54 protein-coding genes (2 of these 54 running past the window's edge) are annotated in these 57,671 nt (G+C 38.8%); 50 read left to right on the forward strand and 4 right to left on the reverse strand.

What is annotated here, in order from left to right:
* The 6 genes from BUA96_RS12665 to BUA96_RS12690 all read left to right on the forward strand — a co-directional run.
* Window positions 1-861: the final stretch of a RecQ family ATP-dependent DNA helicase gene (locus BUA96_RS12665; protein ID WP_072983610.1), read on the forward strand. Its footprint begins 1,341 nt before the window's first position; only the last 861 of its 2,202 coding nucleotides appear in the window; the start codon falls outside the window, past its left edge; it ends in the stop codon at window positions 859-861.
* Window positions 862-1,171: 310 nt separating this feature from the next.
* Complete coding sequence (locus BUA96_RS12670; RefSeq protein WP_084673155.1) at window positions 1,172-2,062, forward strand: polysaccharide biosynthesis/export family protein; 891 nt, start codon at window positions 1,172-1,174, stop codon at window positions 2,060-2,062.
* On the forward strand, window positions 2,063-4,546 hold the full coding sequence (locus BUA96_RS12675; RefSeq protein WP_072983612.1) for an exopolysaccharide transport family protein: 2,484 nt from the start codon (window positions 2,063-2,065) through the stop codon (window positions 4,544-4,546).
* Window positions 4,547-4,549: 3 nt separating this feature from the next.
* The gene (locus tag BUA96_RS12680) at window positions 4,550-5,413 is read left to right on the forward strand and encodes an ABC transporter permease (RefSeq protein WP_072983613.1); all 864 of its coding nucleotides are present in this window, start codon (window positions 4,550-4,552) and stop codon (window positions 5,411-5,413) included.
* A gap of 155 nt (window positions 5,414-5,568) precedes the next feature.
* The gene (locus BUA96_RS12685; protein WP_072983615.1) at window positions 5,569-6,816 is read left to right on the forward strand and encodes an ABC transporter ATP-binding protein; all 1,248 of its coding nucleotides are present in this window, start codon (window positions 5,569-5,571) and stop codon (window positions 6,814-6,816) included.
* Window positions 6,809-7,474: a class I SAM-dependent methyltransferase gene (locus BUA96_RS12690; protein ID WP_164916933.1), complete on the forward strand. Its 666-nt coding sequence runs from the start codon at window positions 6,809-6,811 to the stop codon at window positions 7,472-7,474. The genes BUA96_RS12685 and BUA96_RS12690 overlap by 8 nt, the downstream gene beginning before the upstream one ends.
* Window positions 7,475-7,502: 28 nt before the next feature.
* Here BUA96_RS12690 and BUA96_RS12695 read toward each other — a convergent pair whose 3' ends face one another.
* Complete coding sequence (locus tag BUA96_RS12695; protein WP_072983887.1) at window positions 7,503-8,249, reverse strand: hypothetical protein; 747 nt, start codon at window positions 8,247-8,249, stop codon at window positions 7,503-7,505.
* A 391-nt stretch (window positions 8,250-8,640) separates the two neighbouring features.
* Between BUA96_RS12695 and BUA96_RS12700 the strand changes: the two genes are divergently transcribed.
* From BUA96_RS12700 to BUA96_RS12850, 31 genes are all read left to right on the forward strand, one after another.
* Window positions 8,641-8,856: a hypothetical protein gene (locus BUA96_RS12700; RefSeq protein WP_164916926.1), complete on the forward strand. Its 216-nt coding sequence runs from the start codon at window positions 8,641-8,643 to the stop codon at window positions 8,854-8,856.
* Window positions 8,857-8,889: 33 nt separating this feature from the next.
* Window positions 8,890-9,870, forward strand: coding sequence for a glycosyltransferase family 2 protein (locus BUA96_RS12705; protein WP_072983618.1), 981 nt, complete (start codon window positions 8,890-8,892; stop codon window positions 9,868-9,870).
* A 3-nt stretch (window positions 9,871-9,873) separates the two neighbouring features.
* Window positions 9,874-10,797 carry a glycosyltransferase family 2 protein gene (locus BUA96_RS12710; RefSeq protein WP_072983620.1) on the forward strand — a complete coding sequence of 308 codons (924 nt, stop codon included), beginning with the start codon at window positions 9,874-9,876 and terminating at the stop codon, window positions 10,795-10,797.
* A complete protein-coding gene (locus BUA96_RS12715; protein ID WP_072983621.1) occupies window positions 10,787-11,968 on the forward strand; it encodes a glycosyltransferase family 4 protein in 1,182 nt (393 codons plus the stop codon). The genes BUA96_RS12710 and BUA96_RS12715 overlap by 11 nt, the downstream gene beginning before the upstream one ends.
* Before the next feature lie 4 nt (window positions 11,969-11,972).
* On the forward strand, window positions 11,973-12,989 hold the full coding sequence (locus tag BUA96_RS12720; protein ID WP_072983623.1) for a glycosyltransferase family 2 protein: 1,017 nt from the start codon (window positions 11,973-11,975) through the stop codon (window positions 12,987-12,989).
* 28 nt (window positions 12,990-13,017) lie between these two features.
* Window positions 13,018-13,884 (forward strand): glycosyltransferase family 2 protein, encoded by an 867-nt coding sequence (locus BUA96_RS12725; protein ID WP_072983625.1) that lies wholly within the window; start codon window positions 13,018-13,020, stop codon window positions 13,882-13,884.
* A gap of 105 nt (window positions 13,885-13,989) precedes the next feature.
* Window positions 13,990-14,931: a glycosyltransferase family 10 domain-containing protein gene (locus tag BUA96_RS12730; RefSeq protein WP_072983627.1), complete on the forward strand. Its 942-nt coding sequence runs from the start codon at window positions 13,990-13,992 to the stop codon at window positions 14,929-14,931.
* Window positions 14,932-14,964: 33 nt separating this feature from the next.
* The gene (locus BUA96_RS12735) at window positions 14,965-15,942 is read left to right on the forward strand and encodes a glycosyltransferase family 2 protein (protein WP_084673157.1); all 978 of its coding nucleotides are present in this window, start codon (window positions 14,965-14,967) and stop codon (window positions 15,940-15,942) included.
* Window positions 15,939-16,901 (forward strand): glycosyltransferase family 10 domain-containing protein, encoded by a 963-nt coding sequence (locus tag BUA96_RS12740; RefSeq protein ID WP_072983631.1) that lies wholly within the window; start codon window positions 15,939-15,941, stop codon window positions 16,899-16,901. Before BUA96_RS12735 ends, BUA96_RS12740 begins: the two co-directional genes overlap by 4 nt.
* The gene (locus BUA96_RS12745; RefSeq protein ID WP_072983633.1) at window positions 16,898-17,830 is read left to right on the forward strand and encodes a glycosyltransferase family 2 protein; all 933 of its coding nucleotides are present in this window, start codon (window positions 16,898-16,900) and stop codon (window positions 17,828-17,830) included. Before BUA96_RS12740 ends, BUA96_RS12745 begins: the two co-directional genes overlap by 4 nt.
* A gap of 1 nt (window position 17,831) precedes the next feature.
* Window positions 17,832-18,734 carry a glycosyltransferase family A protein gene (locus tag BUA96_RS12750; protein ID WP_072983635.1) on the forward strand — a complete coding sequence of 301 codons (903 nt, stop codon included), beginning with the start codon at window positions 17,832-17,834 and terminating at the stop codon, window positions 18,732-18,734.
* Complete coding sequence (locus BUA96_RS12755) at window positions 18,731-19,702, forward strand: glycosyltransferase family A protein (RefSeq protein WP_072983637.1); 972 nt, start codon at window positions 18,731-18,733, stop codon at window positions 19,700-19,702. Before BUA96_RS12750 ends, BUA96_RS12755 begins: the two co-directional genes overlap by 4 nt.
* 3 nt (window positions 19,703-19,705) lie before the next feature.
* A complete protein-coding gene (locus tag BUA96_RS12760; RefSeq protein WP_072983889.1) occupies window positions 19,706-20,968 on the forward strand; it encodes a glycosyltransferase family protein in 1,263 nt (420 codons plus the stop codon).
* Window positions 20,955-21,869, forward strand: coding sequence for a glycosyltransferase family 2 protein (locus BUA96_RS12765; RefSeq protein ID WP_072983639.1), 915 nt, complete (start codon window positions 20,955-20,957; stop codon window positions 21,867-21,869). Before BUA96_RS12760 ends, BUA96_RS12765 begins: the two co-directional genes overlap by 14 nt.
* A 13-nt stretch (window positions 21,870-21,882) precedes the next feature.
* Complete coding sequence (locus BUA96_RS12770) at window positions 21,883-22,545, forward strand: acylneuraminate cytidylyltransferase family protein (RefSeq protein WP_072983641.1); 663 nt, start codon at window positions 21,883-21,885, stop codon at window positions 22,543-22,545.
* Window positions 22,546-22,559: 14 nt separating this feature from the next.
* Window positions 22,560-23,279 (forward strand): class I SAM-dependent methyltransferase, encoded by a 720-nt coding sequence (locus BUA96_RS12775; protein ID WP_233430644.1) that lies wholly within the window; start codon window positions 22,560-22,562, stop codon window positions 23,277-23,279.
* Window positions 23,280-23,281: 2 nt separating this feature from the next.
* Window positions 23,282-24,076, forward strand: coding sequence for a glycosyltransferase family 2 protein (locus tag BUA96_RS12780; RefSeq protein WP_072983643.1), 795 nt, complete (start codon window positions 23,282-23,284; stop codon window positions 24,074-24,076).
* 39 nt (window positions 24,077-24,115) lie between these two features.
* Window positions 24,116-25,156, forward strand: coding sequence for an N-acetylneuraminate synthase (neuB, locus tag BUA96_RS12785; protein ID WP_072983645.1), 1,041 nt, complete (start codon window positions 24,116-24,118; stop codon window positions 25,154-25,156).
* On the forward strand, window positions 25,153-26,067 hold the full coding sequence (locus BUA96_RS12790) for an O-fucosyltransferase family protein (RefSeq protein WP_072983647.1): 915 nt from the start codon (window positions 25,153-25,155) through the stop codon (window positions 26,065-26,067). The genes neuB and BUA96_RS12790 overlap by 4 nt, the downstream gene beginning before the upstream one ends.
* Window positions 26,068-26,075: 8 nt before the next feature.
* Complete coding sequence (neuC, locus tag BUA96_RS12795; RefSeq protein WP_072983649.1) at window positions 26,076-27,197, forward strand: UDP-N-acetylglucosamine 2-epimerase; 1,122 nt, start codon at window positions 26,076-26,078, stop codon at window positions 27,195-27,197.
* Window positions 27,198-27,357: 160 nt separating this feature from the next.
* Window positions 27,358-27,648, forward strand: a complete 291-nt coding sequence (locus BUA96_RS12800; RefSeq protein WP_072983651.1) for a GIY-YIG nuclease family protein — start codon at window positions 27,358-27,360, stop codon at window positions 27,646-27,648.
* 337 nt (window positions 27,649-27,985) lie between these two features.
* Complete coding sequence (locus tag BUA96_RS12805; RefSeq protein WP_072983653.1) at window positions 27,986-29,392, forward strand: hypothetical protein; 1,407 nt, start codon at window positions 27,986-27,988, stop codon at window positions 29,390-29,392.
* Window positions 29,389-30,480, forward strand: coding sequence for a glycosyltransferase family 4 protein (locus BUA96_RS12810; RefSeq protein WP_084673159.1), 1,092 nt, complete (start codon window positions 29,389-29,391; stop codon window positions 30,478-30,480). The genes BUA96_RS12805 and BUA96_RS12810 overlap by 4 nt, the downstream gene beginning before the upstream one ends.
* Window positions 30,480-31,613 (forward strand): glycosyltransferase family 4 protein, encoded by a 1,134-nt coding sequence (locus BUA96_RS12815; RefSeq protein ID WP_072983655.1) that lies wholly within the window; start codon window positions 30,480-30,482, stop codon window positions 31,611-31,613. Before BUA96_RS12810 ends, BUA96_RS12815 begins: the two co-directional genes overlap by 1 nt.
* Window positions 31,614-31,615: 2 nt before the next feature.
* The gene (locus BUA96_RS12820) at window positions 31,616-33,157 is read left to right on the forward strand and encodes a glycosyltransferase family 2 protein (protein WP_072983657.1); all 1,542 of its coding nucleotides are present in this window, start codon (window positions 31,616-31,618) and stop codon (window positions 33,155-33,157) included.
* Window positions 33,154-34,146, forward strand: coding sequence for a glycosyltransferase family 2 protein (locus BUA96_RS12825; protein ID WP_072983659.1), 993 nt, complete (start codon window positions 33,154-33,156; stop codon window positions 34,144-34,146). The genes BUA96_RS12820 and BUA96_RS12825 overlap by 4 nt, the downstream gene beginning before the upstream one ends.
* Window positions 34,143-35,255, forward strand: coding sequence for a glycosyltransferase family 4 protein (locus BUA96_RS12830; protein ID WP_072983661.1), 1,113 nt, complete (start codon window positions 34,143-34,145; stop codon window positions 35,253-35,255). Before BUA96_RS12825 ends, BUA96_RS12830 begins: the two co-directional genes overlap by 4 nt.
* Window positions 35,256-35,258: 3 nt before the next feature.
* Complete coding sequence (locus tag BUA96_RS12835; RefSeq protein ID WP_072983663.1) at window positions 35,259-36,329, forward strand: glycosyltransferase; 1,071 nt, start codon at window positions 35,259-35,261, stop codon at window positions 36,327-36,329.
* A complete protein-coding gene (locus BUA96_RS12840) occupies window positions 36,313-37,683 on the forward strand; it encodes an O-antigen ligase family protein (protein WP_072983665.1) in 1,371 nt (456 codons plus the stop codon). The genes BUA96_RS12835 and BUA96_RS12840 overlap by 17 nt, the downstream gene beginning before the upstream one ends.
* Window positions 37,640-38,653 (forward strand): glycosyltransferase family 4 protein, encoded by a 1,014-nt coding sequence (locus BUA96_RS12845; protein WP_072983667.1) that lies wholly within the window; start codon window positions 37,640-37,642, stop codon window positions 38,651-38,653. Before BUA96_RS12840 ends, BUA96_RS12845 begins: the two co-directional genes overlap by 44 nt.
* A gap of 36 nt (window positions 38,654-38,689) precedes the next feature.
* Window positions 38,690-40,078, forward strand: a complete 1,389-nt coding sequence (locus BUA96_RS12850) for an exopolysaccharide biosynthesis polyprenyl glycosylphosphotransferase (RefSeq protein ID WP_072983668.1) — start codon at window positions 38,690-38,692, stop codon at window positions 40,076-40,078.
* Here BUA96_RS12850 and lnt read toward each other — a convergent pair whose 3' ends face one another.
* Window positions 40,079-41,692: an apolipoprotein N-acyltransferase gene (gene lnt, locus BUA96_RS12855; RefSeq protein ID WP_072983670.1), complete on the reverse strand. Its 1,614-nt coding sequence runs from the start codon at window positions 41,690-41,692 to the stop codon at window positions 40,079-40,081.
* A 148-nt stretch (window positions 41,693-41,840) separates the two neighbouring features.
* Here lnt and BUA96_RS12860 point away from each other — a divergent pair, with 148 nt between their 5' ends.
* Complete coding sequence (locus BUA96_RS12860; protein WP_072983892.1) at window positions 41,841-42,749, forward strand: TIGR01777 family oxidoreductase; 909 nt, start codon at window positions 41,841-41,843, stop codon at window positions 42,747-42,749.
* 80 nt (window positions 42,750-42,829) lie between these two features.
* Here BUA96_RS12860 and BUA96_RS12865 read toward each other — a convergent pair whose 3' ends face one another.
* On the reverse strand, window positions 42,830-43,504 hold the full coding sequence (locus BUA96_RS12865; RefSeq protein ID WP_072983672.1) for a YceI family protein: 675 nt from the start codon (window positions 43,502-43,504) through the stop codon (window positions 42,830-42,832).
* Between the two features lie 153 nt (window positions 43,505-43,657).
* Between BUA96_RS12865 and BUA96_RS12870 the strand changes: the two genes are divergently transcribed.
* The 10 genes from BUA96_RS12870 to BUA96_RS12915 all read left to right on the forward strand — a co-directional run bounded on the left by BUA96_RS12870 (window position 43,658) and on the right by BUA96_RS12915 (window position 55,019).
* Complete coding sequence (locus tag BUA96_RS12870) at window positions 43,658-44,233, forward strand: nucleotide exchange factor GrpE (protein ID WP_072983674.1); 576 nt, start codon at window positions 43,658-43,660, stop codon at window positions 44,231-44,233.
* Window positions 44,234-44,270: 37 nt separating this feature from the next.
* Complete coding sequence (gene dnaJ / locus BUA96_RS12875; RefSeq protein WP_072983676.1) at window positions 44,271-45,395, forward strand: molecular chaperone DnaJ; 1,125 nt, start codon at window positions 44,271-44,273, stop codon at window positions 45,393-45,395.
* Window positions 45,396-45,726: 331 nt separating this feature from the next.
* On the forward strand, window positions 45,727-46,683 hold the full coding sequence (locus BUA96_RS12880) for an ABC transporter ATP-binding protein (RefSeq protein WP_072983894.1): 957 nt from the start codon (window positions 45,727-45,729) through the stop codon (window positions 46,681-46,683).
* Window positions 46,683-47,972, forward strand: coding sequence for an ABC transporter permease (locus BUA96_RS12885; protein ID WP_072983677.1), 1,290 nt, complete (start codon window positions 46,683-46,685; stop codon window positions 47,970-47,972). Before BUA96_RS12880 ends, BUA96_RS12885 begins: the two co-directional genes overlap by 1 nt.
* 1 nt (window position 47,973) lies before the next feature.
* Window positions 47,974-48,891 carry a mechanosensitive ion channel family protein gene (locus tag BUA96_RS12890; protein WP_072983680.1) on the forward strand — a complete coding sequence of 306 codons (918 nt, stop codon included), beginning with the start codon at window positions 47,974-47,976 and terminating at the stop codon, window positions 48,889-48,891.
* Window positions 48,892-48,902: 11 nt separating this feature from the next.
* Window positions 48,903-49,790, forward strand: coding sequence for a hypothetical protein (locus BUA96_RS12895; RefSeq protein WP_072983682.1), 888 nt, complete (start codon window positions 48,903-48,905; stop codon window positions 49,788-49,790).
* Between the two features lie 2 nt (window positions 49,791-49,792).
* On the forward strand, window positions 49,793-50,956 hold the full coding sequence (locus BUA96_RS12900) for a sigma-54-dependent transcriptional regulator (RefSeq protein ID WP_072983685.1): 1,164 nt from the start codon (window positions 49,793-49,795) through the stop codon (window positions 50,954-50,956).
* Between the two features lie 24 nt (window positions 50,957-50,980).
* Window positions 50,981-51,847, forward strand: a complete 867-nt coding sequence (locus tag BUA96_RS12905) for a PPK2 family polyphosphate kinase (RefSeq protein WP_072983687.1) — start codon at window positions 50,981-50,983, stop codon at window positions 51,845-51,847.
* A 165-nt stretch (window positions 51,848-52,012) separates the two neighbouring features.
* Window positions 52,013-53,404 carry a M20/M25/M40 family metallo-hydrolase gene (locus tag BUA96_RS12910; protein ID WP_072983689.1) on the forward strand — a complete coding sequence of 464 codons (1,392 nt, stop codon included), beginning with the start codon at window positions 52,013-52,015 and terminating at the stop codon, window positions 53,402-53,404.
* A gap of 85 nt (window positions 53,405-53,489) precedes the next feature.
* Complete coding sequence (locus tag BUA96_RS12915) at window positions 53,490-55,019, forward strand: GH3 family acyl-acid amido synthetase (protein WP_072983691.1); 1,530 nt, start codon at window positions 53,490-53,492, stop codon at window positions 55,017-55,019.
* On the opposite strand, the gene BUA96_RS12920 is transcribed toward BUA96_RS12915, so the two are convergent.
* Window positions 55,016-55,600, reverse strand: coding sequence for a hypothetical protein (locus BUA96_RS12920; RefSeq protein ID WP_072983693.1), 585 nt, complete (start codon window positions 55,598-55,600; stop codon window positions 55,016-55,018). The genes BUA96_RS12915 and BUA96_RS12920 overlap by 4 nt on opposite strands.
* Window positions 55,601-55,806: 206 nt before the next feature.
* Between BUA96_RS12920 and BUA96_RS12925 the strand changes: the two genes are divergently transcribed.
* Together BUA96_RS12925 and BUA96_RS12930 are read left to right on the forward strand one after the other, a co-directional pair.
* On the forward strand, window positions 55,807-57,117 hold the full coding sequence (locus BUA96_RS12925; protein ID WP_072983695.1) for an MATE family efflux transporter: 1,311 nt from the start codon (window positions 55,807-55,809) through the stop codon (window positions 57,115-57,117).
* 2 nt (window positions 57,118-57,119) lie between these two features.
* Window positions 57,120-57,671 carry the 5' portion of a pentapeptide repeat-containing protein gene (locus tag BUA96_RS12930; RefSeq protein WP_072983697.1) on the forward strand. Its footprint extends 15 nt past the window's final position, so the window shows 552 of its 567 coding nt (coding positions 1-552); it begins with the start codon at window positions 57,120-57,122; its stop codon lies beyond the right edge, outside the window.

Raw genomic sequence — 57,671 nt, forward strand, 5'->3', positions numbered from 1 at the left:
GCGATCATTTCTTCGCATAAAACCGATACTGATGCTTATTTTGGCTGCGGAAAAGATAAGGAGTCATCTTATTGGAAAGCTTTGCTGCGACAGGTTTTAGTTGCCGGGTATTTACGCAAAGATATAGAGACCTACGGGGTTATTAAATTGACGCCGAAAGGAACGGATTTTATTAAAAATCCGGAATCGTTTATGATGACTGAGGATCACGCTTATGATGAAAGCGCTGATGCAGTAGCCGTCGCTAGTGGTGCCAAGGCCGGTGGAGGAACAGATCCTAAACTGGTTGCGATGCTCAAAGACCTGCGTAAAAAAGTAGGAAAACGCAAAGGAGTGCCGCCGTATATCGTTTTTCAAGATCCTTCCTTAGAAGATATGGCGATTAAATATCCAACTTCAATTGAAGAGTTGGCTAATGTTTTTGGCGTTGGAGAAGGAAAAGCTAAAAAGTATGGTCGGGAGTTTATTGAACTCATCGCAGCTTATGTGGAAGAGAACGATATTTTAAAACCTGACGATCTTGTAGTGAAATCTACTGGCTCTAACAGCGGATTGAAATTGTATATCATTCAGAATGTAGATCGAAAACTTCCACTTGATGATATCGCATCAGCCAAAGGACTTGAAATGCCTGAGTTTGTAAAAGAAATGGAAGCTATTGTCTACAGCGGAACCAAACTCAACATCAATTATTGGATCGAAGATATTCTTGATGAAGATCAGCAAGAAGAACTACACGAATACTTTCTAGAGGCTGAGACTGATAAAATCGAAGCTGCGCTTGATGAATTTGACGGTGATTATGATGAAGATGAGTTGCGTTTATACCGAATTAAATTCATTAGCGAGGTGGCTAATTAAGACTCCAAATTGTTTCCTTTTTTTCCTGAAATTCTATTTAAGTATTGTTTTATGGTTTGTGCTTTGGTAACGCATTTTTTTTGACGCTGCCAAAGGGTTTAGAACTCCGTCCCGAGAGCTATCGGGATGCCTTAAAATTGAAAATTTGTATTCAACGAATGCCTCACGGACTTTCCCTAAAGTAGTTTACGTGTGGCGCTTGTATTTCTGGAGCGCTGAAGCCCCGTAACTTTAACAAAGAAGACCGGTTTTATAGTTTCACAATTAATTGTTAAAAAGTATATTTGTCGTAGTTGCAATCCCGACTTGTATGAAGATACCTACAAATTCGTTGCTTTGCCCTAAAAAATGGGACTTAAGTCAGCGGAGCTTTGCCCGAAAATCAGTTTTTTACAGGCAAAACACCTTTCCTTTAATCGTCAAAATGCTTCTTTTGGCGTTCTTCACTACACTGGGATCTTGTATTCCTACCAAGAAACTAACCTATCTTCAAGAAACCCAAACGGCTCAAGATAGTATCATTCAAGTAAATCTTCAGCAGCAACCTTACCGTGTTCAAATCAATGATGTTTTAAGCATTCGGGTGAAAGCATTGGATCAGGAACTTGTGGCTTTGTTCAATCCACAAACGAATGGTGAAGAAGGTAATAATTTGGGGGAAGGCTATTACTATGACGGTTTTGCAGTAGATAGGCACGGGGCAATTCGGTTACCTACTTTAGGCGAAGTGCAGGTGCTAGGCTATACTACTGAAGAGATTCGGGAGATCATTGAGAAAAAATTATTAGACGATTATTTTACAGCGGAAGCTAATATTTTTGTGACCGTAAAACTCGCGGGAATCAAATATACTATTGGTGGAGAAGTTGGTAGTCCCGGGGTTAAAGTAGAATTGGTAGAACAACTTTCTTTACTAGACGCTATCGTAAATAGTGGTGATATTTCAGAATATGGTGATCGTACCGATGTATTGATCATTCGACAATATCCGGGAGGAAAAAAGATTCATCATATTGATATGACCAAGATCGATGCGCTCAATTCGCCATACTATTTTATTCAGCCTAACGATGTGATTTTAGTAAATCCGCTTCCGCAGAAATCTTTAGGTGTAGGAACTACTGGTTTGCAATCACTAACCACAGTTGTTTCTATTCTAACCCTCGCAACCACAACAATTCTTTTATTTGCTCGCCTTTAGATGGAAGATGAATTTGAAATAAAAGACCTACAAAATTTCTTTGATTTTAGAGGTTTTCTGCTCAAGATTCTTGCCTGGTGGCCGCTTTTTGTAGTGTGTATAGGGATTGCCTATTACATTGCACATTATAAAAATGTACGTCGTCAAACGGTGTATCGTATGAGTAATATGATAACGGTTAAAGACGATCAGAATCCATTTTTTACATCCAATACCAGTCTCACTTTTAATTGGGGTGGAACTACCGATAAAGTGCAAACGGCAATCATTTTATTGCGTTCCAGAAGTCACAACGAGACTGTGGTAGAAGCGCTTCAGTATTATGTAGATTATTTGCAGCAAGGAGAATATCATCTGGAGGATATTTACGGAGCGACCCCCTTTCTGGTAGATGTCAATACGGCAAGGCCACAACTCTTAGGGAAGCAAATCAAGATTGTTTTTACTAGTGATTCAACATATACATTATCCATAGATTTTAATGGAGGTTCAGCACCTGCACAGAACTATGATACTAAAGAAATGCTGAATTTACCTTTGCCTGCTGCAAAGATCTCAAAACAGTATACGCTTGGAGATCCTATTGACTTGCCCTATTTCAATTTTAAGTTAAATCCATCGGGACTTCCGCCTGTTTTAGGTAAGGAATATCTGATTCGTTTTAATGCTTTTGACGGTACGGTAGGACGCTACCGCGGAATAGGGATTGATCAAACCCCATCGGGATCCAGTATTCTAACGCTAAGTCTTACAGGGAATAATAAAGCACGTTTAGTAGATTACTTAAACGCGTCCGTTAGGATTTTAGCCGAAACCCAACTAGAGCGTAAAAACTTGTTTGCGACCAAAACCATTCAGTTTATTGATAGCAGTCTGGCGGTGAAATCGGTTGAGATGAAAAACGTACAGGAAGAGCTTGATAAATTTAGAGATGAGAACAGCAGTATTGGAATTGGCAGTAGTGAAGAAAGTCTGATCGCTAAGATCACCGAGCTTGATGCACAGAAACAGAACTTAGAACAACGGTTACAATATTATCAGGATTTAGAGAATTACCTGCGCACCCGAGAAGACTATGGTACAGATATTCCGGCGCCGAGTATTACCGGTATTGGAGAAGGAAGTGTGACTCAAAGTGTAAGCAGTATTATCGAACTCGCAGAAGAACGGCGTCGTTTGGCGTATACGGCTAAACCTAACAACCCGGCGTTTAAAGATCTAGACCGTCGTATTGATGCAATCAAAGCCGTACTTTTTGAAAATATGGCTTCGAGCCAGCAAATCATCAGAGGTCAATTGCGCGAAGTGCGTAATGAGATTGCTGCAACTGAAGGGCAGATGCGTAAACTTCCACAAGAGCAGCAGCAGTTATTTGGAATTCAACGCCGTTATAACCTTACAGAAGGTGCATACGGCGTATTTTTAGACAAACGCAGTCAGGCGGGAATCGTCAAAGCGGCCAATGTTTCAGATATTGTGATTATCGATGAAGCTAAAGATACCGGAGGTGGGGCAATTGGCCCCAATACCGAGGTGAGTTATGTGATGGCAGTAGTAGGAGGAACCGTTGTGCCGTTAGCCATCGTGTTTTTATTATTTTTCTTTGATACTAAAATTGGTAACCCCAATGAGATCAAACGACTTTCGAGTATTCCTGTTTTAGGAGCTATAGGGAAGAGTTCTTCAAAAAGCAATCTCGTTGTTATTGAAGATCCCCGCTCGGCAATTGCTGAAGCCTTTAGAGGACTGCGCTCCAGTTTGCAATTTATCTACAGAAAGCAACAGATCGAAGGGGCTAAAACTGTTCGCATCACTTCATCAGTCAGTGGAGAAGGAAAGACTTTTTGTAGTATCAACTTGGCTAGTGTTTTTGCGTTAAGTCAGCGTAAAACAGTGCTCGTAGGTTTAGATCTAAGAAAACCGAAAATTTTTGGAGATTTCAATTTACCGAACGATACCGGTGTGGTGAATTATTTAATCGGAGAAAATACATTAGACGAGATTGTTCAGCCGACCAAGATTCCGCATCTTGATGTGATTTTAGCCGGAGCAGTACCTCCCAATCCTTCAGAATTATTGATGAGCGAACAGATGGATACGCTCATGGAAGAATTGAAAAAAGAATACGATTATATTATTCTTGACACACCACCTGTAGGCTTGGTTTCAGACGCTTTAGAATTGGATGAATATGTAGATGCCACCTTGTATGTTATCCGTCAGCATTACACTAAGAAAGGAATGTTGCGCCTAATCAATGATAAGTACAAGAAGAAAGAAATAAGTAATATCAGTTTTGTGTTGAACTATTTCAGTGCCAAAAGCAAGTTAGGTTATGGCTATGGTTACGGCTATGAATATGGTTACGGCTATGGAAAATATGGAGAAGCCTACAGACATCAGCAAAGGGCTGGTGTCTTAACCATTTTAAAACGTAAAGCTAAAAAAGTAGCTCGTTGGATCAATGAGCAATTGGAGCATTAATTAATGAAAGAGCAGGACGATTGGTTATATGAGATCAATGCGAAGCAATCATTGCTTGCTATTGATTTTAAAGAGATCTGGAGGTATAAAGATCTGTTATTGCTGTTTGTGCGAAGGGATATTGTTTCAGCCTATAAGCAAACTATTTTAGGTCCGTTATGGTATGTAATTCAACCCTTGTTTACCGGAGTGATCTTTACTTTGGTGTTTAATAATATCGCCAGTATTCAAACCGGAGGCGCACCACCTTTTCTTTTTAATTTGGCAGGGATTACCATGTGGAGTTATTTCGCACAGTGTCTCAATAATACATCCAACACCTTTGCTAGTAATGCAGGTTTGTTCTCTAAAGTATATTTTCCACGGATCATTACTCCGCTGTCCCAGGCGATTTCCGCCTTGTTTAAGCTGAGTATTCAATTGCTCATCTTTGCGTGTTTCTATTTATATTTTGTATTGAAAGGCTATGCGTTACAGCCTGATGTTACGTTATGGCTGTTTCCGGTGGTGTTAGGAATTCTAGCAGTTTTAGGCTTAGGTTTAGGAATGTTGATCAGTTCGTTGACCACGAAGTACCGAGATTTTAGAATCCTGATCGGTTTTGCTACAACCTTGTTGATGTATGTTTCGGCAGTAATGTATCCTATTGCTGAAGTGCAGAACAGTGAAACCCTTTCAGAATATACTTGGGTTGTTGAATTAAATCCTATTGCAATTCTTATTGAAGCCTTTCGCTATATGACCCTGCAGGAAGGGATTTTTAATTGGGGACTGTTGGGATACTGTGCACTACTAAGCCTGATGGTGTTTTTTGTGGGTCTGGTGGTTTTTAACCGTACGGGCAGGAATTTTATTGATACGATTTGATGAATTGTAACATCTATGGTTCTCGATACACTTGTTTTCGGCTTTGGCCTCAATCAAGCACTCGAACTGACAGCGTAGTCACTTCGAGTGAATTAAGCGGAACGATAGTGGAGCTTAATTTGTATCGAGAAGTCGTCTATTCATAATATTATTCTATGTCGATAATCCTTAAAGCCGAAAATATTTCTAAGCAATACCGCCTGGGAACGGTTGGGACGGGCACGCTACGTGACGATTTTAAGCGGAACTGGGCTAAGTTGCGGGGCAAGGAAGATCCTTTTTTAAAAGTAGGTGCTGTAAATGATAGAAGTCAAAAGTCAACAGAGGATTATGTTTGGGCGCTACGCGATATCAATTTTGAGGTAAAGCAAGGCGAAGTACTAGGAATTATAGGAAAGAATGGCGCGGGTAAGTCTACTTTATTAAAAATCTTATCCCGGGTAACAGCCCCTACAACCGGGGTAATTAAAAGCCGGGGACGTATAGCTTCGCTGCTCGAAGTAGGTACAGGTTTTCATCATGAACTTACCGGCAGAGAAAACATTTATCTCAACGGAGCCATTTTGGGTATGACCAGAGCGGAGATCAACACTAAACTGGATGAAATCATTCATTTTTCAGGTTGTGAGCGCTACATAGACACACCAACCAAACGCTACAGTAGTGGGATGACGGTACGCCTGGCATTTGCAGTTGCTGCCCATTTAGAACCCGAGATTCTTGTTGTGGATGAAGTGCTTGCGGTGGGTGATGCTGAATTTCAAAAAAAGGCAATAGGTAAAATGCAGGATATATCGCAGGGGGAAGGCAGGACGGTGTTGTTTGTAAGTCATAATATGGCGAGTGTACGGAGTCTGTGTATACGTGGACTTTTACTAGAAAACGGGACATCTATTTACGAAGGAGATATAGATAGTACTGTAGGGCATTATTTAGATAAAAATAAAACTAAAACTAGTAAATCCTTTGTTTCGCCATTAGTTTTTTCCGAAGATCAAATTGTGCGAATTAAAAGTTTTAAAATTCTCTCAAAAATTCAGACCGGTTCAGAATTTGACTATGAGTTCGTTTTGGAGAGTAGATATTCAAATACTGTAGAATTAGCAATAGGCTTCGTAACCTCTCAAAATGAAAGAGTGTATCAAATTTTTTCAGGTAACTCTTGTGAGCCTTTTAATTTGATCGATGGTGAGCAAATTATACGAGGGAGTATAAAACAGTTACCCCTAACTGCAGGGAGTTATACGCTTAACTTATGGGCGGGATCAGGCAAAATTCAGTATGTATTTCATAAGGATGCCCTTCAAGTCGAAGTAAGTTTAGGAAGTTTTAAAGAAACTAAAATAGTAGCACATCGTAATTATGCTTTAGTTGGGGATGCAAAATGGGAATATCATGATTGAACACAAATATAGAACGCATAATCGAGAACCTTTCTTTGAAATTGCGCGAAGCATTATTCCTGCAAACGGTCTGGTATTGGATGTAGGAGGAGGAGATGGAAGTTTTGCTAGGTTTTGCGGATTGTCAAACCTGTTTATCTTAGAGGGAAACCCTGAAAGCGCAGAAAAGTTAAAAGCAGCGTTTAGTAATGCGGTTTATGGAAGATTACCCAAACTCCCGTTTGAGGATCGCTTTTTTGACGTAATTCATATGAGCCATGTCATTGAGCATTTACAGCCTCAAGAAGTTTATGATACTCTGGTTGAATTTGACCGCTGTTGCAAGCCCGGAGGTGCGTTAGTGATATCAGCTCCGTTGTTATGGGAAGGGTTTTATAATGATTTGTCTCATGTAAAACCCTACACACCTCATATTTTTAAAAAGTACCTGTGTGACTATCAAGAGAATAATTTCACGAGACCTAAGATTTCCAATACATATAAGGTAGAACGTTTGGTTTATAGATATAAGGTTAAAAATGAAAATGCAATTTTTCAACCTTCAAAAAATAAGTTTTACAATAAATTAAAATCGTTATTTCAAAGGTTCTATTTTTCTACGTTCCAATTTTACGAGAAAAGTGGGTATACGATCGTTTTAAGAAAGAAAGCCGATTAAGTGTTTAACCGGCTTTTTAGGGTCTAGTTTACACCACATGCACGATGTTTAGGGTATTGAACGCCCCATTGTTGAGGTGGTATTGTACTCCGTTCATTTCTTGAAAAAAGGAGAGTTGTAAGAGCATCATCGTGATGCCGGTTCCTGTAACGACAGCCGGAGCAAGTGTCACATTATCCGGTGTCAGGTTGATAGGAAGGTTCACCGGATCGCTAAGCTGCAAATCTCTGACTTCGGTTGTAAAATCTAAATTTAAGAAGGCCGACTGCAAGGTGACGTGGGTAGCTCCCGGGGGAGCGACCAGTTGCGTGCCCGGAATAAAATCGGGAATGCTGATCTCACCGGTGGTCGTGTTCACGGTATAGTCAGCACGAAGGACTTGCGCCAGAATCGCATTTTCGTTGAAGTCAAAATTCTGTAAAAGTACTTTACCTTCGGGAGTAGTCAGCCCCACTGCAGGATTGCGTAAGCCTCTTGGTGAGGTGGTATCCTGATTTTTAATCAAACTCATTTGCCGCATGAGTCTTGAAGTGAGGGTTCCATCTTTAGCATTACGGATCAATTCGAGAAGTGCGCGTCGCAGTACTTTACCTGCGGTCGCCGCCAGTCCAAATTCGTTACCGTTTTCACGGGTGCGCACAAAGGCCGGATCATTTTTAATACGGTTTTTGCTGATACCCCCTTTGGTACGAATCAGATATCCGTTTTTTCCTTTGTAGAAGGTTAAATCGTCGAGCGTACCTTCAATTTTGATCAAACTTTTTAAAACTGCCATAGTCTTAAGTATTAAATTAAACATTCTATTTGGTTCTTGCGGTTCTGTTTAGATGACCTGATCTGCCGGAATACAACTTTTGGAACAGCGTAGGTATGCAATTGCAGAACTGCTTGAACATAAGGTGAAGCTAGCCCGAGCTTTTTACTTTGCCAAGGTGCGGTTGTCATTGCTGCCGTAAAGATTCCTTTATGCCTTTTTTTCCGAATTGTGTTATTTGCTCCATTTTAAGAATGCCATGCTTTATATACGGCTTTGATACGGGGTGACTACGGGATTGCCTTGGGGATTAATCCCCTTTTTTAAGCCTTCATTTTGAAAATTCTTTAAAGCATGTAAAATTTATATCGTGTTGATTATGAATTGGTTGAAAAACATGTTGCTTATGCTTATGGCTCGGATCTGTATTTACCCTCAAGATGTTGCAATGATCACCGGAAAAGGAATACGGTACGGTAGGCAGGTGATACAGGATATTAAAGTACAACAGGGTAAATCCAGACATCAACTGGTGACTATTGAAGAATTGTGTTTATATCTCGATCTGCCATACCATCAAGTATATGCAATGATCAATCCAAGAAAGCCCGTACCCCATCAACCCTAATCCATTTATATTAGCTTTTAGATTTTTTAAGTTATGCACGATCAACCTTTAGTCTCTATCATTATCCCTACCTATAATCGGGCTCATTTGATCGGGGAGACTTTAGACTCGGTCTTGGCACAGACGTATACGAATTGGGAGGGTATTGTAGTGGATGATGGAAGCACGGATGCTACTGATAAAGTATTGGCCGAATATGTAGCGAAAGATTCCAGATTTCAATATCATCACCGACCGAAAGAACGACCTAAAGGTGCTAATGCATGCCGAAATTATGGGTTTGAGTTAAGCAGGGGAGAGTTTGTAAACTGGTTCGACGATGACGATATTATGTTAAAGCATTTTCTTCAAACTAAAATAAGCCATATAGATCAAAAGGAAGTTTTACATATTTGCGGCGGCTATCAAGGTACTAAGGATTTAAAAGATTTATCAGTATTTCAGTGTAAAAGCGAATCTCTTTATAAAGATTATGTTTTATGGAACATTCAAATTTTTACTCCATCTGTATTATTTAGAAGGAGCTTTTTAGAAAACAAGAATTTATTTAATACAGAGTTACATAAAGCCCAAGAGGCAGAATTTCTATCCCGGATTTTTTTCACCTTACCCAGACGTTATTATTCTATTACTCAAGAACCTTTGTTTATTTATAGACAGCACGAACACAGTAAATCTCAAATCAATAGATTGGAATACAACAAAAAATTCAAATATAGCGAAGCCTTTTTTGCAGTAGCAAATATCTCAAGAGCCAAGAGAATTCGCGATGTTGATCTCATTGAATACTTTGGAAATTTTCTGATTAATGCTTGCTTTCGGGCCCTGGAAAAATCTGATAAAAAAACCTACTATTATATAAAGTGGAATATTTTTTTTCTTTTACAGCCATATTCAACAAAAAAAGCTATCGAATTCTTCGGGACTGTTGAGCTACTAGATATTTATTTTAAAAGCAGTTACAGGCTTGAGAAAAGGTGGAGACAATTCAATTGGAAGTCGCTAGTATCCTAGGTCATGGATGTAAGCATTATTATACCATTATTCAACAAAGAAGACTTTGTAGTAGAAACATTAAAATCTATAGAAGATCAAACCTTTATGGATTGGGAATGTATTATTGTAGATGATGGATCAACTGACAATTCTTTGGGAAAAGTCAAAGATTACATCCAAGACAAGGAAAGGTTTAGATTATATAATCGCCCTCACATAAGAATGAAAGGGGCTAGTACTTGTAGAAATGTTGGGTTAGAAATGGCAAAGGGTAAGTACATTCAATTTTTAGATGCAGATGATTTAATTTCCTCGGAAAAATTAAAAAGACAAGTTGATCTATTGAATTATAAAGATGGGTTTACAATTTCGACGTGTAGATGGGGAAGGTTAAGCTCTGGAGAAACAATAATTTATGAAAATTTATCAAGTTATATAAACTGTAATAGTGTTCCTGACTTCTTGAGTTCTTTAATCAAGGACCACGGATATTTTCCATTACATGCTTATCTAATACCTAAAATACTCATTGATCGTGCAGGGCAGTGGAATGAACATCTTGGTTTAAATGATGATGGAGAATTTATGGCTCGAGTACTTTGTTATACACAACGAATCATTTTTTCGTCTCATTCTTTAGCATTATACCGTACACATTCTGGAAATAATCTAAGTAGTTCAAGCGATTTAAATTCATTAAAAAAAGCAATGTACAGTTGGCAACTCATAGACAATCAACTGGCAATAGCTTTTGGACAACGTCAACATTTTTATATAGAGTGGAATTTAAAAAGTTTCTATAGGGAAGTAAAACAGAATAATCCAGAATATTTAAAAGATCTCGAACCTTTTTTTGAAAATGTAATTGTAAAAAGTTCTAAGTTCAGCACCGTTAAGCGAAGACTTAGGAAACGCTTAAAATCTTTCTTATCATTTGCTAGATAAACAAATATTTTCAGGCAAAAAGGTGCTACTTATAATGCACTATGGCAGTCTTGGAGGCGCAGAACGCCAGGGCCTGGGATTAGCTAAATTTTTGACAGAAGAATACCAATGTGAAGTGTCTCTTTTGCTTACGTTTAGCGATGAACTGCAGCCCGATTTTAAGCAATTTGCAACAGCTTGTCATATCAGACATATTTTCCATACACACGCTCCTTATTTGGTGTGTTGGAAAGAACTAAGCTATCGTAATCTGAAACGGCTGGTATGGAGCTTCAAGTACATTTGGGGTTACAGGAAAATACTTGAACCCTATGGATTTGATTATATATTTCCATTTCTAAACTTTCCATCTAAAGTTGCCTTTTATCTGTATAAAGTTTTACCAACTGTTAAGTTTACGTTTTGGCATCAATTGGGGCTCGATGTTTTTAAACCTGATGAATTGTTTGAAAAATATGCATCAAGAGCTGTGCCGGCAGTCATAGCCAACTCACAAACCGGATTGGAGTTATACAAAAAGCACTATGAGCTTGATGTGGAAAAATCATATATCCTTCCTCAATATCTAACAATGGAATATCTTCATTTTGATAAAAAGGAAATCCGCAAAAAATTTAATATACCTCAAGACGCCCTGGTTTTCGGAATGATTGCACATTATCGTGAAGATAAAAAGCACGAACTCATTTTAGAAGCTTTTAAAAAAGTAAGTGAAAATTTCGAAGACGTATTTTTAGTATTTACCGGGAACAGGGAATCATCAGGATATACCCGAATTAAGTATGATGCACTTGAAAAATCTATTCGTGAAGAAGGTTTAGATAGTAAAGTACGTTTGTTATCCCAGGAATCAATAGAGGAAGTTTTGAGTAGTTTGGATGTTGGTCTATTAATTTCAGAAATAGAAGGAATGCCTAATGCTGTGATGGAATACATGCTTTATGGATTGCCTGTTATAGCAAGTGATCATCCCGGCTGTAAATACTTACTTAAAGAAAGTCCGTATCTCATATCCAATAGCAGAGAACTCTTGATTGGCAAAATGTTAGAGCTATTAAATAGTCCGTCGGAACGCGAACTACAAGGGCTTAAAAATCGGGAACATATCAATAGCTTTACTAGGGAATCGTACGTAAGGGATTTAAGCATAATCATTAAGCGTCATTTATAAGCCGATGCCTAAAGTTTCAATCATATTGCCCACTTATAATGGACAGGCTTATATCGATGAGGCAATAGCAAGTATATTGAATCAAACTTTTGAAGATTTCGAATTGATTGTTGTAGATGACTGTTCAACAGACCATACACCAAGTTTGCTGGAATCTTTTAGGCTTCAAGATTCCAGGATCAAAATAATTACAAATAAGCAAAACTTAAAATTACCCGCTTCGCTTAATGTTGGGCACCGGCTGGCGCAAGGGGAGTATTTAACTTGGACTTCAGATGATAATATACTATATAGTAATTTCTTAGAGCGTTTAGTGACGGTTTTAGAAACTAGTAGCGAAGATGTAGTATATTCTGATTTTAATGTAATTAATGATCAAAGTAAACATATTAGAGTTTATAAAGTCAGTCCGGTAAGTCTTTTACCTTTTGAAAATGGAATTGGTGCCAGCTTCTTGTATAGAAAGGAAGTTTTTCAAAAATTTAATTATAATGAGGATTTGCACGGAATTGAGGATTATGATTTTTGGGTAAGAGCTGCTCAGGTATTTAGTTTTAGATATATAGATGAAATATTATATAATTATAGAATTCATCGAGCTAGTCTGACGTCTAAAATATTTAGAGATACCAAGGCGCAAAGAAATTTTGATAGAGGATTGAAGATAGTTCTTGATAATTTTCATTCAATGAGCCCTAATACCAGAAAAATGTTATTTCAATTTCAAAGGCCTGATAACTGGAATTGGAGTTTTTATTTTAAAGTTCGAAAAAAGGCTGAAGAGGAATTAAAGACTTGGGCAATTCATCAAGGTGAAGCTTATAATACTTTAGTTGAAAATTATTTGTCTAGACTAAGGTTTCTTTTTGTCAATTGCTCAAAACCGAATTATCAATCGAAGTTAATTCTAGTCAAACCCGAAATTTTGAGTAAAAGGTTCAGCCGTTACACTTCGCTTAAAATCTTAAAGAGAATGTTTATGAACATATTAAAAAGTCGGATTAATTTTAATTGTAATTAATGATTTTTAAAAAAATAGTTTTTAAGTATTGATTAGTATAGTTATTACATATTTTAATTCCTCAGAATTCATTAATCGAGCATTGTATTATGCGCATTTACAAAAGGTTGTTGAAAAGGAAATTATTGTTGTTGATGATGGTTCAGATAATAATAATAAGAAAATTCTAAGTCAATATGCTGATCTAATAGATTTATTGATTACCCAAAAAAATAAAGGGCAGGCAGCTGCTCGTAATGCAGGTATATCTAAAGCTACCGGCGACTTTATTCTTAATTGGGATGTTGATGATTATTTTGAAGCTGAATTTTCAAGTGAAGCGTTGAAAATTCTTGAGGAAAAGAGTAATATAAAATTGGTCTCAAGTTATGCGCTAAGAACTTCAAATGAAATATCAGGAGAACTTATTAAACCATTGGGAGGGAATTACCAAAATTTTCTCTTCGAAAATGCAGCGCTTGGAAGTGCGATGTTTCGAAAGTTGGATTGGGAAAATGCTGGAGGCTATGATGAGAAAATTAAGGTGGGTTATGAAGACTGGGATTTTTATTTGAGATTATTATACCCTAAAGGGGAAGCGTTTATCATCCCGGAACAGCTGTTTACCTATCACAGACACCCTGAAAGCACCACTTCACTAATTTTAAGGGAACGTTCGGCTTTAATTAAACGTAAATACATTTATAAAAAAAACGAAACAATCTATCAGCAGCATTATCCAGAGCTAATTGATGATGTATTTTACCGTTTGGAGCGAGAGGAACAAGAGCGTTATAAAAACTTGGAGCGTATTGAATATAAAATTGGATATTACATTTTGAATCCCTTACGAAAGTTAAAAAAACATTTCACTTATTTTAGAAAAGGTCTAACGAGTAAAGTTGTTGTGAAATAAGAAAGTTACTATCGGAGCAAAAGTTCTTGGTCTAAGATTATTGAGCGCTCATTTTTTCCTACAAGGCAGTTTATTTTTTAAGTAAAAATTAATAATCTATTGGTAATGAAGCCGATCCTAAAAATACAGTTTTCAGATTTTTGGCCTGGATTCATTTTAGAAGAGAATTATATCTACCGACTACTAAACAAAAATTACAAACTTGAAATATCGGATAATCCAGATGTTTTAATTTATTCCTGTTTTGGCAATGAGTTTTTAAAATTCAAATGTTTGCGCATTTTTTTTACATCCGAAAATCGAAGTACTAATTTTTTAGAGACAGATTATAGTATCTCGTTTGAATTCAAGAAAACAAAACGCCATTATAGGCTACCTTACTTTGCAGTTCGGATTTTAGAGTCAAATTTACTAACCCAACTTAAAATTCCTGAATTAGAAGAATCTTTAAGGTTGTATAATGCGAGAGAATTTTGCGCAATGGTTGTATCTAATCCAAGGTCTCAGGAAAGAATTGATTTTTATAAGAAATTAGATGCTTTTAGGTCCGTTGCTTCTGGAGGTAAGTATTTAAATACCACAGGAGCTCCAGTACCTAATAAGATTGATTTTATTCAGAATTATCGCTTTGTTTTATCCTATGAAAATGAGCGCCATCCCGGTTATTTAACTGAAAAGATTTTCGATGCATTTTTAGCTAAAACTATTCCTATTTATTGGGGAGACCCTTTGGTAAATACTGTATTTAATGCCAAACGCTTTATTGATAGATCAAATTTTAAATCTGATGAGGAATGTATAAATGAAATACTCAGAATAAATGCAGACCCTGAGCAATATGCTAAAATTCTGTCAGAACCTGTATTTGTGAAACCCTTACCCAATTACTTAGATGAAAATAAATTTTTAGGATTTTTGAATGAAGCGATTGAAAATAGGGGAAATTCATATTTGGTAGCCAAGTCCTATAAAGGTAGATTGGCATTTTTAAGAAGAAGGTTGACCAGAATAAAGGCTCAACTTATCAAAAGAATCAGACTATATTGACACTAACCAGAAATATCCAATTGACCGAAAACAGTGCCTAAAATCAGTGTTTTGTTACCAGTATATAATGCCAAAGCATTTATTGCGGAAAGTATACAAAGCATTCTTGATCAAACGGAACCTGATTTTGAACTGTTAATTGTTGATGATTGTTCTACTGACGGCAGTATAGAGATTATTGACAGTTTTAAAGATCCCAGAATTATCTTTCACAAGAAAAAAAGGAATTCCGGGTATACCGAGAGTTTAAACTGGGCAATTGATCAGGCTAAGGGGGAGTATATAGCCCGAATGGATGCTGATGATGTTAGCTTGCCTAATCGCTTTGAAAAGCAATTAAAATTCTTGATGTTTAATCCAGATATTTCTATCTGCGGAACAGATGCCTTTGTGAGAGGAGGTAATCTTATTTTTAACTACCCTCAAACTCCAAAAGCAATTTTCACAAATCTCTTAATGGGGAATTCCCTCATTCATCCCAGTATTTTCGGGCGATCTGAAATTTTTAAAAAGTTTAAATACGACAGGTCTAAAGAACCAGCAGAGGATTACGATCTTTTTACGCGGCTTGTGATCGAAAATAAGAGATTAGCAAATATTCCGGAAAAACTGCTGATTTATCGCTTGCATTCAGAACAAACCTCTGAAGTTCGGAAGATAAAACAGATACAAAGCGCAAAAAGGAGCATGCTGCAATTATTTAAATATTTCAATTATGATCAGGATTTGTATCCAGATTCACTGGTTAGTAATGCAATTTGGCCAGAACGTGTTTTTTTAAGACCTGAGCTTATACAAGCTATTAAATGGTATGCTTCATTGAATTCATTAAAAAAGAATTTAGATATAGACCATTCCTATCTAAATTTTGTACTGAAAAGGAAAAGATACAATCTTTTAAAGTTTTGTTTAAAGCATGGTAATTCGCGGGACTATGGCTATAATTTTTATGTCTGGGCCCAACTTTTTAGATTGAGTCCAAAAATGTTTGTAAAAGGGTTATTGAATTGAAAAGTCCAATAAGCATCTATTTTGTTGATTTTTGGCCGGGATTTCAGCCTGATGATAATTTTTTGTACAAGGCATTAAAACAGAAACACAGCATTATACTAAATGAGGAAAAACCTGATATTTTGTTTTTTTCTGTATTTGGTAAGAAACATCTAAAGTATTTAAGGTCCTGTAGAGTTTTTTTTTCAGGGGAAAACAGGCCCTTAAATGAAGAGAGTTTTGATTATTCTATTTCCTGGCACCTTAAGACCAAGAATAATCATTATCATTTACCAATGTTTAAAGTACATATTGCCGAACGTGACTATCTCAGAAAACGCATTTACACCTCATTAGACAAATCAAGTTTGAGAGATATCTGGCGTTCAAAAACGAAATTTTGCTGCATGGTCGTGAGTAATCCAAAGTGTATTGTGCGCAATAACTTTTATAAAGAACTAAGTCAATTCGAAAATATTGATTCAGGCGGACGGCTTTATAATAATATAGGAGGAGAAGTAAGAGATAAAGAGACTTTTATAAAAGATTATAAATTTGTTATTTCTTTTGAAAATTCTGATGCTTCTGGTTATACCACCGAAAAAATAATTGAACCACTAATGGATTATTCATTTCCAGTTTATTGGGGTAATCGACTAATTACTTCAGAAATTAATGAAAACAAAATATTACATTATGATGAAAAACGTAATTCAATTAGTGACATTTACGCTATGATGAAAAAAATTGAAGGTGATGAAGATTTCGCTTTAGAGCTTTTAGCTGAAAAGCCTTTTTTAAAAAACCCAGATATATTTGCAATCGAGAGTGATTTTATTCTGTTTCTAGATAAGATTGTTGAAAATCATCATAAGAAGAAGAATTTGCTTAAAGTTATAGAGCCTCATTTTAAATTTCTCGCACATCATATTCAAAAACACGCGGGCAAGGGTTTTAAAAAGTTTTCACGTTTGAGATGAGATACCCAAAGGTTACTATTCTGTTAGCCACCTTTAATCGGTCCCATTTAATACTGGAAACTTTGGAGTCTATAGCAAATCAAACCTATACCCATTTTGAATGTTTGATAACCGATGATAATTCCACTGACGATACAGAAGTTGTAGTAAATAATTTTATAAAAACTGACTCCAGATTTTATTATTTCAAAAAGCCCAAAAAAAATCCCCAGGGACTTTCTGCCACCCGTAATTTCGGATTGGATTTAGCACAAGAAAGAAATGCGGAGTACATTCAATTTTTTGACGATGATGACATCATGCATCCTCAAAAACTGGAATTACAAATTCAACCTTTTTACGAGAATCCAGATCTCGATCTTACCGTTTGTATGTACAGAAAGTTTCATGAATTAGAAACTATAGAATTTGATCTAAATAAAGCGGATAATCAAGACTGTGAAATTGTTTCGAAAAATATTCTTAAGTCTTTTTACCTGAATCAATTCAACCTTAATTCTCTTGGACCTCTTTGGAAAAGTCGGTCATTAGCAAATTATAGGTTTGACGAAAGTTTGTTTTATGCAGAAGAGCGCGAATTTTATCTAAGAATTTTTCTATTGGAGACTATTTCATATGTCCCGGTAAAAAAAATCTTGTTTTGGTACAGAAAACACCCAAAGGCAATAACTTCAAATCTCTATTCAAACCCCAAGATTAAAGCTGATTCTGAAAAATTGTTTCAAGATGGTTATTTAAAATTAATATTAAAGCAAAGAAAACCTCCATTTTATATTCTGAAATCTTACGTGCAAATTGCAATTAAGAATGGGAGAAATGATTATATTAAGCAGATTCAGAATCATTTAGCAGAGCCTCGGAACTTTTTAATTCCAAATAGATTAGCCTTATTGATATATAGTAAATTGTTTCAATTGGTAAAGGTATAAGATGAATAGTTTAGCCATTGTGATTCCCTATTTTAAACTTAAATTTTTCCAACATACTCTTGAATCTCTTTCGCGTCAAACTAATATGTCTTTTGTTGTCTACATCGGTAATGACGGTTCTCCAGAGAGTCCTGATAGGATAATTTCAGAGTATAAGAAAAGAATGCTAATAAATTACTCAAGTTTCAAAGACAATTTGGGAAGTACCTCTCTTGTAAAACATTGGCACCGTTGCATTGAAATGATTAATGATGAAAAATATCTAATGATTCTAGGTGATGATGATGTTTTAGACCCTGAGTGTATAGAGGAATTTTATAAGGTTATTAATTTGATAGAAAAACAAAATATTAAAGTTCTGCGTTATGCTACAAGAATAATTGATGTCTCAGGCAAGCCAATTAGTAACGAACATTACTGCGTTCAATATGAAAGTTCTTTAAAGTTTTTTATAAAAAAATTGTCGGGTAAAGCAAGAAGCTCTTTAAGTGAGTATATTTTTCTTTCAAAACAAGTCAAATCATCGCTAATAGACTTTCCATTAGCCTGGTATGCTGATGACCTCTTATATCTCAAGGCCTCAGACTTTGGAACTATATATACAATTAATGAGTCTAAAGTAGGTGTGCGCGCGAGTCCATTCAATATTTCGGGAGATAATTTACTTAATAAAAAAAAGAATGTAGCCTCAAATTTATTCTTTCATCATTTGCTAACTAAATATAAGGACCGGTTCTCTGATAAAGAGATAAACTTGCTAATTAACAGACTTGAGAAGTCTGTTATCAATAATAAGACAAATTTGAAATTATTTTCAAATTTGTATCAGGTATATTTTAAGTATGGAGAGTTTAGACGATTGGTGCCTTTTTTTAAAAATGCTTTTAAATCTATTCGCTTTTGAGAAACGGCGTAAATCCTGAAAAACTTAAAAACGAGAAATTACCTGTTTTTTTACATCGGGTGATTGTGCCGGTTTTCATTCCTAATCTGGAAGACGAATATTACCTAAATCATCTGGAGGTTTTTGAGAAATTTTTAGGTCAGTTAATTAGAACCCTCAATCTTCAAACCACCGCAATTACCCTCATCAATAATAATTCCTGCGATGAAATAGCAGGTGTAATAGAGAAATATCGCCCAGCAATCGATAAGCTGGTTTGGTATGCAGAGAATAAGGGCAAGGTCTTTCCGGTATTGCAGGAGGCGCGTTCTGCTGCAGAAGCTTTTATTACCATAACAGATGCCGATGTGCTTTTCTATGAGGGTTGGGAACAGGCTGTATTTAAGGTTTTCGCTTCGTGCCCTAAAGCCGGTGTAGTTGCACCCTTACCTTCCCCGGCTTTAGCTTTCTATGAAAATACAGCAGTTTTTTCAGATCAGTATTTGACCTGTGGTATCGCTTATAAAAAGTTGATGTCAGACGTAGAAGCAGAACTCTACTTGGCAGGAATGGGAAATGACTCCCTCTTAAACCGGGAAAACCGTAAGTATTCCTGGAAAGAACGGCAATATGTACTTAAAAATGCCAATGCATTAATAGGCTGTGGTCATTTTGTGGCTACCTATCGCAGTGAACTCTTTGAAGCTAAGAAGAATCAGCCACTTATTAAGTTCAAAAATGGATTAGAGCGTGAATTTATTGATTCTTTAAGTGACGAAAAGGGCTATTACCGCCTTTCAACGGTTGAAACCTATGCCTACCATATGGCAAACAACTTGGATGAGCATTCCAGGTCGTTTATCCTTGAAAAAGAAAACAAGGTAAGCGAAGACCTGATCCAAAGAGCCGGCTATTCAACCAGATCTCTTTTGCCCTGGAAATTACGCAAATTGGTGTTCCGGATAATTAAGCGACTGTTTAAACTTTAATTGGTGCAAAATAGCTCTAAAAATTTACTTGTTGTTACAGATTCTATTAATCCCGAAGACAGTAGCGGTTCTAAAGCAAATGTGGCCTTTATTAAAAGCCTGATTGGTAATGGATATAAGGTTTGTGTTATACATTACACACAGGTTGAATTACAAATCAAAGGTGCTGAATGTGTTTTAGCTAAAGAGCGAAGAGCTAATTTAACCTATGTGCTAGGAGGAATTCAACGTACTGTGCAGCGTAATCTAGGTGTCAACTGGTCAGTCTTTTTAGAGAATAGATTTGGATTTAGTTTTACATTTTTTAATGATTCAAAATCAATTGTCAAAACCTTAGAGAGGTTTAGGATAACCGATTTTGACTTAATAATATCTCTGAGTAAAGGCGAGAGTTTTCGCCCTCATCATGCTATTTTACAACTGCCCCTGTGGCATCTAAAATGGTTGGCTTATATACATGATCCCTATCCCTTTCAAAATTATCCCAAGCCATATACTTTTGTTCCTAAAGGGGCAATACAGAAAGATCATTTTTTTAATAAAGTAGCTACCCATTGCAAATTTGCAGGCTTTCCATCGCGTCTTTTGGCAGACCACATGGCAGGATTTTATCCAGAGTTTAAAGAAAAATCTGTTGTCATTCCACATCAATACGACAACGTAATTTCCGGGGTTTCCTTACCTTCATTTTTTAAGGACGCTGCGTTTAACATCGTTCATACAGGAAATTTAATAGGAGGCAGATCACCTGAGGGACTATTAAAAGGATTTCAGCTTTTCTTAGAAAGTCAGGAAGAAGCGAGACAGGAGAGCTATTTGTATTTAGTGGGGCCTTCCAGTAATTATAGAGAATTGATGAGCTTATATAAACATGCTCCACAGTTTATTTTTCATCCGGGTGTTTCTTATGCGGAATCTCTAGCACTACAGCAAGCTGCTTCAGTAAATCTTATCGTTGAGGCAAGTGATACCGATTTTAGCCCGTTTTTACCGGCCAAGATGGCTCATTGTGTGATGGTAGATAAGCCTATTTTAGCTTTAAGTCCGAAAAAAAGTGAAGTGCGCAGGCTGCTCGGAGAAGATTACGTCTGTCAAAGTGAGGCAGACGATTCCGAGCAGATCGCCGGTATTCTCTCTGGACTCTACCTCAAATGGAAAAATACAAAGGCAGAATCCTGGCGTTTAAACCGGACCGATTTACAGGACTATTTTTCATCAGCGTATCTTAATAAACAGATTCAAAACATTCTGAATGCCTCTGCTTGATTCCCAAGACGTAAGCATTATAATTACCACTTACAACCGTAAAAGGGAGTTGGTCTTTACCCTGAATACCTTGCGAGAAGTTATTGCTGATGACGGGATTTACATTTGGGATGATGCATCTACAGACCATACTTTTGAATACATCTCGAGTGAATATCCGGAGATAAACATATTTCAGAATACGGTAAATAAGGGCTTGATAGCCAACCGAAACCAATTGATGCAAGCCGCTCCCACAGAATACGTTCTTTCCCTTGATGATGATGCGCACTTTTTAAATCCTGAAGCATTAGAAAAAGCAATGTCGTTTATGCAGGAGAATTTCAACTGTGCTGTGTTATCGTTTAGACTTTTTTGGGGCCTGCAAAAGCCAGCTAATCAAAAAACAACTGAGAAAACCTATCAGGTAGGTAACTTTCTGGGAGGTGCTCACCTGATGCGTAAAAGTGCCTGGGATAACTTTATAAAGTCTTATCCGGAATGGTATCATTTCTATGGAGAGGAAGACTATGCCGCAATGAAATTATTTAGGGCGAAACAGGTAATATTTTATTTTCCAAAAGTGCTCGTTCATCATCGGGTATCTTTAAAGAATCGAAAAAAGAGCGCTGAAGAAACCAGCTTAAGAACCCAATGGGCTTTGCAGGCTGCCTGGAGCAACTATTTGATCTTTTACCCCAAACAAAAAGCCTGGTTGAAGATTATGTATTCTATAAAAGAACAATTAAGGCTGAAATTTTTAAAAGGAGATTTCAATATTTTAATTTCAATTTTTTTCGCTGGGAGTGAACTTTTGAAAAACCGAAAGTATAGAAAAATAGTTGATTCACGATTTACAAAAGAAGAATTGGAATGCTACTCAAATTTACCAGCATCTCCAATTTATTGGAATTACTCTTAAGTTTGAATATTCAATGAATTCATATCTTATACTTATCCCCGCACGTGCCGGTTCACAACGATTTCCCGGAAAAAATATGCGGCAATTAGGAGATAAGCCGCTGGTGGGGCACAGCATTGCCTACGCTTTGAAAAATGATTTGAGCGATATAGTAGTCACTTCAAACGACGCTGCTGTTTTGAATTTTGCCGCTCAGAATAAAATTCAGGTTATTGAAAGACCCGATTCATTAGCAGGTAATGAAGAGCCGGTAATTACAGCCTTGCAGCACGCAGTTAATCAATTACAAAAAAAATACGAAGCGGTTATTTTGCTGCAGCCCACAAATCCATTGAGACCAGAAGGGCTTCTTAAAGAGGCTATCGCAGTCTTTGAGCGAGAGGATTGTGACAGCCTGATGACCGTTTCCCGAAATGAACATAAATTGGGAACTATTTTTAATAATCAATTTATACCTTACAATTATGAAATGGGGCAGCGCAGTCAGGATTTAGAGCCTTTGTATTATGAGAATGGATTGCTTTATATTTTTAAAACAGCCTTACTTAATCAGGGGAAACTTCTGGGAGAACAAAACTATTCCCTGATTGTTGACCATCCTTTTGCCGAAATCGATATTGATACGGAAGCCGATTTTAAAAAGGCTGAATTTTTTTTAAATGTCTATAAAAGTTAGTTGAATACAAGTCTGTGGTGATTAATAGAATTAAAAAAAGAATACCTAAAACGTTGCGTAAGCGTTTTAAAAGAATTCTAATAAAACCCTTAGCACTTTGGTATCGAAAAGACCTTGTCGCTCTTGCCACCTTATTTGAGACAGATAAACACGGTTTCCATAATTATATGCCAGTATATCATAATCACTTTTCGCATTATAGAAAGCAAAAGATAAATCTTTTGGAGATTGGGGTGGGGGGATTTGAAGATCCGGAAAAAGGAGGACATTCCTTACGCATGTGGAAAGTTTACTTTAGAAAAGCGAACATCTACGCAATTGATATTGTTGATAAAAGTAGTATTCAGGAAAAGAGGATAAAAATTTTTAAAGGCAGTCAGGCTGATCCTGATTTTTTAAAGCAAACTATAAATTCAATTGGAAGCATAGACTTAGTTATTGATGATGGTAGTCATTTAAATGAACATGTAATTAAAAGTTTTAAGATTTTATTTCCACTGCTCAATAGTGGTGGTATTTATGTTATAGAAGATACCCAAACTGCTTATTGGTCTAGTCTCGGAGGCGGACATCCCTCTGACCATGCTTTGCAGACGAGTATGAATTATTTTAAGTATTTAATAGACGGTCTCAACTATAAAGAATTTAAGTGGGACTATGAACCTACATACATGGATAAGAATATAGATTCCATTCATTTTTATCATAATTTGATTTTCATTTACAAAAAATAACAATGCCTCAAACTCTAGGTATTTCCGTAGTTATCCGTAACAAAAATCAGAGTCAGGCTCTCGAGTTTCTTTTGAAAAACCTTACTTCGAGATACTTCGATCAAATCAATGAGATAATTGTTTTGGATAATTGTTCCACAGATACCAGCAGAGCCATTTCGGAAAAGCATCGGGTTCGTTTTGAAGTTATCAAAGAATTCAGTTACGGAGGAAGTGCCAATAGAGCAGCAGAAGTTGCAAACTTTCCAATAGTAGTTATGTTTAGTGCACATGCCTACCCGGTTAGTCACGATTTTTTTACTTCGATAAGACTTGAATTTCAGAAAAATCAAAATCTGGCTGGGGTACGCTGTATTCATAATCCCAATGACTATGTTAATTATATTGAAAACATAAGTTCTAAACAGGATCCTAATAAATCAGGACTAATATTCTGTGGTTCGGCTTTTAGTAAAAGGGTTTGGGAGAAGCACCAATTTAAATCAGATATTACAACATTTGAAGATAAGGAATGGTCAGTACGTGTTTTAAAAGCCGGATATGACATTGTTTTAGCCCCTGCTATCTTTTGTTATGATATTAAACGCACCAAAAAACAGGAGTTCTTTCGTTATAAAAATGAACTCATCGGAGCCTATCAACTTTGGCATAAAGATATTAGTCTAAAATATGCGGTAAAGTCGTTTTTGGGATCTTGTCTTAAAATTTTTAGTAATCTATTCTCAGATTTGTATTATGCATTAAAGAAATTGTTTATTCATCTAAAATTCTTGACCAAAAGACCTGATAAATTTTAAATTGAATATGATATCAGTTTCACATAAAAAAACAAAACCTTGAACCCATACATCCAAATCGAAAACCGCAAAATAGGACCAGATTACCCGCCACTTGTCATCGCCGAAATAGGCATCAATCATGAAGGTTCGTTACAGGTTGCCAAAGAACTGGTTGATGCTGCGCACCGGGCAGGAGCGGAAGTGGTCAAACATCAAACGCATATTGTAGAAGATGAAATGAGCGGTGCGGCGAAGAAAGTGATTCCGGGGAATGCAACTGTTTCTATTTACGAGATTATGAAGCGTTGCGCGCTTGATGAAGCTGATGAGATTGCGCTTAAAAAGTACGTAGAAGAAAAGGGAATGTTCTTTATCTCTACACCCTTTTCCCGCGCTGCCGCAAACCGGCTTCAGGCTATGCATGTTTCGGCCTATAAAATCGGTTCTGGGGAATGCAATAATTATCCCTTGCTTAAGCACATCGCAGGTTTTGGTAAGCCGGTTATTCTCAGCACCGGGATGAATACCCTTGAAAGTGTTTCTAAGGCTGTACAGATTTTTAAGGATGCCGGGACACCTTTAGCTTTGCTGCACACCACCAATTTATACCCAACACCCACCCATTTAGTGCGTTTGGGCGCGATGACACAACTGCATCAGGCCTTTCCCGATGTGCCTTTTGGCTTATCAGATCATACCTTGAACAATAATGCCTGTTTGGGAGCAGTAGCTTTAGGTGCTTCTATTTTAGAGCGGCATTTTACCGATCATATGCAACGTACCGGACCAGATATTGTTTGCAGTATGGATGAAGAAGCCTGCGCCGAACTCATCAGGTCAAGTAAGGAAATCTGGCTCATGCGCGGGGGCGAAAAAGCTCCAACAAAGGAGGAACAGGTCACCATCGATTTTGCATTCGCAACCGTTTGTACTATAGCACCCATCAAGGAAGGCGAAGTTTTTACCGAAGCAAATATTTGGGTAAAGCGCCCGGGAACGGGCGAGATTTTAGCTGAACAGTTTGAAGATATTCTGGGTAAAAAAGCAGCAAGAGCTATTGCTGAAGATGCTCAACTCAAGTTTAGCGACATTCAATGAGTTCGATAAAACAATTCCTGAATACCGCATATCAAAGGGTGATAGATTACTATTTTAATCTTCGCCTACAGTGCAATCAACAGCTTATCCTTAAAAACAAATCTAATGGCATATTTGCCGTTGAGGTGTTCTCTAAAATGGGTTTTGGAGCAAACTTTATTTGGTTGCTTGAAATTCTTGAATATTGTGACTCCGCGGGTTTAAAACCTTTTGTGATTTTTAGAAATCCGTCCAAAAGAATTGGCTCAAAAAGCTTTTCAGAATTCGTAAAATTTAAAAATGATTCTCAAAAGCCATTCTTCCTCCATTATGCGGTTATGCGGTCTTTTAAAGAATTGGGTTTGAACACGGCATGGAATTACAATTCGGCTTTAACTTTAGAACGAGCAAATTACTTACTCAATAAATATCTGAAAATTGATGCCGAAGTTACCGAATTTGTACACAAATATAGTGCAATTGAATTCAAAGCAAATCGTATCATAGGCGTACACTTCAGGGGGACAGACAAAATTGCCGAGGCTCCTGCTGTTTCATATGAACAGGTAAAAAAGGTCTTACTTTCCGAGTTTGAAAAAGAATCGCAAAACATTCAATTTTTTCTGGCTAGTGATGATCATACTTTCATCGATTATATGACCCTGGAATTTGAAGAAAACCAGATATTATGTAGAACGATCAATCGTTCTAAAAATGGGAAACCCATTCATATTACAGCAAAGAATCATCGCGAGGTTAACCGCGAAGCTTTAATTGATTGCCTCATTCTTGCGAAGTGCGACAAACTGATCAAAACAGCCTCGATTTTAAGCGGTTGCTCTGTGGTTTTCAATCCAAATTTGGAAGTCGAAATGCTTAATGAGCCATACCCCAACTACCGATTTTTTCCAGAAAAGTTATTTTTAAAATAAAATTCACTTTGAAAAAAATAGCTTTTCTTACCGGGACTCGGGCAGATTTTGGGAAACTGAAATCACTTATTCGGGCAGTTCATGATTCAACTGACTTTGCATATGGAATTTTTGCAACCGGAATGCATCTGCTCGAGCAATATGGCCTCACTGTTATTGAAATTGAAAAAGCAGGTTTTCAAAATATTGAGCGCTTTCCCAATCATACCTCAGAAGCCACGATGGACCTCACTTTGGCTAAAACTATCGAAGGTTTTTCAGCCTTCGTTAAAACAGTTGAGCCTGATTTAATAATTGTTCACGGTGATCGGGTCGAAGCGCTGGCCGGTGCAATTGTGGGTTCGTTGAATAATATTTTGGTAGGTCATATTGAAGGCGGCGAACTTTCTGGAACTGTTGATGAACTTATTAGGCATTCGGTAAGTAAATTGAGCCATATTCATTTTGTATCTCACGAGACTGCGGCGACACGCTTGGTACAAATGGGCGAACTCGAGAGCAGTATATTCAATATTGGTTCGGCTGATTTAGATGTGTTATTCAGTGAGACCTTACCCAATCTCGAAACTGTAAAAACTTATTACAACATTCCGTTTGAAAGCTACGCGGTAGTCTTATTTCATTCGGTAACCACCGCGCATCAAGAAACTGCAACGCACGCATTTGATTTTGTAGCGGCGCTTCTGGAAGATGATCAAAATTATGTGGTGATATACCCCAATAATGACCGTGGTTCTTCCGCTATTTTAAAAGCGTATCGCCAATTTCAAGAGCATCCTCAATTCCGGCTTTTTCCGTCCTTGCGGTTTGAGTATTTCATTACCTTGCTCAAAAACGCGACGTTCTTAGTAGGAAACAGCAGTGCCGGTATTCACGAGGCTCCCTATCTGGGTATTCCTACGGTAAATGTGGGCAGGCGCCAAGAAAACCGGGACTTACAAACCGACAGCATCATTCACGTGGATAATGCTAAAGCAGCTATTTTAAAAGGTATCGCTTCCGCGAAAGCATTAAAGGTTAAACCAAAAGGAACAAAAAGTACTATTACAGCTGCATCTGGATTTTTGGAAGCGCTAAGAACCGAATCTTTTTGGCAAATAGACCATCAGAAGCAGTTTCGGGATCTTTAAAGTGTCACTTCGAGTGAATTAAGTGTAGCGATAGCGAAACTTAATTTGTATCGAGAAGTCATAGTTGTTAGTAAGTTTATAATTTATAAGGGTTCTCGATACAATTTTATCGAGCCCAGGCTCTCAAAAATCACTCGAAGTGACAAACAAATCCTAATTCTTGAAAGTCTATAATGTTTATATTCTAAGATGTCGGGATAAAACCTATTATACCGGTATAACTTCTGATCTTTGGGAGCGGGTTGAACAATATCAATCCGGGAAGTACAACAATTCTTATACATCTAGCAGAAGACCAATTGAATTGGTTTATTATTGTGAATTTACAGAACCAGAGTTGGCAATTGAATTTGAGAAGCGGATTAAAAAATGGTCTCAGGCTAAGAAAGAAGCTTTGATTAATGGGGAATTTGAAAAACTACCTAACTTGGCTAAAAAACGTTTTAAATAATGTCACTTCGAGTGGTTGAAGCATAGCGTTAGCGGAGCTTCAGATGTATCGAGAAGTTTTAGGAGTTATGATGTCTTGAGTTCACTTGGCTTCTCGATACATTTGCTTTCGGCTTGTGGCCTCAATCAAACACTCGAAGTGACAGTGTTCTAGCTTAATTACGTTTTGCATTGGGCCTCAATCAAACATTTAAACTGACAGGCTTCTCGATACACCGGTCTCGACTTGAGGTCTCGACCGACACTCGAAGTGACAGATTTTGATATCTTTAATTTAGAAAAACGAAAAACGAAAAACGAAATATGCATTTTAAACTTATAACTTTGAATCTAAAACCTTGACTTTAGCATCTCAAAAGACCTTAGGAATTGTAATAACAGATGGGGTTGGCTTTCGGAATTTTGTGCTGAGTACGTTCTTGACTAAAGCTGCCCGATCTTTTGAAAAAGTAGTTATATTTTCCGGACTCCCATCTACGGCATATCCTGACCTTGATGCGGCGTTTTTTACCATTGTAGAACTTCCTGTTTTTACTGAAACTAAAAAGAATTGGTTTTGGCGTAAACTGAAAGAAGTAGCACACCTGCAGAAACATAAATCCAATCCGGGTATTGCAGATAATTACGAGATGAACAAAGCCAAGAGCTGGAGTGCGCACGGACTTTTGGTTCGATTTGTTTATGCCGTCAGTTCAATTTTTCATAGCGAAAAGAACATCCTTCGGTATGAAAAGTTCCATGAGCGAAGCTTTGCAGGAGACGCTATTGTAACTAAATACGGTGAAATTTTAAAAGAGCATGAACCAGATATTTTATTCTTTACACATCAGCGACCACCCTTTATTGCTACTCTGGTCTTTTGGGCGAAAAAGCTAAAGATTCCTACCGCATCGTTTATTTTTAGTTGGGATAACCTGGCTTCAAAAGGGAGGATGGCCTCAACTTTTGACTACTTTTTGGTCTGGAGCGATTTGATGAAAAGGGAATTACTTCGGTTTTATCCCTATACTAATCCGCAGGCGGTTTCTATCGTAGGGACTCCGCAATTTGAGCCGTATGTATTGCCAGAATTCGATATGCCAAAGACTAATTTTCTGGAAGCTTTCGACCTAAATGCTGATGAAAAAATTATGTGCTACAGCTGCGCTGATGCCACGATTGGCCCTAACGATCCGTTGGTGATCGCGACTTTGGCTGAAGGTATCCGTTCGGGAGCAATCGATTCGTGTCAGCTTTTGGTACGGACTTCACCGGCAGAAGATGAGCAGCGTTTCGCAGAAACCAAAACCAAATACCCTGAAATAAAATGGAATCATCCCAAATGGGAACTCACCCGGGAAGGGCATCCCGAGCCCTGGTCTCAACGGGTACCTACACGCGAAGACCTGAGCATGCTTAAAGCTATTCTTAAGTTTTGCGATCTGAACGTCAATATGCTTTCAACTATGAGCCTCGACTTTATGTTGTTTGAAAAGCCGGTTGTGAATACGGCCTTTGGCAATGGCGCTAACGGACTTTACAACGATCAGCGGTTCTTACAGTATGAGCATTATGATAATGTGGTTAAAAGTGGTGCGGTTAAAATCGCCAAAAATGCAGAAGAATTGTATACTGCTGTAAACGCATACCTGCGTAATCCCAATCTGGATCTGGAAAATCGCAGGAAGCTTATCGATATGCAGGTGGGTAAACCTCTTAACGAAACCACTCAAGCTTGTGTACAAGCTTTAAAAAATACTTTATGAGCACCAAAAGATTAGCGGTAGTTTGTAATTATGTCCTTCGAGCCGATCGCATCGGCGGTATGGATCGTTTTTTTGTGGCTTATGATAAAGCAGCGAAAGCTAAGGGTTATGAAGTAGATTGGTTTTTTCCGGATGTTTTGGATAAAACATTTTACGAGGGTGTTACCCTTTTTTCTGCGGAAGGAAATTCAAGTGTCGAAGCCTTTTTTCTCAATTACCTTCAGGAAAATGAAAAAACCTATACCGCTCTAGTTACCCATTTTACCGAGTTGTGTACCCCTTTTTATAAAAAAGCCAAACAAGCCGGAAGGATCAAAAACTTAATCGCCATAGATCACAATCCACGTCCTTTAAATGGTTTTCCGCTTAAAAAGCAGTTGAAAAACCGTCTTAAAGGCTATTTACATCATAAAGCTATAGACCGGTTTATAGGAGTAAGCAGCTATACGGCCCGGCATATTGTGAAAGATCTGGGCAAAGTGGTAGCCCGCAAAACCGGAGTGATTTACAACGGTATTGATACTTCGGTCTTTAAAAAAAGAGAAAACCACGATCTTAATCAGGAAGGCAAAGTTCAATTTGTTGTGGTTTCTCACCTGCGGGAATCTAAAGGCTTGCAGGATTTGATAGATGCCCTGGCGCTGTTGAAACCCGATTTGCAAAACAAACTCCACATCACCATTTATGGCGAAGGTCCGCTGGAAGAAGGCCTAAAGCAACAGGCCAAAGACAAAGGGGTTGATCAATTGCTGACATTCAAAGGCAGTTCTTCAGAGATTCCACAACTTTTGGCCGATTACCAGTATCTCATTCAACCTACGTATATGGAATGCTTCAGTCTCTCTATCCTCGAGAGTTTATCGGCAAATGTACCGGTGATTACCACCACGGTTGGTGGTAATCCCGAGATTATCAAAGAAGATAAAAACGGATTTTTAGTTCAACCAAAGGATAAACGGGCCCTTGCAGCCATTATTGAAGAAGTAGTACTTGGGGATCGAAAAATAACTGAAGACACTTCGGTTTTAATTGAAAAGGAATACACGCTAGACCGTATGGTCGCTGAACATATAAATTTACTGGACTGATGCACATTGCTTTTTTAACTCCTGAGTATCCTCATCCTTATTTAAACCGAAGTGGCGGTCTGGGAACCAGTATCAAAAACCTGGCATCAAGTCTGGTTGAGGCCGGGGAACGCGTTACGGTTTTTGTGTACAGTCAGGCCGAAGACCGGGAATTTGAAGATCAGGGAGTCCAAATTCACAGCATCGCAAAACGGAAGTATACATTCGCAGGCTGGTATTTGCATAGTAAATTTTTACAGCGCTATATCAATAAAATTATTCTTCTAGATGGGATAAATGTTCTTGAGGCACCTGATTGGACCGGAATTACGGCTTTGATGCATTTTAAATGTCCTTTAGTAATTCGCTGTAACGGAAGTGACGGGTATTTTTGCCATTTAGATAGCCGAAAGCAAAAACCCAAAAACCGTTGGTTTGAAATGCAGGCACTTAAAAATGCCGATCATATTCTTGCGGCAAGTGCTTTTACAGCAAAATTGACTAAAGCAATTTTTGGACTGAAGAATGAAATACAAGTGATACCTAATTCAATCGACACAGAGCTTTTTAAGCCGGTTCAAATTCCGGAGGTTTCCAATCGCATACTGTATTATGGAAGTGTCATCCGTAAAAAAGGAGTTTTAGAACTGGCTGAAATTTGCAACTTGGTTTTTAAGGAAAACGCAAGTGCGCGGCTTATTCTTGCAGGAAATGATGTGAAAGATGTTTTTACAGGCAGATCAACTCAGGAACTTTTTATGGAAGTAGTAAAGTCTAAATTTCATAATCAAATTGAGTTTAAAGGGCTACTTCCTTATAAGGCTGTTCAGGAAGAGATCGCGAAAGCTTCCGTTGTTGTTCTGCCCAGCTTCGCAGAAGCTTTACCGATGACCTGGATTGAAGCCATGGCGATGGAAAAAGCGCTGGTCACTTCTAATATTGGTTGGGCAAATGAGGTGATGATCGATGGAGAGACTGGTTATGCCGTGGACCCTAAAGATCATCAGGCATATTCAGATGCAATTTTGCAATTACTCGATTCCGAAACTTTAAGAAAAAGAATGGGGATTAACGCCCGAAAACGGGTTTCTGAAAAATTTGCGACTCAGGTAGTTGTTAAACAAAATCTGGAATTCTATAAAAGTTTAGTCTAAGCTTGATTTTATTAATTCATAATAACAAACATCCCGTCGAAATTCTGAAAGACGGGCAGCCTCTTGATATGTATATTCAAAAACAAGCGGTAAGTGCCGCTTGTTTTCTTTTAGCCGAAAAGTTCCCCAAGGAATTTTTTGTTTGGGTGCATCAGGATTTAAAAGGTAACCTCAACATTGATTTTTTCAAAGCACATTCGAATACTATAGAAATGCTTAGTTACGCAGCCAATAAATCTTTGGTTATTTCGGAAGAAATGGGTTATGTAGATCAGAGTGTGTTTTTCCGAATTCAACCCAACGTAAAATATCCCACTTGGTTAATGAGTGGATCTGCTGGTTACATTAGCTGTAAAGCCTTAAATCATTTTAGAAGCTTTCTTCCGATGTATGCTAACTTTGATCTGTTTCTTTGTGTGTTGGCTAAAGTAGGAATGCCTAAGGGCTTGAGAGCTTACAGCGAGCCCCGGCTTATTAAAAAACCAGATTATAGTGGCATTTCATTCTCAAAGAACACAAATGCTACTTATTCTGCAATTGGAGCTTTACTCGGTAAAAAGTGGCTGCTAATATTTGAATTGCAACGTTTAATGTATAGCAGAAAAATGAATCCAATTCAGCTCGCAAAAACATATCTGACCAAATCTCTTTCCTATTCTGAAATTCCTAATTTAGAAATTGATGATGCCAATCAAAACGAAGCGGAATCTAGGTTAAGCTTTGATATTGTAATTCCTACATTAGGACGAAAAGAGGTTTTAAAGCAAACTTTAGAAGACTTGGCTGTTCAATCACTTTTACCCAAGTGCGTAATTATCATTGAGCAAAATTCCAATAGTGATTCGGTATCAGAGCTTGATTATTTGTACACCGTGAGTTGGCCTTTTGAAATCAAACATACTTTTACCCATCAAACTGGGGCTTGTAACGCTCGTAACTTGGCTCTAGACCAGGTTGAGGCAGACTGGGTTTTCTTGGCTGATGATGATTTGCGTATTCCCAATGATTTTTTGCAAAGCGCGAATTCATTTATACAGAATGAAAAGCCTCAGGCTTTTACAGTAAGTTGCTTACAGCAAGGAGAGGTGGAGCAGGAGGACACCGTAATTCAATGGCCTTCTTTTGGTTCGGGTTGTAGTTTTGTAAAAGCTTCGGCATTAAAATCTATTCGTTTTGATATGGCCTTGGAACATGGTTTTGGAGAAGATGCCGATTTTGGTATGCAGTTGCGTAAATCTGGTGTTGATATACTTTATAATCCTTTTTTAAAGCTTTTACATTTAAAAGCTCCTGTGGGAGGTTTTCGAAAATCAGTTGATAAACCTTGGCAAAGCGAAAACCTTTCGCCTAAACCTGCGCCAACAGTTTTAGCATCGATTCTGAAGCACGCAACCCCGTCTCAGATAAAAGGATATAAAACTTTATTATTTTTAAAATTTTACCGCTTGCAAAAGAATAAAAATCCATTTTCCTATTTTCTACACATGCAGAAACGTTGGAAGGTTAGTTTATTTTGGGCAGAGAAACTTTCGAATACAAAATGATGTTCTCACTAATTGTTTGCACGTATCAGCGTGCTGAGGCATTAAATAGACTCTTGGCCTCAGTTGCCATTCAAACTACCTATCCGGATGAGATTTTAATAATCGATGGTTCAAAAGATTTGGAGACTCAGCAAAGTATTTCGTCTCAAACTATTAGGAATCTTAAGTATTTTAAGGTTGAAGAAAAAGATCGCGGACTCACTCTTCAGCGTAATTTTGGGATTGAAAAGTTAAATCCAAAGTCTGGAATCGTATGTTTCTTGGATGATGATGTGATTCTTGAGCCAGATTATTTCGAAGCAGTTTTAGAAGCTTTTGATTCAGACATTGACATAGTTGGAGTAGGGGGAGTTGCTACAAACGAAAATCTTTGGAAACCCTCAAGCCGGAAGCATTCAACAGATAAGGTTTATGTATTTGAAGGCTTTGAACGCAGTGAGTCGCAGCGTTTTTATCTGCGAAATAAGCTGGGCTTACAATCACCCGATCTTCCAGGAGTTATGCCCGACTTTTCGCATGGCAGAACCTATGGCTATCCCTTAACCGGCAAAAATTATGAGGTTGATTTATTAATCGGGATGTCTATGAATTTTCGGCGCAAGGTAATTGAAGATGAAAAATTCAGTCTGTATTTTGATGGATACGGACTCTACGAAGATGCAGAATATTGTCTTCGAGCTTTAAAATATGGGAAAAATGTGATGTGTACTGCTGCTCGGTTGGAACACCTTCATGACCCTTCAGGAAGACCGGATCTTTATAAATACGGTAAAATGGTGATTCGAAACGGGTGGTATGTTTGGCGGGTTAAGTATCCAAACCCTAATATTAAAGCACGAATTAAATGGAATGCAACAGCATTACTTTTGACACTGATTCGGTTGAGTAATGTGCTCACTACTTCAAACAAAATGGGTGCTTTACGTGAAACCATTGGTAGAACTGTAGGATGGTGGAGTTTATTTTTTAATAAGCCAAAGCTTCAGTGAAATTTGCTGTAATCACCCATATTGAGCATTTTGAAAAAGAAGGAGATTTCTACTCTTATGGCCCATATGTTCGTGAAATGAATTTGTGGTTTAAGGGTGTGGATGAGGTTCGTGTTGTAGGCACCTTTAGTTCAAAAAATCCGGGAAGTATTGATCTGCCTTATAAGGCTACACGTCTGCAATTGATCAAAGTCCCATCGTTTGACATTACCAGTATTGCGCAGGCGGGACGAGCACTTTTGGTGTTGCCGGTAATTATTAAGAAAATTTATCAGGAAATGTCGGGTGTAGATCATATTCATCTGCGTTGCCCCGGAAATATAGGGTTACTTGGTGCTATTGTTCAGCTATTTTTTCCAAAGAAGAAAAAAACAGCAAAGTATGCAGGTAACTGGGATCCTAAGTCGAAACAGCCCTGGAGTTATAACCTGCAAAAATGGATTTTAAGCAATAGCTTTTTAACTAAAAATATGCAGGTTTTGGTTTATGGCGCTTGGCCTAATCAAAGCAAAAATATCAAGCCCTTCTTTACCGCGACTTATACCGAAGCCGATAATAACGCGCTTCCACTGCGTAAATACGATTTGCCTTTACGTTTTTTATTTGTTGGTGGTTTGGTTCCGGGTAAGCGTCCTTTATATACTTTAGCGCTTGTAAACGAACTCATCTCCAAAGGTTTTCCGGCAGAACTTCATTTTTACGGCGATGGACCTCAAAAGGAATTGCTTCTCGATTTTATCACGGAGCATCATCTAGAGAAAAGTGTTTTTCTTCACGGAAATCAATCGGCTGCAACAGTTGCTGAAGCCTATAAAAAAAGTCATTTTTTGATACTGCCTTCTAAAAGCGAAGGCTGGCCAAAAGCGGTAGCAGAGGCGATGTGGTGGGGTGTGATTCCTATCGCTACTCCAATTTCTTGCGTACCGTGGATGCTTGATCACGGTAATCGTGGTATTTTAATCAAGGCCAAGCTTGAATCTGATGCAGCTCAATTAGAAGCATTTTTAAAAGATAAAACGGGTCTGAAAGATATGGCGCAAAAAGCATCTGCCTGGTCACGCAACTATACCTTAGATTTGTTTGAAGCTGAACTTAAAAAACTCTTGTAAACCGTGCGCATTCTACAATTGATAGATAGTTTGGCTATTGGTGGCGCAGAACGTATGGCGGTTAATTATGCCAATGCATTATACGATAGGGTTGAAGTCTCTGCTCTTTGTTCTACCAGACAAGAAGGGCTTTTAAGGGAGTTGATTAAACCCGAAGTGCCTTATTTGTATTTAGCGCGGAAACGCCGCTTAGATGTAGCTGCTGTATTTAGATTAAAGCGTTTTATTAAACAACATCAGATTAAAATCATTCATGCGCACGGAAGCAGCTATTTTATAGCTGCTCTGGTTAAGCTAATGACTCCGGGACTTAAATTGATTTGGCACGATCATTATGGGAACAGTGAATATTTGGAGGATCGTAATACGGGGTATCTTAAGCTTTTTAGTACATTATTTGATGCTGTTTTTTCGGTAAATAAGAAACTAGCAATTTGGGCAAAACGAACTTTGAAGGTTGAAAAAACCTTTTACATTAAAAATTTTATTGCTGAAGCTCTACCTTATGACACCACTGAAAATTTTCGAGGGGTGCGCGGAAAACGATTGGTTTGCGTAGCGAATTTGAGGCCTCAGAAAAACCATCATCTGCTCATAGATGCTTTTGAAAAGTTACTTGAAACAGATCCCGAGTATACGTTACATTTATTCGGAGAAGCACCTGACACGCTGTATGCAAAATCCATTTTGCAGCGGTTAAAAGAGCATCCATTTAAAAGTTCTGTCTTTTACCATGGGCTTTATTTAAAAATGTCGGCTGTTTTACCGCATTTTGATGCTGGAGTATTATCTTCAAATTCGGAAGGTTTGCCTTTGGCCTTATTGGAGTATGGACAAGCTGGACTTGCTGTAATCACTACAGACGTCGGGCAATGCAAGCAGGTGCTGGATGATGCTGGGATTTGCGTACCGCCAGAAGATAATGAAGCATTTGCTTCGGCTTTACTTCATTTGGAAGAGAATCCTTTAAAAACGCAGCAAAAACCCAAAATATTTCAAAATAAAGTGCAAGAACATTATGGAGCTCCGTCAATCTTGACTGAAGTACTTTCTATTTATGCTCAAATTATTTAAAAACTATAACAAGCGGTATTTGCAACTTATAGGGCTCCACGTCGCTATTGGTTTTGCTATATACTTGTTTCGGTTTTTGGGTTTATTTTACTTTTTAGGGTCTATGGTCTTTTTCATTTTATGGATTTTTCAATCTGGAAATAAGCAAAATCAGGCACTTTTAGCAGCAGCCTATATGACTGCGGGGGAGGTGTTTTTCAGGATGACTGGTGGAAGTTTGATTCCTTGGGAAGCGGGGAAGTATTCGGTAATCTGCTTTATTTTGATCGGTTTGTTTTTTAGTGGTACTTCAAGGAAATCCGCTCCATATTGGTTGTATTTATTGTTGTTGATTCCGGGAGTATTGTATGCTGCTGAAACCCTAAATTTTGATACTAATGTGCGTAAAGCGGTCATTTTCAATTTGAGCGGACCGTTCTGCTTAGGAATTTCGGCGTTGTATTGTTATGATCGCAAAATATCTAAACAACAGTTTCATCATCTTATTTGGGCTCTATTGATGCCGGTTATTGCCCTTGGAGTTTACCTTTTGTTTTACACCCCTGATACTCGGGAAGTACTAAATGGTACCAATTCTAATTTTGCGCTTTCCGGTGGATACGGTCCTAATCAAGTGGCTACGGCGCTAGGAATAGGAATGTTTGCTTTGGTGGTTCAGCTTTTTGTGAACAGTAAAAACAAGCTTATCTTTTTTATTAATTTGGGTTTGCTGATGTTCTTGACTTATCGAGGTATCATCACGTTTTCTCGTGGTGGAATTTTTACTGCAGCTTTGATCAGTCTGGCATTTATTGTTATGTATTTCCAGGGAGTTTCGAGTAAGAAGCGCAATGCCATCTCTTTTTATTTGGTGATCTTAGGAAGTGCTATCGCAATCACGTGGCTGATTTCCTCGGTGCGCACCATGGGACTTATTGATTTGCGCTATGCCAACAAAGACGCAGCAGGACGAATTAAAGAAGATCTAACTACAGGCCGACAGGAGTTGGTTACCTCTGAACTTACTTTTTTTATGAATAATCCGGTGATGGGTATTGGTGTAGGGAAAACCAAAGAATACCGTGAAGAAAAACTAGATATTTTGGCGGCTTCCCACAATGAGATCAGCAGATTGCTTTCTGAACACGGCGTTTTCGGACTTATAGCACTACTGATTTTACTTGCAGCACCGTTATTCTACCGCATCGGAAACCGGAAAAATTATCTATTTTATTCCTTTTATGGGTTTTGGTTTTTAACAATCAATCACTCCTCTATGCGGGTTGCGGCACCGGCTTTTCTATACGCCTTAGCCCTTTTAAATGTAATGCATGAGCCAAAGAATACTGTACCTCGGCAACAAATTAGCCAATAAAGGTTTTACGCCCACCGGAATTGACACACTTGGTCCAAGACTTGAGGCTGAAGGTTTTCTGTTGCGGTATGCGAGTGATAAGAGAAATAAAGTTTTGCGGTTACTTGCCATGCTTTGGGCGGTTTTCAAAAGTCGAAACTGGGCCGATTATGTATTGATCGACACCTATAGCACACAAAGTTTTTGGTTTGCGTATTGTAGTGGGAGATTATGCTCTTTGTTAGGCTTAAACTACATTCCTATTTTACACGGTGGAAATCTTCCGGAGCGGCTTAAAACGAGTCCGAAGGCTTCTGAAATTTTATTTAGAAACGCCTATATCAATGTAGCGCCATCAGCTTATTTAATGGACTGTTTCAGCAAAAACGGATTCCTTAAGGTTACTAATATTCCCAATACGATCGATCTAAGCCTGTATCACTTTAAGCAACGAAAAACTATTCAGCCTAAACTATTATGGGTGCGCTCTTTTGCTGAAATCTACAATCCGTTGCTTGCTGTACGCTTATTTCATTTCCTACACTTGAAATACCCTGCTGCCGAATTGTGTATGGTAGGACCTGATAAAGACGGCTCACTTGAGCTTTGTAAAGCCGAAGCCGAACGTTTAGGGATCACCGTGCGCTTTACCGGTAAACTATCTCGGGAGGCTTGGTGTACTTTGGCAGCCTATTATGATCTTTTTATCAATACAACCCATTTCGACAATACTCCGGTGAGTTTGTTAGAAGCGATGGCGCTAGGACTTCCTGTGATTTCTACTAATGTGGGAGGGATTTCGAAACTTATAACTGATGATCAAAATGGTTTGCTGGTTGCCGCTAATGATGAAACTGCTTTTGTAAGCGCAATAGAGCGGTTGTTACATCATCCAGAATTGGTAGAACGTCTTACTACCCGCGCATATCAGACTGTGCAAACTTTTAATTGGGAGGAGGTAAAGCAGCAATGGCATAAGCTGTTGTCTTAAAATGCGTTATCTTTGAAAGACCAAACAGCCCCCTTGATGTCTTGGATACCTAATATTCATTTTGAAATTTCAGAGCGCAAGATCCTTTTGCGCATTTTAGATCTGGTTGCTATAACCCTAACTTTAGTTTTGGTGTATAGCCTTTTTCAATTTGACTACCTTAAGATCAGGTACAGTAGGTGGGGTTGGGTGTTTGTATTATGGCTCTATTATACTGTTTTTGCTGCGATTTTTGAGCTTTACGATTTACAAAAAGCAGCTTCCTTTCAGACTACTTTAAAGAATATTCTTTTGACCGTTTCTACAACGGTTTTGTTTTTTATTCTTACTCCGTTTGTAACCCCTGTTTTACCGGAAAACAGATTGCAAATCCTACTCTTTTTTGCTTCGATGGTGGTAGGTTTACTGGTGTGGCGGTTTGCGTACATCAGTTTAATTTCGGCTCCGCGATTCAATAAGCGTATTTTAGTAGTAGGGAACAGTTTTGATATCAATCTCATTGCCGAAAATCTTCATAAGGCAGATCCCAATTATCGGGTAATCGGTTTTGTAAATACTGATGAAATGCAAGCAAAAGATTTTGACCGAAGGTTGAAAGCCATTGAAGTTGCTAACCTGATCAAATCCATTAAAAGATATTCGGTTTCCGAAATTGTTGTGGCAAGCGCTGCGCAAGGTGTAGGGGTTGAGTTGTACAATAAGTTGCTGGTGCTACTTGAGCGTGGTTTTCCTATCCGGGAATACACGCAAGTCTATGAAGAGATCACGCATCGCGTACCCGTACAGCACGTAGAGCGGGATTTTTATAAATATTTCCCGTTTAGCAGAAGTAATAAAAACCGATTTTATCTTTTTATCAGCAGGCTTTTTAATGTGATTTTTGCACTCTGCGTGATGTTCGTTAGTCTGTTTATTATTCCTTTAGTTTTTATAGGGAATCTTATGGGTAATCGTGGTCCACTTTTCTATACTCAAGAACGTGTAGGCCTTAACGGCAAGCCTTTTCACATTCTTAAATTGCGCACAATGATCATAAATGCTGAGGCGGAAGGAGCTCAATGGGCCAGTAGAGCTGACCGCCGCATAACGCCTTTTGGCAAGATCTTACGCAATCTACGAATTGATGAAATTCCGCAATGCGTGAATATTCTTAAGGGTGAAATGAGTCTTATTGGTCCGCGGCCGGAGCGTCCTGTTTTTGTGCAGGAACTTTCAGAGAAAATTCCTTTTTATCAAATTAGGCATACGGTAAAACCGGGTTTGACCGGTTGGGCTCAGGTGCGCGGCAGATATGCAGAATCAATAGATGACACGTTAGAGAAATTGCAGTATGACTTGTTTTATATCAAGCACCGCAACCTCTTTCTTGATTTGAATATTTTGCTGAAAACCATCAGTACAGTTTTATACTATCGCGGTCAATAGCTACACTTGGGTTACTCGACGTTTTATGAAGAATGAAAGTATTAATAGAAGTAGAACAGGAATAAAAGCGAGTCTGGCAAGATAATCTCCAAAGCGTACATAAAAAGTCAACGTCTTGTTGGCATTGAGCGTACCTTTTAAACTTCCACGGAGGCCGTACCCCAATTCTTTGATCAGTTCGCCTTTTTGATTGATGAACGCTGAAATGCCTGTATTTGCACTCCGGGCAATGCTTCTTCGGGTTTCAATGGCACGAAGGCGTGCATAGTTCAAGTGTTGTTTGTGACCTTGGGTATCGCCCCACCAGGCATCGTTAGTGATGATGGCTAAAAATTCTGCTCCCTCCTTAACATAATCGGTAACAAAAGCTCCGTAAACCGATTCATAACAAATCACCGGTCCCACTTTAGTGTCATTACTTCCCGTAAAAGCAACGCGATTATCTTGTGTTGTTTTCATAGAAACCGTTCCGCCCAGATCGAGCATAATATCTCCTAAAAGCGGCTTTAAAACGTTTTGATATGGAAAGTTTTCAACACCAACCACTAATTTACTTTTATGATAAATCTGAATGCTGTCTTGTTGATTTAGCAAAAAAGCCGAATTGAAAAAATCTGCCCAAATGGGATTTCCTATGCGGTCTTTGCCAACATAATTTGAAGTTGGTAAGGTAGCGGCTTTGTCATTGTACACCCGGTAAAATTGAATTCCGGCTAAGTAATTAAGGTTGGGATAGTCTTCTAAAAATTGCTGTGCTTTTTGCCTTTCTGCACTAAAGGCAAAACTGCGAAGATCAACTCCGGCGCCTTCCGCCAGAACCGTTTCAGGTGCGATCAAATAATCGGTTGAGGAGGTAAGCGTCTTGGAAGCTTCCTCAAAAAGCAAGTCGGCTATTCGCTCGTTTGTAGTGTTGTATTTTTCGGTATAGGGGTCAATATTGGGTTGCAATAACACCACCTCAACAGGATTTTCGGTTTCGGTATAATTCAATAAAATTAACTGACTTATCCCTATAGGAATAAGGATCACAGCCGCCACAATGGCTAGTTTGACGCTCAATATTCTTCGATTTTTTCTTTCGGCGTAAGCTAAAATTCCTTTAAAGATCAACGCATTAACAAGCCATACCCAAAGTGTTCCGCCAAAAGTCCCGGTATATTCATACCACTGAATCAATCCTGTATAGGTCGCGAATGCATTGCCCAAATTCAGCCAGGGCCAGGCAAACTCCCAGTTGAGATGCATAAACTCAAAAAGCATCCATAAAGCACCAAGAAAGGTTAAGCTGAGGCTGATTGAAAATCGCTTGCTGATTCGGGAATAGAGCATCCAGACTAAGGTCATAAGTAGGGAATTGGCTAAAACCGCAAACCACATCCCGAATCCCGTAGAGTTGTAAAGCCACCAAGTCGTGATGATGTTAAAAATGAAAAAAGCTAAATAGGAAAGTCCGAAAAGTTTTAGTCTTGGGCGCTTAACGTCAGAAGTGTTCAGATTGCGTGTGGCAAATAATAAGGGTACAAACCCAAAAAATAATAAGAGCGGAAATCCGTAAGTAGGCCAGGCTAGTGCGAGGAGTAAACCGGTAGCGCATGCCAATAAAAGGTTTTTCATAACAGCGTTCTAATGCATAGGCAAGTTAAAGCAACCGCAATTTATAACGTAAATACCAACTCAAAAATATAGATTCACGTGTGTTAAACCTATTTAAAAGCAAGGGCGCACTCTTCTATTTGTGATTAACTTAGAGCAAAAACCAACTATGCGAATTCTTATCACCGGAGCGACGGGATTAATTGGCCAGGCGCTTACTAAACAGTTGCTTCGTGCAAACCACGAAGTCCATTATTTAACTACAAGTCCGGATAAAATTGAAACAAAACCCAATTACAAAGGCTTTTTATGGAATACCGCCAAGGGCCAATTAGATGTAGCCTGTTTAAAAGGGGTAAGGACCATTGTGCATTTAGCCGGGGCGAGTATTGCAGAACGCTGGACCGAAGATTATAAAAAGACTATTTTAGAAAGCCGAACCCAAACAGCTCAATTACTTTTTGATACTTTAAAAAGCAATGAACACGAGGTAAAACATTTTGTTTCGGCTAGTGCCATTGGCGCATATCCTTCTTCAAGAACGCAATTGTACACCGAAGCATTTGAGACGTATAATCCGGGCTTTTTGGGAACGGTGGTAGAAGCCTGGGAAGCTTCAGCAGATCAATTTAAATCTTTAGGGCTTAAGGTTTCTAAAGTTAGGGTTGGAGTCGTATTGGCTGAAAACGGCGGTGCGCTTGAAAAGTTGATTCAGCCTATAAACTATTATGTGGGCAGTCCTTTAGGTGACGGAAAACAGTGGCAATCTTGGATTCATTTAGATGATTTAGCCGGAATATTTAAAACAGTTATTATAAATGCCTATGAAGGAATTTACAATGCGGTAGTACCTGCGCCGGTCACTAATGAAACCTTGATTAAGGAAGCTGCTACGGTTTTAAACAAACCGCTTTTTATGCCTAAGGTTCCTGCATTTATGCTCAAGTTGATCTTAGGAGAAATGGCAGCCATCGTACTAGAAAGTCAGAAAGTAAGTTCGCAAAAAATAGAGCATAAAGGCTACATCTTTAAGTTTACTCAATTGAATAAAGCACTTAAAGACCTTCTTGAAGATTAGAATATTTGGTAGTTTAAGAAAATAGAAGACATAAAAAAACCGGCATTTAGCCGGTTTTTAGATTTTAAGAGCGTTACAAATTACATTTGCTGGTTAGCAACAATTGTAAATTCTAACTCAATATCATCGTTGATGAATTTGTCACCTAAGTTATCAAAAACTGATTTAGAACCGTAGTTTACATTCCAATCAGTACGATCAATGGTAAATGGCTCAGACTTCAACGTCATTGTATTTCCTGATACTTCGTAAGTTACAGGGAACTCAATGTTTTTCTTAGTTTCTTTAAGAGTTAAGTTTCCAGACATCATTTTCTTTCCGTCTTCACCTTCAGTTACACCGGTGATTTCAAAAGCAGCAGTAGGGAATTTCTGAACGTTAAAAAAGTCACCTTCTTTACCTTCAACGGTTCCTTTTAAGTGATCTTCAAGACTTGCTTTCTGGTCTCCTTCTAAATCCTGAACAGTGATAGAAGTCATATCAATTAAAAAGCTTCCGCTGATTTGCTCGCCTTCAACACGAACTACACCAGATTCTAAGCCAACTACACCGTCGTGAGTTCCGGTAGGTTTTTCACCTAACCATTTAATTTCTGAAGCTTCTTTGTCTACCATGTATTTGGTAGCCTCTGCAGTTGCTTCAACAGCAGCTTCTGCTTCTGCAGCTTCGGTTTCGTTTTTATTTTCGTTCTTACAAGATACTACAGCTGTAAATAGCGCAGCCATAGCAAATAGCGATAAAAATTTGGTTTTCATTATAAATACTTTTTTAGTGTTAATTGAGAGGTCAAAAATAGCAGAAACATTGAAAATTGCTCTTAAATAAACTATAAAATATATCGGTGACATTTTGACATTTTTATAGAATTGGCAGTACTTTTGCCTTTTGCAAAGCAAATTTGATATACCATGAGTTCAGAAAATAAAGAAGAAATTCTTCACGAGAACGAAGAGAATAACGCACAGGATGTGCAAGATGCAACGCAGGAAGCTCAAAATGAGCCTGCAGCTGCAGAAGATATAGCAACAGATGAGGACGAATTGGCAAAATATAAAGCCGATTTAGAAAAGGAAAAAGACAAGTTTTTACGTCTTTTTGCAGAATTTGAGAACTACAAACGTCGCACCAGTAAGGAGCGTGTTGAGCTTTTTAAAACTGCAGGTCAAGAAGTGATGCAGGCTATGTTGCCGGTGCTTGATGATTTTGATCGCGCAATGGTGGAAATCGAAAAAGCTAAAGACAAAAACCTTCAGAAAGGAGTTGAGCTGATCAGCAATAAGCTGCGCGAAACGCTAAAGACAAAAGGTCTTAAGCAAATGGAGGTGCAAGCTGGTGATGCATTTGATGCAGATGTACACGAGGCGATCACTCAAATTCCTGCACCGCAGGAAGATCTTAAAGGAAAGATCGTTGATGTGGTAGAGAAAGGCTACGAGCTTGGGGAGCGTATCATACGTTATCCTAAAGTGGTTGTAGGCCAGTAATTGTAGATGAATTTTAAAGATTGAAGAAGAGATAGGGATGAAAGAAGATTATTACGACATACTAGGCATAAGCAAGAATGCGACTGCTGCAGAGATTAAAAAAGCGTATCGTAAGAAAGCGATCAAGTATCACCCAGATAAAAATCCGGGAGATTCTGAGGCTGAAGATATGTTTAAAAAAGCAGCAGAGGCCTACGAAGTCTTAGGAGATGAGAACAAGCGTGCGCGCTACGACCAGTATGGTCATCAAGCCTTTGAAGGCGGTGGCTTCGGCGGTGGCGGAGGTATGAATATGGACGATATCTTCAGTCAGTTTGGTGATATTTTCGGAAGTGCTTTTGGCGGCGGGGGCGGCTTTGGTGGTTTTGGCGGTGGCTTTGGTGGTCAGCGTAGAACTAAGGGAAGCAACCTGCGCATTCGCGTAAAGCTAACGCTTGAGGAAATTGCCAACGGTGCCGAAAAGAAAATCAAAGTTAAGCGTAAAAAGCAAGCTAGCGGAACTACTTACAAAACCTGTTCTACGTGTAACGGAACCGGGCAGGTAACACGGGTTACCAATACGATTTTAGGTAGAATGCAAACCGCTTCGCCGTGTACGGCCTGTGGTGGTAGCGGTCAGATGATAGATTCTAAACCAAGCGATGCGGATGCGCAAGGAATGAGGACCGAAGAAGAAACGGTTTCTATTAAAATTCCTGCCGGAGTAGTAGATGGGATGCAATTAAAAGTTACCGGAAAAGGTAATGAAGCTCCAGGAAACAACGGAATCGCGGGAGATCTTCTTGTGGTTATTGAAGAAGCAGAACACGAGACCTTGAGCCGTGAGGGTGATAACCTGCATTATGACTTGTACATCAGTATTCCAGAAGCTGTATTGGGAACAAGTAAAGAGATTGATACCGTTACCGGAAAAGTGCGTATTAAGATCGAAGAAGGTGCGCAAAGCGGAAAAATATTACGCTTACGCGGAAAAGGTATTCCTTCAATAAACGGTTATGGTAAAGGAGATTTACTGGTACACGTAAACGTGTGGACACCAAAAAACCTTAAGAAAGAACAACGTGAATTTTTTGAAAATATGCTAGACGATGAGCACTTCTCACCGCAGCCACAACAGGAGGACAAATCCTTCTTTGAAAAGGTAAAAGACATGTTTTCTTAAATTTTAAGATGTTATTAAGAAAAAAGTGTATATTTGAATATCACTAATCACTAGTTAGTGATATTTTTCTTTTTCATAGCAATTTTTTTCCCATCCTTGATTCACATTAAGGGTGGGTTTTTGTTTTAGGGCCTTGGTATACCGGTTTTTGATACTAAAAAATTCTTAACTGACCTTTGAGGTCTATGGTTTTCAATATCTTTAGCCTTTATTGGCACAGCCAAAGGGTGTAATGCCCCATCCCGATAGTTATCAGGATGATACGAAATTAAAATTTGTTCGCAACGAATGCCTTATGGGCTTGCCCCGAGGTAGTTTACTACAAACTTCTATGACAGACCTTTTAGTCGCTGACCATATTCATAAAAAATACGGGAAATATACCGCTCTGAACGATCTTTCTATCCAAGTTCCAAAAGGAAGTGTTTTTGGTCTTTTAGGGCCTAATGGAGCCGGTAAGACGACACTTATACGCATCATTAATCAAATCACCATGCCAGATACCGGTAAAGTATATCTGGATGGGGAAGCCCTTGATCAAAAGCATATTATCAATATTGGGTATATGCCAGAAGAGCGTGGGTTATATAAATCGATGAAGGTTGGGGAGCAGGTAATTTACTTGGCGCGACTTAAAGGGCTAACTAAAGCCGAAGCTAAAGAGCGCAGTAAATATTGGTTTGAGCGCTTGGGAATGACGGACTGGTGGAATAAAAAAATCCAGGAGCTTTCTAAAGGGCAGGCGCAAAAGGTTCAGTTTATTGTTACGGTATTGCACCAACCTAAACTGCTCATTTTTGATGAACCTTTTAGTGGTTTTGATCCTATCAACGCGACTTTGATCAAAGACGAAATTCTAAAATTACGCGACGACGGGGCAACGATTTTATTTTCTACCCACCGTATGGAATCTGTTGAGCAAATGTGTGATCATATCGCATTGATGCACAAAAGTAATAAAGTGCTAGATGGGCGTCTTTCTGATATAAAAAGAGCGTATCGCACCAATACGTTTGAGGTGGGAATTCAGACCGCAGATGACAGTGTTCAAAGTCTTGAAGTGCTCAAAAAAAATGTGCTTGAAAGTGCGCACGACGATTGGCAACTGCAACCCGCAAGTTTTAAAACCATCAACGAACACGACTTAAAACTTCAGGTTAAAATTCCGGAAGGCTTAAGTCCGAATGATCTTTTAGGTTTTCTGGCCAATAAAGGGACGATCAACCATTTTGTTGAGGTGGTTCCGACAGCAAATGATATTTTCATCCAAACGATAAATGCAAATTAATGGGTTCTTTAGCATTAATAATCAAGAGAGAATATAAAGCCCGCGTAAGCAATCGCTCGTTCATTATCATGACTTTTTTGAGTCCGTTGATTGTCGTTGGGATGATTATGTTGATCACGTATCTAACGCAACTCAATCAGGCAGGAAAACAAACCATTGTGGTTGTAGATGAAAGCGGACTTTTCTATAAAGATTTTGAGAGCACTGCAGAAATTGATTATCTCGATCTGTCGCCGCAAGGTCTGGATACCGCTAAAGACCTGGTGGAAGAACAAAATTATTTCGGGCTTTTATACATTCCTGAAAATGTAAAAAAGAATACTTCTGGCGTACGTTTTTATGGTAATGAAGCACCGGGAATTTCAACAATTGAAAGTATTGAAGAGCAAATTGAAACCAAACTCACTAACGAAAAACTTTTAGATCGTGGCGTAGATCTTGACTTGATCGACGCCTCAGAAACCTTAGTGTCTATTACTATTGAAGATTTTTCAGGCGAGCGCACTTCAAAAATATCAAATTGGATTAAAGCCGGTTTTGGTGGTGGCGCAGGATATTTGCTTATGATGTTTATCATCATTTATGGCAATATGGTGATGCGCTCGGTAATTGAAGAAAAAACAAACAGGATCATTGAAGTGATCATTTCTTCGGTAAAACCTTTCAAACTGATGATGGGTAAAATAATGGGTACTACGCTGGCAGGGATTACGCAGTTTATGATCTGGTTGCTTATAGGTGGCGGATTGCTCACCTTTTTAACGCTTTTCTTAGGCTTAGATGCCAATACTCCTAATGCAGCGATGGGCGGGATGGCCACAACAGATCTAGATAAAATTGAATTGATTTTGCTAGATGTGCTCAATCTGCCGTTATTGAAACTTGCGTGTTTTTTCCTTATTTATTTTATAGGAGGTTACTTTTTATATAGTTCTATTTACGCGGCAATTGGGGCAGCTGTTGATAGTGAGACCGATACCCAGCAGTTTATGTTGCCTATTATTATGCCGCTGATGCTGGCGATTTACGTAGGCTTTTTTGCTGTGATCGAAAATCCTGACGGTTCTATAGCAACAATTTTCTCGATGATTCCGTTGACGTCGCCAATTGTGATGTTAATGCGTATTCCATTTGGAGTGCCGTGGTGGCAGCTGGCACTTTCCGTAGGGATTCTCATCGCGACATTTATTTTTACCGTATGGTTTGGTTCAAAAATATACCGTGTAGGTATTCTTATGTATGGTAAGAAACCCACTTATAAAGAAATTTTAAAGTGGATTAAGTACTAAAATGATTCAGGAAGAGGTAAAAGAAACCGTAAAGGAAGGCGCTGAAAAAGTAAAGGACGTCATTGAAGAAAATGTGTGGGGAACCATACAAGATTTTCTCAACTTGGGTATCCATTTTAAGACAGGAAACACGCCCATAGATTTTACAGTTGGTCATTTGCTGCTGGTAATTCTTGCATTTATTGTGGCCACCGCCGCTTTGCGCTTGATACGTAGTTTTATCACGCGGAATATGGACCTGGAGAATGAGCTTAAGTTTAAAAGCATTTTTAAGTTCATCAGGTATATTGTGTATGTAATTGTCGTGGTGATCACCTTAAGCGCTTCGGGAATTGACGTTACGGTATTGCTTACAGCTTCCGCAGCTTTATTTGTAGGTTTAGGTCTTGCCTTACAGGATTTATTTACAGACATCATTGGGGGTATTTTTATAATGGTCGATAAGTCGCTCTCGGTAGGAGATGTGATCGAGATCGACGGAAAAGTAGGCCGTGTTTTTGAAATTAAGCTGCGTACCACCCGAGCTTTAACCCGAGATGATAAAGTGATCATTATACCTAATCATCACTTTATTAATGAGATCGTATTCAATTATACCCAAAACCATAAAACCACTAGAGAAACAGTTAAAGTAGGAGTCGCCTATGGAAGCGATACCCAGCTTGTGCGTAAAATATTATTAGACTGTGCCGGCAAACAGAACGGGGTGCTTAAAAACCCAAAACCAACTGTGCTTTTTGAAGAGTTTGGTGATTCTTCGTTGAATTTTGGAGTATTCTTTTTTATCAATGACAGTTTTTCAGACCCGCGGATCAAGAGTGAAATCCGTTTTAGGATTGATGAGGAATTCAGAAAGAACAACATTACGATTCCGTTTCCGCAGCGCGATGTTCATTTTTACCCAACCGAAAACCAATAAGAACCCTTTTTATGACGAAATATATTCTAGTACCTGTAATGCTTGTTGCGATGTTTACGATGCGATCGCAAACCACAGATATTGCCAGGGTAGAATATATGCATATTCCGTTTAGTAATTCGAACAATTCGGTTGGTCGGTTTAGGGCTTTGTTGCAAGTACCGATTCCGTTAGATAAAGAGCTTAATAACATTCTGGTAGCCGGTTTTGAATATCGAAACACCCATATTGATATTAAAGATGCGGTTCCTGATGGTTTCAATGTGCAAGATGTGAGCACACTGCACCGTATTTCGGCGTATGCAGGTTATGTATGGCGGTTTAAAGAGCATTGGGTATTCGGCGTAAAAGCCGGTGCACGTATTAACTCTAATATCGCCGGGACTTTAGTGCCTGATGATTGGATCTATACAGCTTCAATTTATGCGATTAACGATATGAAGAAAAATTCACCCACAAAACCCTACCGCTGGATTTTTGGATTGGACTATTCTTCAACGCCGGGGCGTAATTTTCCGCTTCCGCTAGTCAATTATTACAGAGAATTTCATCCTAACTGGACGTACACTTTGGGTGTGCCTAAGACTAATGTGCGGCATTATTTAAATGACTCGCATAAAGATGCATTGCAAGCTTTTGTGTCCCTAGATAACTTTTTTGCTAATATTCAGAACAATATGATCATTGATGGTCGTACCGCCGAAAACATTTCAATGACTATCATTATGGGCGGGTTAGGCTACGAGCATTATTTTACAGAGCATTTGCTATATTACGCTTACGCCACGCACTCGATTAGCAATGATTTTAGGTTGCGCAATAATGACCGGGACGATATTTACACGATTAATAGTGACAATACGTTTTATTTTAGAACCGGTGTGAAATTTAAATTTTAAGCATGTCAAAAATTTTAATCATAGAAGATGAAGCCGCAATACGCCGCGTGCTTACCAAAATCTTAACCGAAGAAAATAAAGCCTATCAGGTTGAAGAGGCCGAAGACGGTCTCGCCGGAATGGAAAAGATCAAAGATCAGGATTATGATCTGGTGCTTTGCGATATCAAAATGCCTAAAATGGATGGTGTTGAGGTGCTTGAAGCCACAAAAAAAATAAAGCCCGAAATCCCAATGGTGATGATTTCCGGGCACGGTGATCTGGATACTGCGGTGAATACGATGCGTTTGGGAGCCTTTGATTACATCTCAAAACCACCGGATTTAAATAGGTTACTAAATACTGTGCGCAATGCTTTAGATCGAAAAAATCTTGTTGTTGAAAATACACGTCTAAAGAAAAAAGTAAGCAAGCAGTACGAGATGATCGGTGAGAGTGAACCTATTGCCAAGATCAAAGATATAATTGAAAAAGTAGCGCCTACCGAAGCACGCGTCTTGATCACCGGCCCTAACGGTACCGGGAAAGAACTCGTTGCACACTGGCTGCACGAAAAAAGTGACCGCGCAAAGGGACCAATGGTTGAGGTCAACTGTGCGGCGATTCCGTCTGAGTTGATCGAGAGCGAACTTTTTGGTCACGTTAAGGGTGCGTTTACTTCAGCAAATAAAGATCGTGCCGGAAAGTTTGAAGCCGCAAACGGCGGAACCATCTTCCTTGACGAAATTGGAGATATGAGTCTTTCGGCGCAGGCTAAGGTGCTGCGCGCTTTACAAGAAAGCAGGGTGTCTCGCGTAGGTAGCGATAAAGATATTAAAGTGGATGTGCGGGTACTCGCAGCGACCAATAAAGACCTAAAGAAGGAGATCGCAGACGGAAAATTTAGAGAAGACCTCTATCACCGTCTGGCAGTGATTTTAATTCCGGTACCACCGCTTAATGATCGAAGAGATGATATACCGCTTTTGGTAAATCATTTTGCAAATAAAGTAGCCGGCGAGCAAGGCACCGCAGTTAAGAATTTTACAGGTAAGGCGGTAGAAAAACTACAGGAATACGATTGGACGGGTAACATACGCGAACTGCGTAATGTAGTAGAGCGCCTAATAATATTAGGAGGCAGCGAAGTCTCTGAAGAAGATGTACAACTCTTTGCCAGCAAATAAAAAGTAATACCAATACCATCGTTTATGAAAGCTTCAGACTATCAAATCACCGCACCCATAAAACTAGCCGATCTTAAAACCCACGAGGATTTTGGTAAGACCAAAGAACTCGAGCAGGAGTTGGATGAGGTGAGTAAGAAGATTGCAGCTATTCAGAATGCGATGTACGCCCACGGAAAATATGCTGCGCTGATCTGCATTCAAGGAATGGATACAGCCGGAAAGGACAGCTTGATTCGCGAGGTTTTTAAAAATTTTAATGCCCGTGGTGTGGTCGTGCATAGTTTTAAAACACCAACTTCTCTAGAACTGGGACACGATTATTTGTGGCGTCATTACATCGCATTGCCGGCCAGAGGTAAGGTGGGCGTTTTTAATAGAACGCATTACGAGAATGTTTTGGTCACGCGTGTACATCCGGAATATATTTTAAATGAAAATATTCCCGGGGTCAATGATGTTTCAGATATTGATGAAGCTTTTTGGGAAAAGCGTTTTGAGCAGATTAATAATTTTGAAAAGCATATTGCTGATAATGGAACAATCATTTTTAAATTCTTCCTGCACCTTTCAAAAGAAGAGCAAAAGCATCGATTATTACGCCGCTTAAATAAACCCAACAAAAACTGGAAGTTTTCAGCGGGCGACCTCAAAGAGCGTGCGCTATGGGATGAATACCAGCAGTGTTACGAAGATGCGATCAACAAAACCTCTAAATTTCACGCGCCTTGGTATATTATTCCGGCAGATGATAAACCTACCGCACGCCTGATTTTAGCCAATATTCTTCTAGAAAAGCTTTCCTCGTATAAAGACATTGAAGAGCCAGAACTTGATGAGAAAACAAAAAGCAATATTGACGCCTACCGCAAACAGTTGGAATCAGAATAACGGCTGAGAACTTCTAAATATCCACTCCATATTTAATGAAACTATCAAAAATCGGCACGGAAGTGGCGATTTTTCTGTTTAATCGCATAAATACCGCGAGAGAATATTATTTTTAGGACTCATCTAAAAACACAACTAATTTTGAAAAGAATTTTTCTCTTTGTCATGTTGTTTGCAGGGTTTCATTTGGTTTCTGCACAAACAACTAAAGACTCTTTGCAATTGCGCAATTTTTATGATTTATCGCTTTTAGACGGCAACAGTTATGAGTGGCTTGACGAATTATCTAATGATATCGGAGCACGTCTAAGCGGAAGTGCCGGCGCTGAAAAAGCCGTGCAATGGGCAAAAAAAGAACTTGAATCTATCGGACTGGATAAAGTATGGTTACAGCCGGTGATGGTCCCAAAATGGGAACGAGGCGCGCCAGAAAAAGCACACATTAAAGGACCAGATGGTAGCATCGATGTGCCTGTTTGTGCTTTGGGAGGCTCCATCGCTACGACTGCTGACGGTGTCACCGCTGAGGTTGTGGAAGTTCAAGGGATAGAGGATCTGGCAAAATTTGGCGAAGCCCAACTAAAAGGTAAGATCGTTTTTTATAACCGTCCTATGCAGGCCGATCTGATTCAGACGTTTTCTGCTTACGGTGGTTGTGTAGATCAGCGTTATTCTGGAGCGCGAGAAGCGGCAAAGTACGGTGCCGTGGGCGTTATTGTACGCTCCATGAATCTAAGAATGGACGATCTTCCGCATACCGGTTCTATGTCTTACGGCGACTTGCCTAATGACAAGCGTATTCCGGCAGCGGCGATAAGCACTAATGGTGCGGCGCTGTTGAGTAAACTGCTTAAAAAAGACAAAAACACGCAATTTTATCTAAAAATGAATTGCAAAAATTATGAAGAAGATGTGCCTTCGTTTAATGTGATTGGTGAAATCACCGGAAGTGAAAAGCCTAATGAATTTATGGTTGTAGGTGGTCATTTAGACTCTTGGGATCTAGGTGACGGAAGCCACGATGATGGTGCCGGTGTGGTGCAAAGTATGGAAGTATTGCGTTTGATGAAAGCTGCAAATTATAAACCGAAGCACAGCATACGCGTCGTTCTTTTTATGAATGAAGAAAACGGATTACGCGGTGGTACTGAATATGCAAAAGTGGCGAAGCAAGAAGGCGAGAAGCACGTTTTTGCTTTAGAAAGTGACGCCGGTGGTTTTACACCTCGCGGATTCTCTTTTGATGCTGATAAAGCCAATTTTGAGCAGGTTCAAAATTGGATCCCGTTATTTAAACCGTATTTAATTCACTTTTTCGAATTAGGCGGAAGCGGGGCAGATGTTGGTCCGTTAAAAGAAGAAGGCACTGTTCTGGCAGGATTACGTCCTGATTCGCAGCGTTATTTTGATCATCACCACGCTTCTAATGACACTTTTGATGCGGTAAACAAACGAGAATTAGAATTAGGTGCAGCGACGATGACCAGTCTGGTTTATCTTTTTGACAACCACGGTGTGATTCCTCCTATAACTAACGAGAAGCCGCTTAAAGACTAAGATTGTTGTTAAACTTCTACTAAGTAAAGACCTCGTTTTCACGAGGTCTTTTAATTTTATAGCAAACCAAACTAACAACTAAATCATGGCAATTTTAGGTTCGCTTATTAAAGGCATCATTGATATTTCAGATAAGGTAATTCCGGAGTCTAATCCGTTAGATGAGCAGCAGGAAGTTTTAAAATCTTTGCTTAAAAAAGCCAAAAACACACAGTTTGGAAGCTTCTACAGTTTTGAAGCTATTTTAGAGTCAGAAAATCCGGCAAAGACCTTTGCGGAAGAAGTTCCGTTTTTTGATTATAACAGCTTAAATGAAGAATGGTGGTCCAAGTTGCACGATGGGGAAAGTGATGTTACCTGGCCGGGAATACCGCATTATTTTGCGTTAAGCAGTGGTACCACCGGAAAAAGCAGTAAGCGCATCCCGGTGACTGATGAGATGGTTGATGCTATACGTATGGCAGGGATCAAACAGGTAGGAGCCTTGGCGCATTTTGATCTGGAACCTGATTTTTTTGAAAAGGAAATTATGATGCTGGGAAGTTCTACTAATCTACAAGAGCGCGATGGTCACGAAGAAGGCGAAATTAGTGGAATAAGCGCGAGTAATATTCCATTTTGGTTTAGAGGCTATTACAAACCCGGAGAAGATATTGCAAAAATCGATGATTGGGATGAGCGTGTGCAGCATATTGCAGAGAAGGCCGAAGAATGGGATATTGGAGCCTTAAGCGGTATTCCAAGCTGGATTGAGCTAATGCTAGAGAAGGTTATTGAGCATCATAACTTGAATAATATTCACGAGATCTGGCCAAACTTGCAAGTGTACACCTCAGGTGGTGTTGCGTTTCAGCCGTATGAAAAGAGTTTTAATGCACTTCTAGGGAAACCCATTATCGTGATTGATACCTATCTGGCTTCCGAAGGCTTTATCGCTTTTCAAGCAAGACCTGAAACCGATGCGATGAAATTGGTAACCGATAACGGTATTTACTTTGAGTTTGTGCCTATGAATCCTGACTACATCAATCAAGACGGTTCTATAGTGCAAGATGCGCCTGTGGTGGGTCTGGCAGATGTAGAAGAAGATCAAGATTATATTTTAATTATTTCTACGGTTTCGGGAGCTTGGCGTTACTTAATTGGCGATACCATTGCTTTTACAAATAAAGAACGCGCAGAAATTAAAATTACCGGGCGGACCAAATTTTTCCTGAATACGGTAGGTTCGCAACTATCGGTAAATAAGATGGAAGCTGCGGTGCAGGAACTTGAGGAACAATTTGATATTAAAATTCCGGAATTTACTATCGCGGCAAAACGCAATCCCGAAGATGATGAGTTTTACCATTATTGGTATTTGGGAACCGAAACTTCAGTTTCTAATGAAGAACTGGCAGACGCTTTAGATAAAAGTTTGCAGGAAGCCAATAAGAATTACGGTGTCGCACGTAGCAAAGCGCTTAAAGGCGTTTTTGTTAACACGGTGAGTCCTGAGATTTTCTATGAATGGAGTGGCGCCAACAAGAAAAAAGGCGGACAAGTAAAAATGGAAAAGGTGATGAATGAAGAAAAGTTCGCCGAATGGGAAGCCTTTGTAAAAGAACACGCTTAAACTTCGAGTTCTTCTTCTAGATTTTTATTTTCATTAATTAAAAGCATAATCTCTTCCGGAGAAAGGTAGAGGCGTTTGATACGCGCTTTATATTTTGCTGAAATATGGGCGTGATTCAGGATAAAGTCTTTAGTGACTAAAATATATTTACCCATACCGTGCGAGACAGCAAAGGTGTCTGCTGCACGTTCTGCTTCTCTGATGAATTTTGGAAAATATAAATATTTTAAGCCAAACCAAATCAGTCCCAGACTGCTTCGGTTTTTATAATCCATAATATGGCCCAGTTCGTGGCCAATCCATCCAATTAGAACATCAGAAGGAATATCAGTGATCTTGAACGATTCGGTTTCAATCTGAATTTTTTTACTTATAAACACAAAATATTTCCGCTTTGCGCGCGGATTCAATAAAGAACTGAATGCCGGTTGCGCCTGCATCGTAGACTTTTTTATATCCTTCTTAAACCGAAACGCTATAGGTGTTTCTGCTAGTTCGGGGTAATACGAGAGGGCCACTTTAATTTCTTGGGCAAGAACATCTGGTATTTCTTTATGTGTCAGTTCGGGATCGTTGTGCATAGAATGGTAAAGATACTCATAGCGCTCGCCTTGGGCTGTTAATTAGTTTTTAAAATGCATTCCCGGTTAAATTTAGAATAAGGTTCATTTTGGGTACAACTGTTCTTGAACTTAAATCTTACTTTTGCAGTCCTTAAAAAAATACCGTCGTGCTATCAATTTATACTAAAGAATTTCGACAAAATTTAAAGATCGCTTATCCCGTAATGCTGGGACAATTGGGACATATTCTTGTCGCTTTAGCCGATAATCTTATGGTTGGGCGTTTGGGTGCTGCCCAACTGGCAGCTGTTTCTTTGGGGAACAGCCTTATATTTATTGCACTCTCGCTAGGTATAGGTTTTTCATTCGCGATCACGCCTTTAGTTGCTGAAGCTGATGGTGCAGGCGATACACAAACTGGTCGCAATTATTTCCATCATGGGATCGTGATGTGTGCCTTAAATGGTATTTTGCTTTTTGTTTTATTGCTGCTGGCCAAACCTATTTTGTACTATCTCGATCAGCCTGTCGAGGTTGTGGAACTGGCCATCCCGTATATGGATATTGTGGCGTTTTCATTGATTCCGTTGATGGTGTTTCAGGCATTTAAACAGTTTGCAGATGGCTTGTCAAACACGCGCTATGCGATGTACGCTACTCTGGTTTCTAATGTAGTTAACGTACTTTTTAACTTTCTCCTGATCTACGGCTTCTGGATCTTCCCGCGTTTGGAGTTGGTGGGTGCCGCTTATGGAACCTTGATCTCGCGCTTCTTTATGCTATGGATGCTGTATTATATTTTAAGCCGAAAAAAGAAGTTTCAACCGTATTTTGTGTGGACAAGACGGAAAGCGTTTCAGCTTCCTATTTTTAAAAAGCTTTTTGATCTGGGCTTTCCTACGGCAATGCAAATGTTGTTTGAAGTGTCGCTGTTTACTTCGTGTATTTTCCTTTCAGGAATATTAGGGACTAATGCTCAGGCGGCAAACCAGATTGCACTCAATCTTGCGGCGATGACGTTTATGATCGCGGTGGGGCTTGGTGTTACGGCCACTATTAGAGTGGGGAATCAAAAAGGGAAGGCAGATTTTGAAAATATGCGTCGCATTGCATTCTCGCTGTTCCTACAGGTATTTTTGATCGAAGCGGTTTTTGCCGTTGGTTTTATTTTGCTTAAAGATATCCTACCAACTTTTTATATAGACAATGTTGAGGTGATCGCACTCGCGGCTCAGTTGCTTATAGTTGCGGCACTTTTTCAATTGAGTGATGGTTTGCAGGTGGTGATCCTGGGGGCATTGCGCGGATTGCAAGATGTGAATATCCCCACTTTTATTTGTTTTATCGCCTATTGGTTAATTGGCTTTCCGGTGGCTTGGTATTTTGGTCAGGAAGATCAGATGGCAAGTCAGGGAATTTGGTATGGTTTGCTTGCGGGGCTTAGTGCTTCGGCGGTGTTGTTGTATATTCGTTTTATTTATTTAAGCCGAAAACTAATCCATCAAGTTTCCGAAGGAAAAACTACAGCAGGCTAATTATGAACGAACTCCTCACAGACCAAATTTTTGAAAATCACAATTTTGCCGAAAATCCACTTGTAGCAGATTTTGAAGATTGCGTATTCAAAAGTTGTGTTTTTGCTAAAGCCAATCTTTCAAAGCTTACATTTACCAATTGTACGTTTGAAAACTGCGATTGGAGCGCTGCGAAACTAGTACAGACGGCCTTTCAGGAATGCGAATTTTCATCGTGTAAAATGCTGGGGATTGCCTTTGAAGCGTGCAATACTTTTTTATTTCAGATCTATTGTGCACAATGCACACTTGATTTTAGTAGTTTTTATCAAGTTGATTTGAGTTCGTCTCAATTCAGCCAATGTCAACTAAAAGAAGCCGATTTCACTGAAGCTAATCTTTCGGGTGTATTTCTTGACGAATGCAATCTTGCAGGAGCCACGTTTGACCAAACCAATCTGGAAAAAACTGATTTTTCTTCCGCGGTACATTATGAACTCAATCCTGATGAAAACAAAATACGCGGGGCGATCTTCAGCAAAGAAGGTTTAGCAGGATTACTCAGTAGTTACCAC

Source organism: Leeuwenhoekiella palythoae (assembly GCF_900130045.1).
In the GTDB taxonomy this organism is placed as follows: domain Bacteria; phylum Bacteroidota; class Bacteroidia; order Flavobacteriales; family Flavobacteriaceae; genus Leeuwenhoekiella; species Leeuwenhoekiella palythoae.

Coding starts and splice junctions, on each gene's coding strand:
- BUA96_RS12670 (WP_084673155.1), top strand. CDS start 1,172: ATGAAGATACCTACAAATTCGTTGCTTTGCCCTAAAAAATGGGACTTA.
- BUA96_RS12675 (WP_072983612.1), top strand. CDS start 2,063: ATGGAAGATGAATTTGAAATAAAAGACCTACAAAATTTCTTTGATTTT.
- BUA96_RS12680 (WP_072983613.1), top strand. CDS start 4,550: ATGAAAGAGCAGGACGATTGGTTATATGAGATCAATGCGAAGCAATCA.
- BUA96_RS12685 (WP_072983615.1), top strand. CDS start 5,569: ATGTCGATAATCCTTAAAGCCGAAAATATTTCTAAGCAATACCGCCTG.
- BUA96_RS12690 (WP_164916933.1), top strand. CDS start 6,809: ATGATTGAACACAAATATAGAACGCATAATCGAGAACCTTTCTTTGAA.
- BUA96_RS12695 (WP_072983887.1), bottom strand. CDS start 8,249: ATGGCAGTTTTAAAAAGTTTGATCAAAATTGAAGGTACGCTCGACGAT.
- BUA96_RS12700 (WP_164916926.1), top strand. CDS start 8,641: ATGGCTCGGATCTGTATTTACCCTCAAGATGTTGCAATGATCACCGGA.
- BUA96_RS12705 (WP_072983618.1), top strand. CDS start 8,890: ATGCACGATCAACCTTTAGTCTCTATCATTATCCCTACCTATAATCGG.
- BUA96_RS12710 (WP_072983620.1), top strand. CDS start 9,874: ATGGATGTAAGCATTATTATACCATTATTCAACAAAGAAGACTTTGTA.
- BUA96_RS12720 (WP_072983623.1), top strand. CDS start 11,973: ATGCCTAAAGTTTCAATCATATTGCCCACTTATAATGGACAGGCTTAT.
- BUA96_RS12730 (WP_072983627.1), top strand. CDS start 13,990: ATGAAGCCGATCCTAAAAATACAGTTTTCAGATTTTTGGCCTGGATTC.
- BUA96_RS12745 (WP_072983633.1), top strand. CDS start 16,898: ATGAGATACCCAAAGGTTACTATTCTGTTAGCCACCTTTAATCGGTCC.
- BUA96_RS12750 (WP_072983635.1), top strand. CDS start 17,832: ATGAATAGTTTAGCCATTGTGATTCCCTATTTTAAACTTAAATTTTTC.
- BUA96_RS12765 (WP_072983639.1), top strand. CDS start 20,955: ATGCCTCTGCTTGATTCCCAAGACGTAAGCATTATAATTACCACTTAC.
- BUA96_RS12770 (WP_072983641.1), top strand. CDS start 21,883: ATGAATTCATATCTTATACTTATCCCCGCACGTGCCGGTTCACAACGA.
- BUA96_RS12780 (WP_072983643.1), top strand. CDS start 23,282: ATGCCTCAAACTCTAGGTATTTCCGTAGTTATCCGTAACAAAAATCAG.
- BUA96_RS12790 (WP_072983647.1), top strand. CDS start 25,153: ATGAGTTCGATAAAACAATTCCTGAATACCGCATATCAAAGGGTGATA.
- BUA96_RS12810 (WP_084673159.1), top strand. CDS start 29,389: ATGAGCACCAAAAGATTAGCGGTAGTTTGTAATTATGTCCTTCGAGCC.
- BUA96_RS12815 (WP_072983655.1), top strand. CDS start 30,480: ATGCACATTGCTTTTTTAACTCCTGAGTATCCTCATCCTTATTTAAAC.
- BUA96_RS12825 (WP_072983659.1), top strand. CDS start 33,154: ATGATGTTCTCACTAATTGTTTGCACGTATCAGCGTGCTGAGGCATTA.
- BUA96_RS12840 (WP_072983665.1), top strand. CDS start 36,313: ATGCTCAAATTATTTAAAAACTATAACAAGCGGTATTTGCAACTTATA.
- BUA96_RS12845 (WP_072983667.1), top strand. CDS start 37,640: ATGAGCCAAAGAATACTGTACCTCGGCAACAAATTAGCCAATAAAGGT.
- BUA96_RS12850 (WP_072983668.1), top strand. CDS start 38,690: ATGTCTTGGATACCTAATATTCATTTTGAAATTTCAGAGCGCAAGATC.
- lnt (WP_072983670.1), bottom strand. CDS start 41,692: ATGAAAAACCTTTTATTGGCATGCGCTACCGGTTTACTCCTCGCACTA.
- BUA96_RS12860 (WP_072983892.1), top strand. CDS start 41,841: ATGCGAATTCTTATCACCGGAGCGACGGGATTAATTGGCCAGGCGCTT.
- BUA96_RS12865 (WP_072983672.1), bottom strand. CDS start 43,504: ATGAAAACCAAATTTTTATCGCTATTTGCTATGGCTGCGCTATTTACA.
- BUA96_RS12870 (WP_072983674.1), top strand. CDS start 43,658: ATGAGTTCAGAAAATAAAGAAGAAATTCTTCACGAGAACGAAGAGAAT.
- dnaJ (WP_072983676.1), top strand. CDS start 44,271: ATGAAAGAAGATTATTACGACATACTAGGCATAAGCAAGAATGCGACT.
- BUA96_RS12880 (WP_072983894.1), top strand. CDS start 45,727: ATGACAGACCTTTTAGTCGCTGACCATATTCATAAAAAATACGGGAAA.
- BUA96_RS12885 (WP_072983677.1), top strand. CDS start 46,683: ATGGGTTCTTTAGCATTAATAATCAAGAGAGAATATAAAGCCCGCGTA.
- BUA96_RS12890 (WP_072983680.1), top strand. CDS start 47,974: ATGATTCAGGAAGAGGTAAAAGAAACCGTAAAGGAAGGCGCTGAAAAA.
- BUA96_RS12895 (WP_072983682.1), top strand. CDS start 48,903: ATGACGAAATATATTCTAGTACCTGTAATGCTTGTTGCGATGTTTACG.
- BUA96_RS12900 (WP_072983685.1), top strand. CDS start 49,793: ATGTCAAAAATTTTAATCATAGAAGATGAAGCCGCAATACGCCGCGTG.
- BUA96_RS12905 (WP_072983687.1), top strand. CDS start 50,981: ATGAAAGCTTCAGACTATCAAATCACCGCACCCATAAAACTAGCCGAT.
- BUA96_RS12910 (WP_072983689.1), top strand. CDS start 52,013: ATGTTGTTTGCAGGGTTTCATTTGGTTTCTGCACAAACAACTAAAGAC.
- BUA96_RS12915 (WP_072983691.1), top strand. CDS start 53,490: ATGGCAATTTTAGGTTCGCTTATTAAAGGCATCATTGATATTTCAGAT.
- BUA96_RS12920 (WP_072983693.1), bottom strand. CDS start 55,600: ATGCACAACGATCCCGAACTGACACATAAAGAAATACCAGATGTTCTT.
- BUA96_RS12925 (WP_072983695.1), top strand. CDS start 55,807: ATGCTGGGACAATTGGGACATATTCTTGTCGCTTTAGCCGATAATCTT.